We start from the raw sequence: 55712 nt of genomic DNA on the forward strand, positions 1-55712 counted from the left end.
GTACTGCAGGGGGGACCCTGTGGGAGAGTAGGACACCGCCGAACTCCTTCTAAACGAAAGAGCCACCCAAAGCTGGGTGGCTCTTTCGCGTTAACGCCACGCCCCGGAACAGTCGGCGCACCGAGCGCCGGACGTCAGGCCTCGTGGCTGGAGGGGATCCGGAGCGTGACCAGGGTTCCTGCATCCGCCTGTGAGCGGATGTCGACCTCGCCACCGTGTCTCCGCAGTACGGTGGCGACGAGCGTGAGACCCAATCCAGAACCCGGGACGTCTCGGGCATTGCCGGCTCTGGCGAGCTCGTCGAACACTCGAGGCAGATCCTCCGCGGGAATGCCGCGTCCGTTGTCCGCGACCTCGATGACGGCGGATCCCTCCTGCTCCCGCAGTCGCACCTCGATCGCCCCCGCGGCCGAGTACTTGGCTGCGTTGCCGAGCACATTGTCCAGGGCGAGCGAGAGCAGGTCGATGTCTCCCGCGATGTGCGGCACCGGCCATGGGACGCGGGTCGCACTGATGCGGAACCGCGCGGCGGCCTCCGGCTGCTGCTGCCCGATCGCGTCGACCGACTCCTGCACGAGCTCCTCGAGATCGATCCGCTCGAGCTCGAGGGGGCGTGTCTCCAGCTCCGCAAGCTTGCGCAGATCGCGGACGAGGGTGCTGAGCTTCGCGGCCTGTCCATCCACCATCTGCCACGATGGAGTGCCGTCTGACGCCGCGGCCTGTGCCCTGATCGCCATGATCGGATTCTTCAGCTCATGATCGAGGCGAGCGAGGAAGCGACGATGCTGTTCGCGCTCCGACTGCGCCCCGGCTTCGGTCGCCACCGCGATTGCGGCGGCACCGCGGGCCCGACCTCGCCTGCGGGCGGCGGCGATGCCCAGTCCGCCCGCCGTAGCCGCGGTGACCACGGTCCCGGCGGCCAGCGCCGCAGCAGGCAGCGCGATGCCGATCTGCAGCATTCGGCCGTCGCCCGAGACTGCCAGAATCAGCGCGACGAGCGCTCCCAGCACGAACGGGATCGCGGCGATCGTCCAGAGCAGGGTCCGCCGGCTCATGCGGGGGTCACCGGTGCGCTGAACTGGTAGCCGATGCTCTGCGACGTCTCGATGAAGCGCTCGGGTCCGTTGTCGCCGATCACCCGGCGCAGCTCCGCTATGCGATGATCCACGGCTCGGCTCGAGGTGGCGAAGTCGAACCCCCAGAGCGTGGCGAGCAGCCGCTCGCGGGTGTGCACCTCATTCGGATGCGCCATGAGGTACTCGAGCAGGGTGAACGCCTTCGGCGTGAGGATGAGCTCCTGCTCAGCGCGCCACACCCGTCTGGCAGTGCGGTCGATCAGCAGGTCGAGGCTGCGCAGGCGCTGCGTCGCGCGCAGCGGGACGTCGCTGCGCGCGCTCCTGCGCAGCACTGCGCGGGTGCGGGAGAGCAGCTCCTGCGGGTCGAACGGCTTGTTCAGGTAGTCATCGGCGCCTTCGTCGAGCGCCGCGCTGCGCTCCCAGGATTCACCCACCTGAGTGAGCAGGATGATCGGCAATGTCTGGTCATCGGCGCGGATCCGCCGGACGAACTCGCGTCCGTCCAGCCTCGGCATGAGCACGTCGCAGACGACGAGGTCCGGCCGCTCCGCCGCGACGGAAGCGAGTGCAGCGATACCGTCGCCGGCGATCGTCACCCGGTAGCCGCTGCGCTCCAGGAACGCCCCGAGCGCTCCTGTGATCGCGTCGTCGTCGTCGACGAGCAGCAGCGCAGGGCGATCGGAGGCCACAGGTTCATCCTGCCGTGAGCGTGTTGGACGAGCCGACGTCTGACACCTTCGGCGTGGCGCCGGTCCAGTGCACGACGTTCCCCGTGCCGTTGACGAGCAGCTCGTCGACCACGCCGCTCAGCACGAGATTGCCGTCGCCGATCACCTCGAGGAGCGCGACGTCGTCGGCGATGACCTGGGAGCCTGTGGTGTTCAGGATGAGACGATCGCATGAGCCTTCGACCCGGACGATCACGGCGTCGTCCAGCATCGTCAGTTCGCCGTCGCAGCGCAGCGTCCTGGTGGCCTCCGCGATGAGGTCGTCTCGGGTGACGCCGTCCCTGTCCGGGGCGGAGCCGGCATCCGACTCAGCCGGCGCGGGGGAGTCCTCCTTCGCCGATGCATCCGCGTCGCCCGCCGCCCGCTTGTCCGTCGCAGATGGTGCCGCACCGTCGGCGATCCTGATCGAGCACGCGGTGGCGCCGAACGACAGGGCGAGGACAGCGGCGATGGCGGCTGCGGTGCGGATGATGCGCATCAGGGGCTCCAGGTGGTCAGTCGGGTCAGAGGGCGGCGGGGATGAAGATCTCGACGCGGCGGTTCAGCTGGCGCCCCGCAGGGTTGTCCGCTCCGTCGATCTCGTTCGGTGCGACCGGTCGGCTCTCGCCGAATCCCTCCGAGGTGAGTTCGGTCTTCACCCCGCGGTCCCGGAGGTCTGCGACGACGGACGCGGCACGCTTCTCGGACAGCGTCTGGTTGTAGTCATCGGTGCCGAGCGCGTCGGTGTGCCCGGAGACGGCCGCCTGGGCGACGTCGAGCGTGGTGAAGGTCTTCGCCACCGTGTCGAGGGTCTTCGCAGCATCGGCGCGGATCTCGCTGCGGTCGAAGTCGAACAGCACCCCGTCGGCGAAGGTCAGGATGGTCCCGCAAGACTTCAACGGGGCCAGCGCCGCGAGCGGCGGGAACACCCCGAGCGGCGGCACATCGGCGATCGGAGCGGCCTTCACCGTCTTGCCGTTCACCTTCGCGGTGCCGTCGCCGAAGTTCTGGATCTTGATCTGGCCGTCCGTGTAGTTCCCTGATCCGTCGCCGAAGTTCTGGATGCGGACGCCCCCTGCGATGTAGTCGCCCGATCCGTCGCCGAAGTTCTGGATCTTCGTTGCGCCGTCGGTGTAATTGCCTGATCCGTCGCCGAAGATCTGGACATCCTTCTCGCCGTCCGAGTAGTTCCCGGATCCGTCGCCGAAGTTCTGGATGCGGACATCGCCCGCGGTGTAATTGCCTGATCCGTCGCCGAAGTTCTGGATCGCTACGCCGTTGATCGTGGAGTTCCCGGATCCGTCGCCGAAGTTCTGCACGCTGCCGTCGGGCCCGGTGAACGCCCCCGACCCGTCCCCGTAGAGATAGGCGGTGCCGTTGCCCGAGATGACCTCGCCCCCATCGCAGTGCGCGGGAGAGGCGGTGACGCCGGGGATGTCGGCAAGTGCGGTGTTCACCTCGATCGTGAATGCGGAGGCCGAGGTGTCCAGCAGCGACAGGTCGGGCAGCACGAACAGCGGGACCGGAGGGAACTGTCCGACGTCGTAGCCGGGGACAGTGGGCGCGGAGGCCGCCTTCTCCGCAGCCTTCGTCGGCTCGGTCTTCGGCGTCTGCGGCGCCTCGGCGGCGCATCCCGCCAGAGCGATCGCGGCGACGATCCCGGCGGATGCGGCAATCAGGAGCGGGCGGAGGCCGCGGAGCTGAGCGGTGGTCATGAGACGAGGCTATCGAGCGGATGTCGCGACGCCGTCGCAGCGATGTCGCAGATCGGAGACAACGTGGTCAGCGGTGTGCTGCGGAACCGAGACGCCGGCCCAGCATGGCCGCCGCCTCGCTCACCGCATGGGTGATACGGCCGGCGGGGGCGTCGTCGCCGGACCATGTGACGGCGACCGCTGCCACGGGCCAGTCTGCATGATCGCGCACGGCGATGGCGACCGAGCGGAACCCCTCGGTGATCTCGCCGTCCTCGGTGGCCACGCCTGTCTGCCGGACGAGGCGGAGCAGCTCGCGCAGCTCTGACGGCTTCTGCGGGCCACGGCCCGTGCGCTCCGTGAACGACGAGGCGTCCGGGTACAGCGCACGCACCTGCACCTTGGGCAGCGCGGCGAGCATCGCGCGGCCTGTCGCCGTGAGATGCGCGGGCAGGCGCACACCGACATCCGTGACCAGCGCGGGGCGGCGCACGGCGCGCTCCTCGACGATGTACAGCACATCCCTTCCGCTCATCACCGCGAGATGCGCGCTCTCGCCGAGGCGGTCGGCGAGGCCCGCGACCAGCGGGCGGCCGAGGCGCGCCAGCGGTTCCTGCCGGGCATAGCCGCCCGCCAGCTCGAACGCCGAAGTGCCCAGACCCCAGCGCCGGTCCTGTGCGAGATGCACCACGAAGCCATGCTCCTCGAGGGTCGCCAGCAGGTGGTAGATCGTCGAGCGCGGGATGCCGAGATCCCGCGCGAGAGCCGACGCGGCGACCGGTGCAGGGCGGCGCGCGAGATGCCGCAGGATGCGCAGCGTCTGGTCGGCGGCAGGCACCTGGGGCCTGTGCGCGGCTTCGTCTGAGATCACAGACAAAGGATGCCACATCGCTCTGTTCCGCGGGGGAGCGCGGGTGTGGAATCGAAACATGCCTCAGAACTCCTCGGTCGTCGTCGGCGCCGCACCCCTCGCTCCGGCCGACGTCGTCGCCATCGCCCGCCATCACGCATCCGTCGTCATCGACGCCGGAGCACTCGGCCGCGTCGCCGAGTCGCGGCGCGTCATCGACGCCATGGCCGCCGACCCGGTGCCGCACTACGGCGTCTCCACCGGCTTCGGCGCCCTCGCCACCACGTTCATCGCTCCCGAGCGTCGCCGCCAGCTGCAGGTCAGCCTGATCCGCTCGCACGCCGCGGGCACGGGCCCGGAGGTCGAGACCGAGGTCGTCCGTGCGCTGCAGCTGCTGCGTCTGCAGACCCTCGCCTCCGGACGCACCGGCGTGCGCCCCGTCGTCGTGGAGACCTACGCGGCGATGCTCAACGCCGGCATCACGCCGCTGGTCCGCGAATACGGCTCGCTGGGCTGCTCCGGTGACCTCGCCCCGCTCGCGCACGTCGCCCTGGCAGCCATGGGCGAGGGGGAGGTGCGAGGCGCAGACGGTGAGCTCGTCCCCGCATCCGACGCTCTCGCCGCCGCGGGGATCGCGCCCCTCGTCCTCGAGGAGAAGGAGGGCCTCGCGCTCATCAACGGCACCGACGGCATGCTGGGCATGCTGGTGCTCGCCCTGCACGACCTCGAGATGCTGATCACCACGGCCGACCTCTCCGCCGCGATGTCGATCGAGTCGCAGCTCGGCACCGACGCCGTGTTCGCCGCCGACCTCATGGCCCTCCGACCGCAGGTCGGGCAGGCGGCATCCGCCGCGAACCTGCGCGCCTTCCTCGGCGACTCGCCGATGGTCGCCAGCCACAAGGGCCCGGACGACGGGCGGGTGCAGGACGCCTACTCGCTGCGCTGCTCGCCGCAGGTGCACGGTGCTGCTCGCGACACCATGGCGCACGCGACCATGATCGCCGAGCGCGAGCTCGCCTCGGTCGTCGACAATCCTGTCGTCACGATCGACGGACGCATCGAGTCCAACGGCAACTTCCATGGTGCACCGGTCGCCGCCGTGCTGGACTTCCTGGCGATCTCGGTCGCCGATGTGGCATCCGTCGCGGAGCGCCGCACCGATCGCGCCCTCGACCCGGCGCGCAGCCATGGGCTGCCGCCGTTCCTCGCCTCCGAGGTCGGCGTCGACTCCGGCCTGATGATCGCGCAGTACGCGGCCGCCGGCATCGTCTCCGAACTGAAGCGCCTCGCCGCCCCGGCATCCGTCGACTCGATCCCGTCGTCGGCCATGCAGGAGGACCACGTGTCGATGGGCTGGTCCGCGGCTCGCAAGCTGCGCCGTTCGATCGACGGGCTCGCTCGCGTGCTCGCGATCGAGATCCTCACCGGCGCACGTGCGCTCGACCTGCGTGCGCCGCTCGTCGCCGGTCCTGCGACCGGAGCTGTGCGCGACCTGGTCCGCACCGTCGCCGGCGGCCCCGGCCCCGACCGGTTCCTCTCGCCCGAGATGGAAGCCGTCACCGAACTCGTCAAGTCGGGCGCCGTCGCCCGCACCGCCAAGGAGAACGCGAATGTCTGACACCCAGTCCGGCCCCACCCTGCACGACCCGTCGCGCAGGATCCGCGCCCCGCGCGGCAACGAGCGCACAGCGAAGAGCTGGGGCGCCGAGGCCGCCAAGCGCATGCTGATGAACAACCTCGACGCCGAGGTCGCCGAGCACCCCGAGGATCTCGTCGTCTACGGCGGCACCGGCCGCGCCGCGCGCTCGTGGGAGGCGTACGACGCGATCGTCCGCACCCTCGACGAACTCGAGCCCGACGAGACCCTGCTGGTGCAGTCCGGCAAGCCGGTCGGCGTGTTCCGGACCCACGAGTGGGCGCCGCGCGTGCTGATCGCCAACTCCAACCTCGTCGGCGACTGGGCCACCTGGCCGGAGTTCCGCAGACTCGAGGCCGAAGGCCTGATGATGTACGGCCAGATGACCGCGGGTTCGTGGATCTACATCGGCTCACAGGGCATCCTGCAGGGCACCTACGAGACTTTCGCCGCCGTGGCGCGATCGCTCGGGCGGGACTCGCTCAAGGGCACGCTGTCGCTCACCGGCGGCGCCGGCGGCATGGGCGGCGCGCAGCCGCTCGCCGTCACGCTGAACGACGGCGCCTGCCTCATCGTCGACGTCGACGAGTCGCGCCTGTCGCGCCGTGTCGACCACGGGTACCTCGACGTGTACTACACCGATCTCGACGAGGCCGTCGCCCGTGCGGTCGCCGCCAAGGACGCCGGCGAGGCGCTGTCCGTCGGCATCGTGGGCAACGCGGCCGAGGTCTTCCCCGAGCTGTTCCGCCGCGGCGTGCCGATCGACATCGTCACCGACCAGACCAGCGCGCACGACCCGCTCGCCTACCTGCCGATCGGCATCTCGGTCGCGGACTGGAAGGCAGAGGCCGAGCGCGACCCGGAGGAGTTCACCCGCCGCTCGCGGGAGTCGATGGCCGCGCACGTCGCCGCGATGGTCGAGTTCCAGGACGCCGGTGCCGCAGTGTTCGACTACGGCAACTCCATCCGTGCCGAGGCGGTGCTCGGCGGGTTCGACCGTGCGTTCGAGTTCCCCGGCTTCGTGCCGGCGTACATCCGCCCGCAGTTCGAAGAGGGCCGCGGCCCGTTCCGCTGGGCGGCGCTCTCGGGGAACCCGGAGGACATCTACAAGACCGACCGGGCCATCGCCGAGCTCTTCCCCGAGGACAAGGCGCTGCACCGCTGGCTGGAGAAGGCCGGCGAGAAGGTGCACTTCGAGGGTCTGCCTGCCCGCATCTGCTGGCTCGGGTACAAGGAGCGGCACCTGGCGGGCCTGAAGTTCAACGAGATGGTCGCCTCGGGTGAGCTGTCCGCGCCGATCGTCATCGGCCGCGACCACCTCGACTCCGGGTCGGTCGCCAGCCCGTACCGCGAGACCGAGGCCATGAAGGACGGCTCCGACGCGATCGCCGACTGGCCGCTGCTGAACGCGCTGCTCAACACGGCATCCGGTGCGAGTTGGGTCTCGCTGCACCACGGCGGCGGCGTCGGCATCGGCCGCTCCATCCATGCCGGCCAGGTGACCGTGGCCGACGGCTCCGACCTCGCGGCCGAGAAGCTCGAGCGCGTGCTCACCAACGACCCCGGCACCGGAGTCATGCGGCACGTCGACGCGGGCTACGACCACGCGAAGGACATCGCGCGCGAGCGCGGCCTCAAGGTGCCGATGGGCCTGTGATGTCGACGCTCATCACGAACATCGGGGAGCTGACGACCAACCTCCCCGCCGGTGACGACCGACTCGGCACCCTGAGCGATGCGGCCGTCCTCATCGAGGACGGGCGCATCGCGTGGGTCGGCGCGGCGGCGGACGCCCCCGCCGCCGACGGGACGGTGGATGCCGGTGGGCGCGCCGTGATCCCCGGCTTCGTCGACAGCCACAGCCACCTGGTGTTCGGCGGCGACCGCGCCGCCGAGTTCGAGGCGCGGATGGCCGGCCAGAAGTATGCCGCCGGCGGCATCCGCTCGACCGTCGCCGCGACGCGCGCAGCATCCGATGACGAGCTGCGCGAGCGGCTGCGCGGTTTCGTCCGCGAGCTGCTCGCGCAGGGCACCACGACCGTCGAGATCAAGAGCGGCTACGGCCTGGACGTCGCGACCGAGGAGCGGCTGGTGCGGCTCGCGGCCGAGGTCACGCCCGAGGTCACCTACCTCGGCGCGCACGTCGTGCCGGCCGAGTACGCCGACGACCATGACGGGTACGTCGACCTGGTCGTGGGGGACATGCTCGACGCCTGCGCGCCTCACGCGCGCTGGGTCGATGTGTTCTGCGAGACCGGTGCGTTCACCGTCGCACAGTCCCGGCGTGTGCTCGAGGCGGGCATCGCGCGCGGGCTGAAGCCGCGGGTGCACGCCAGCCAGCTCGGCCCCGGTGAGGGTGTGCGGATGGCGGTCGAGCTCGGTGCGGCATCCGTCGACCACGGCACCTACCTCACCGACGACGACGTCACCGCGCTCGCCGCGTCGGACACCGTGCTGACGCTGCTGCCCGGCGTGGAGTTCTCCACCCGGCAGCCGTACCCCGATGCCCGCCGGCTGATCGACGCGGGAGTCACCGTCGCGATCGCCTGTGACACGAACCCGGGGTCGAGCTTCACGAGCTCGATGCCGTTCTGCATCGCCGTCGCCGTGCGCGACATGCGGATGACGGTGGCCGAGGCCGTCTGGGCGGCAACGGCCGGGGGAGCGGCGGCGCTGCAGCGCGACGACATCGGTGCGATCGCACCGGGCAAGCGGGCAGACCTGGTGCTGCTCGACGCCCCGACCCGTGTGCACCTGGCCTACCGGCCCGGCGTGCCCCTGGTGAAGCAGGTCTGGAAGGACGGCGTCGCGGCGCTCTGAGCGGTTGCGTTTCGCTGCGGTTGACGCTCTGACTGCGCTGATGCCGGCTCGCGCTGCACTTTTCGGTCTGCGCGGCGCAGATACGCGCCGCGCGAGCGAGAAAAGGCAGCGCGAGCCTGCGGGGTGAGCGAGAACTGCCGCGCGGGCATGGAACTGCCGCGCGGCGAGGGCCGGATCGGCCGGCGCACTTCGCTCCCCGCGGGCGTAGCGTGGAGACATGGCTCGGATCCTGATCGTCGGCGGCCACGGCAAGGTCGCCCTTCTGCTTGCTCCTCTCCTCGTCTCCCGTGGTGACGAGGTCACGGCGGTGATCCGCAACGCGGCCCACGCGGCCGAGGTGCGGCTCACCGGCGCCGAACCCGTCGTGTTCGACCTCGAGCACGAGGACCGTGCCGCGTTCGCCCGACTGTTCGCCGGGCACGACGCGGTCGTCTGGTCGGCCGGCGCCGGAGGGGGTTCGGCGGAGCGCACCCGTGCCGTCGACTTCGAGGCGGCGGTGCGATCGATGGATGCCGCGAAGGACGCCGGCGTGCGGCGCTATGTGATGGTGTCGTACTTCGGATCGTCCCCGCAGCACGGCGTGCCGGAGGACAACTCGTTCCACGCCTACGCCGAGGCGAAGGCGGCGGCCGACGAGTACCTGCGCGCGACTTCGCTGGACTGGACCGTGCTCGGGCCGAGCAGTCTCACACTGGGCACGGGCACGGGGCTGATCGACGCCGAGGCCGAGAGCTCCGCGCAAGTGTCCAGGACGAACGTCGCCCTGGTCATCGCCCAGGCGCTTGTCGAGCCGGTGACCATCCGTCGCACGATCCGGTTCAACGACGGCGACCGGCCCATCCCCGAGGCGCTCGCCGGCTGACGCGGCGTCAGCGCAGCAGGGCGATCGCGACGCGATCGAGCAGCCAGACCGCGAACAACGCGATTCCGAAGCCACCCAGCCCGGTCGCCCACAGTGCGGCACCGACACCGCCGAACAGCACCGTCTCGAGCGCGACGCGCGCGGCTGCGGGCAGCGTGATCCGGGCCTTCGGCGAGAGGAACAGCCCCCACACCACGGCGATGAGCACCGGAACTGCGACCGCGGCGACCCACGACCATCCGCCGGGAGTCAGCCGCCATGCGGCGACGGCCGCACCTGCGAGCAGCGCGAGCTCCAGCAGGAAGCGCACGATCAGGGCAGCGCGCCGACCAAGGCCCGCGGTCTCGAACGGATCCTCGCCGTTCATCTGTCGGTGACCAGCCCGGCGAGCAGCTCCAGCACGCACAGTGCTGCCAGGCGCACGGTGCGGCCGTCCTCGGCGTCGACCGTGGCATCCACCTCGGCGAGGTCGGCGCTGATGACCCTGGCATCCGCTCCGACAGCGCGAGTCAGCGCGCGCAGCTCCCAGGCGGCGAGGCCGCCGGGCACGCTCGCGGGACAGCCGGGCGCGACGGAGCGGTCGCACACGTCCACGTCGATGTCGAGATGGATGCGGGCATCGGCGCCGGCGCCGGCGACCTCGAGCGCTTCGGCGGTGACATCGTCGATGCCGCGCGCCCGCAGCTCGTCGAGCGTGATCACCCGGATGCCCCATTCCGCGGCGCGCTGCGCGTAGGCGGCGGAGTTCGCGTAGTCGGCGATGCCGATCTGCACGATGCGCCGCGGGTCGATGCGCTCGCCCTCCGGCGCATCCTCGACGAGGCGCCGCACCGGGGTGCCGTTGGAGACGCCGTCGCGCAGGTCGAAGTGCGCGTCGAAGGTGATCAGGCCGGTCGCGGCCGCTCCGCGCGCCACCGAGTAGGTCAGGGAGTTGTCGCCGCCCAGGGCGATCACGCGCCGGCTCGCCGCGGCGAGCTCCGCGACACGGGAGACGGTGCGCTCGGTGCCCTCATCGCCGTCGGGTTCGTCGACGTCGCCGGCGTCCACGATCCGCAGCGCCTCGTTCAGATCGACGACGGGCGGGCCCATCAGCGTGGCGCTGTACCGGGGGAGGGCCTCGCGGATCGCCGCGGGCGTCGCGTGCGCGCCGGTCGGGGACAGCGACGTGCGCCAGACCGGTACCCCGACGATCGCCGCATCCGCCTGGGCGCCGTCGAAGGCGGGCCAGGCACCGGCGCGGGGCCAGGACGGATCGTGCGACAGTGCCATGAGGAGTCCCTTCGACGCGGACGCCGGGTGACGCATCCGAGTCTCAGCGTGTCACACCGCGACGAGCGGCGGACCGTGCGTCTCAGGCTATCTGTCTGGCGCACCAGACAGCAGGTCACACCGGGATCAGTGCGTGAGCGACGGCGAAGATCGCCACCCCGGCGAGGGCGCCGACGACCGTGCCGTTCAGCCGGATGTACTGCAGATCGCGCCCGACCATCAGCTCGATCTTCTCGGTGGTCTCGGCGGGATCCCAGCGCTCGATCGTGTCGGTGATGATCGAGGCGATGTCGTGCCGGTAGCGGTCGACGGCGAAGACCGCGGCATCCGTCACCCAGCCGTCGACGCGGCTCTGCAGCGCAGCATCCGTCGTGAGCCGCGTGCCGATGTCCGCGATCGCCGACGCGGCACGGGTGCGCAGTCCGCTCTGCGGGTCATCGAGCGATCGGATCAGGCCGGTCTTCGCGGCCTGCCAGGCCTCTGCCGCCAGTGCGGCGACCCGCGGGCTGTCGAACAGACCGCTCTTCGCGCTCTCGAGCTTCGCTCTCATGGCCGGGTCGTGCTGCAGCCTGTCGGCGAGGCGGGCGAGGTAGCCGTCGATCGCGATCCGAGCCGGATGCTGCGGATCGGCTCGCACGGCGTGCGCGAACTTCACCGCCTCGCGGTAGACCGTGTCGTCGACGAGCCTGTGCGCGACACCCGGCACCCAGGAAGGGAGCCGGCGGGACACCAGGCCCTGGAACGCGTGCGCGTTCGCATCCAGCCAGGTCGAGATGCTGTCCACGGCCAGGTCGACGGCGCCGTGGTGCGCGCCGGCATCGACGATGCGCTCCAGCCAGGCACCCGCCGGCGGACCCCACTCCGGATCGACCAGGTTCTGACGGGCGAGATCGGCGATCACGTCGCGCACGTCGTCGTCGCTGAGCGCGTGCAGTACGGCCGTCGCGACCGTCGCGCCCTCGGCGGCGACCCGCTCGGCATGGTCGGGCCGGCGCAGCCATTCGCCGAGCCTGCGCGCGACCTCGGTCTGCTCCAGCTTGGTGCGCACCACCTCCGCGGAGAGGAAGTTGGTCTCCACGAACTCGCCAAGGCTGCGGCCGATCTCGTCCTTGCGGTTCGGGATGATCGCGGTGTGCGGGATCGGCAGGCCGAGCGGATGCCGGAACAGAGCTGTCACGGCGAACCAGTCCGCCAGTGCACCGACCATCCCGCCCTCGGCCGCAGCTCGCACGTATGAGAGCCAGGGGTAGCGCCCCTCGAGCGCGAAGGCGATCACGAACGCGACCGCCATGAACAGCAGGGCGCCCAGCGCGACGCCCTTCATCCTGCGCAGGCCGCGGAGACGCTCCTGATCTGCGGCGGACAGCAGCGCCATCGGGGTACGCGACATGCCCTCATCCTGCCACGGCGGGTACCCTCGATCTGTGATCGAAGACATCAAGAAGCGCGCTCTGCACCGCACCAGCATCCTCGAAGGTCAGCTGCGCGGCATCGCGCGGATGATCGAGAACGACGAGTACTGCATGGACATCATCACGCAGTCGCGCGCCGTGCAGCGCTCGCTGGAATCCCTGAACCGCCTGCTGCTGGAGAACCACCTGCGCACGCATGTCACGCACATGTTCGAGGAGGGCGGCGAACAGCGTGAACAGGCCGTCGATGAACTGCTGAAGGCATTCGACTTCCACAGCAAGTAGGCCGATGAGCGACGGATATCGTCGCTCTGAGACCGTTTCGCAACTGTTTCCGCTTCCTTTGTGCCCTTGGGTGTGAAAGACTCCCCCCACTGAGATTCTCAATGAGGAGGATGAATGGCTGATACCCGGGCCATGGCAGGCGGCGTCGACATAACCGGCGTCACGAAGCTGTATGGAGACGCGACCGCCGTCGACGACCTGACGCTGCACGTCGAGCAGGGCGAGTTCCTCTCGCTGCTCGGACCGTCCGGCTGCGGCAAGACCACCACCCTCCGGATGATCGCCGGATTCGAGCACCCGGACGCGGGCGACATCCGCATCTCCGGCCGCAGCGTGCTCGGAGAGCCGCCGTACCGGCGCGAGGTGAACACGGTCTTCCAGGCGTACGCTCTGTTCCCGCACATGACCGTCGCCGAGAACGTCGCCTACGGGCTGCAGCAGCGCAAGGTACCCAAGGCCGAGCAGCGCGAGCGCGTCGCCGAGGCGCTGGACATGGTGCAACTGCGCAAGTTCGCCGACCGCAAGCCCACCCAGCTCTCCGGTGGCCAGCAGCAGCGCATTGCGCTGTCGCGGGCGCTGATCAACCGCCCCGCCGTGCTGCTGCTCGACGAGCCGCTCGCCGCCCTGGACCGTCAGCTGCGCGAGGAGATGCAGCTCGAGCTGAAACTGCTCCAGGCCCGGCTCGGCACCACCTTCGTGTTCGTCACTCACGACCAGGCCGAGGCGCTGTCGATGAGTGACCGGATCGCCGTGATGCGCGCCGGCCGGATCGAACAGCTCGACACCCCGTCCGCGGTGTACGACGAACCGACATCCGCCTACGTCGCATCCTTCATCGGCCAGCAGAACTTCCTCCACGGCGTCGTGGCGGCCGGCGGCGCGGCCCTCGACACCAGCGACGGCACCGTGCACGGACGCTGGGGCGGAGCCGAGGCGCAGGCGGGAACCGCGGCCGTCGCGGCCATCCGCCCGGAGTTCGCGCGCCTCGCACCGGCGGGGTCCGACGGCCCGGGGATCGACGGCACGGTGCTCGGCGTCTCGCATCTCGGAGAGACCCTGCAGATCGCCGTGGACGTCGCCCGCGACCGCGCATTCCTGGTGCGCATCCCGGCGCCGACAGCACCCGCGGTCGCCGTCGGCGACGCCGTGCGCTGCACCTGGAGCCCCGACGACGTGCGCCTGTTCGCCGACGACCAGTCGCTGTCCGCCGCGACACACGTCATCGCGCTGCCCAAGGCGGCGGCCTGATGGCGCAGCCGCCGGTCCGAGTGCTCGCGCATCGCGGCGCCGCCGGCATCCTGCGCTCAGAACTCACCCGTCGCGGGTTCCTCGCCACCGCGCTCGCCGCGGGCGGCACCATGCTGTTCACCGCCTGCGCGCCGCCGAAGGGGGCCGTGTCGGCGCCCGCCAGCGGCGGTCCGCTCGAGGACCGGCTGTCGATCTACACCTGGAGCGACTACGACGACCCCGAGGTGCTGGATGCGTTCACGAAGCAGTCCGGCCCGAAGATCGTCGTCGACGCGTTCAACTCCAATGAGGAGCTGATCGCCAAACTGGTCGCCGCACGCGGCACCTCGGGCTACGACATCGTGGTGCCGACCGGCGTCTTCATCGAGCCGATGGCGCAGAACGGACTGCTCGAGAAGCTCAACCTCGATCTGATCCCGAACCTCGCCACGATGAACCCGGCGTTCATCCACCGCGCCTGGGACCCGGGCAACGACTACTCGATCTGCAAGGCGTGGGGCACCACCGGCTTCGTCTACGACAAGAAGGTGATCTCGCGCGAGCTGACCTCGTGGGCCGACTTCATCGACGCCGCCCAGAACGAGGCATCCGGCAAGACGTCCCTGCTGGACGACCCGGCGCCGCTGTGCGGCGTGTACTTCTGGTCGCACGGCATCGACTGGAACACCACGAAGAAGGCCGACCTGGACGCCTGCGAGAAGTTCATGACGAAGCAGGTCGCGCCGCACGTCTCCGCATTCGACTCCGCCCCTGGTGGGCAGATCATCCCGCAGGCCACCCACGCGCTGGTGCAGACCTACAACGGCGACGCCCGTACCGGGATCAGCGAGTCGGACGACCCGGAGCGCTGGCAGTGGGTGCTCGGGGCGCCGGTCACCGAGCTGTGGATGGACAACTGGGCCATCGCGAAGGGTGCACCGCATCCCGAAGCGGCACACGCGTTCATCAACTACATCATCTCGCCCGACGTGCAGCTGGCGCAGGTCGACTACATCGGGTACGACACCGGCGTGCAGGGAGTGCAGCAGCAGGCCGAGGAGGCGGGGCTGGACATGCTGGACATGGTGTTCTTCGAAGAGGAGCAGATCAAGACCATGCACGAGGGCAGATTCACCAGCGCGCAGGAGCGCATCGTGGAGATCTGGAACGCGACCAAGGCGGCCGCCGGTGCGTAAGGTCGCTCTGGCGCTGCCCGCCTGGGCCTGGCTCGTCGTCTTCTTCGTCGTCCCGATCGGCGTCGTGGTCTGGTACAGCTTCGGCTACAAGCCCAGCATCTTCGCCACCAACGCGAACGACCGGCTGTCCTTCGACCGGTACATCGAGGCCCTGTCGCCCACGTTCTTCGCGACCTTCCAGAACACGCTCTGGGTCGGGATCGCCGGCACGGCGCTGTGTCTGCTGATCGGCGCACCCGTGGCGTACTGGATCGCGATCAAGTGCGCGCCCAGCCGGCGCAGCCTGATGCTCGTGCTGGTCATGGTGCCGTTCTGGACGAACTTCCTGGTGCGCACGATCGGATGGCAGATCATCCTGGCGCCGGAGGGCTGGTTCTCGCACGCGCTGCAGGCCATCGGGGTGATCCCTGGCCCGCTGAACCTGCTGAACTCCCGCGGTGCGGTGCTGCTCGGCGTGGTCTACAACTACCTGCCGCTGATGATCCTGCCGCTGTTCGTCGCCTTCGACCGCGTCAGCGGACCGCTGCGCGAGGCCAGCAAGGACCTCGGCGCCAACAGCTGGACCACGTTCCTGCGCATCACGGTGCCGCTCGCGCAGCCCGGCATCATCGCCGGCGTGCTGCTGGTGTACATCCCGCTGATGGGCGACTACATCACCGCCACGGTGCTGGGCGGAGCGAAGGGCAACATGGTCGGCCAGATCGTGGCCAGCCAGTTCCAGACCGCGCAGAACTGGGCACTCGGCTCGGCCATGGCGGTGCTGCTCATCCTCATCATCGGCCTGTCGATCGCCGTCGCGGCCGGCCTCATCTGGCTGGTCTCGCTGCCGATCAGAAGGCGCAACAGTCTCGTCCTCGGGGAGGCATCATGACCGCGGTCCAGGACCGTCCGGCATCCATCCGCCGTGCACCGCGCAATTGGAGCGCGATCCTGCTGCCCGTGTGGGCGACGTTGGTGTTCGTGTTCCTGTTCCTGCCGATCGCGGTCGTGATCGTGCACTCCTTCAACGTGGGCCGCCTGCTGATCTCGTGGGATCACTTCGGCTTCGACTCCTTCGCGGCGATCGTCACGAAGGCGGCGGTGCGCGACGCCGTGCTGGTGTCGCTGCGCACCGGGTTGATCGCGGCCGTGTTCGCCACGGCGCTGGGCACACTGGCCGGCATCGCGATGGCGCGCACGCCGGGCCGCTGGGTGCCGTGGTTCCTCGGCCTGCTGCTGCTGGTCTCGGTGACACCCGAGATCGTGGACGCGGTCGCGCTTCTGCCATGGCTGGTCTTCCTCGGTCAGGATGCCGGGATGTGGGTGTTCAACGACGGCACCGTTCGGCTGGTCGTCGGGCAGTCGCTGTTCTCGATAGCGATCGTGTCGTACATCGTGCGAGCGCGGCTGGTCGGCCTGGACGCGAAACTCGAGGAGGCCTCGGCCGACCTCTACGCGCCGCCGGTGCGCACCTTCATGAAGGTGACGCTGCCGCTGGCGATGCCGGCGGTGCTGGCCGGCTTCCTGCTCTCGTTCACGCTCGGTCTGGACAACACCGTCGTCTCGGCCTTCGTGCAGGTCTCCGGCACAACTCCGTGGCCGGTGTACGTGCTGAGTGCCCTGCGCAGCGGCCTGCGGCCCGAGATCGCCGCGGTGTCGACGGTGATGCTCGTGCTCACCCTCGGGGCGCTCGCGTTGGTCGCGGTGGTGCTGAAGCGGGCCGGCGACTCGGCCGCCGACATCGCACGGACGATGGCGGGCGGCTGAGCCGTCCTTCGTCTCGCTTCGCTCGCTCAGGAGCCGGGAGCACGGAGGAGTTCGCTCAGGAGCCGGGGCGCGGAGAAGTTCGCTCGCTCAGGAGCCGGGGGCAGCAGAAGGGGGAGGATCCGCGGATCCTCCCCCTTCTGCTGTGCGGGTCAGGCTGTGGCGTACCCGTCCGCCACAGTGAGTGCCTCGTCGATCACGGCGAGACCGCGCACCAGGTCGTCCTCGGAGATGACCAGCGGAGGCGCGATGTGCGTGCGGTTGAAGTGCAGGAACGGCCACACGCCGCCCTCCTTCGCCGCGGCCGCGAAGGCGCCCATCGGCGCGGCATCCGCGCCTCCGGCGTTGAAGGGCACCAGAGGCTCGCGGGTCTCCTGATCGCGCACCAGCTCGATCGCCCAGAACAGTCCCAGGCCGCGGACCTCGCCGACAGACGGATGCTTCGCTGCCATCGCCTGCAGGGCCGGTTCGACGACGCGGCTGCCGAGGTCGCGCACGCGCTCCAGGATGCAGTCGCGACGGAACACCTCGAAGGTCGCGATGCCCGGGGCGCAGGCGAGCGGATGCCCGGAGTAGGTCAGCCCGCCGGGGAAGGGAGCCTCGTCGAAGTGCTTCGCGACACGGTCTGAGATCACGACGCCGCCGAGCGGCACATAACCCGAGTTCACGCCCTTCGCGAAGGTGATCAGGTCGGGCTTCGCGTCGAAGGCGTCGATCGCGAACCACTCGCCGATGCGGCCGAAGCCGACCATCACCTCGTCGGCGATGTACAGGATGCCGTGCCGGCCGCACAGCTCGCGCACGCCGTCGAGGTAGCCGGGAGGCGGGATCAGCACGCCGTTGGTGCCCACGACGGTCTCGATGATGATCGCCGCGATCGTGGACGACCCTTCGAGCAGGATGGTCTGCTCGAGGTGCTCGAGTGCGCGCTGCGACTCCTCCTCGATCGTGGTCGCGTGGAACGCCGAGCGGTACAGGTGCGGCCCGAAGAAGCGCACCGTGCCGTTGTCGCCCACGTCGTTCGCCCAGCGCCGGGGGTCTCCGGTGAGCGAGATCGCGGTCGCGGTGGAGCCGTGGTAGCTGCGGTACATCGACAGCACCTTGCGGCGGCCGGTGACCTGGCGGGCCATGCGCACGGCGTACTCGTTGGCGTCGGCGCCGCCGTTGGTGAAGAACACCTTCTCGAAGCCCTCCGGTGCCACCTCGGCGATCAGCCGCGCGAGCTCGCCGCGGACGTCGTTCGCCATCGACGGCTGGATGGTGGCCAGGCGGCCGGCCTGCTGCTGCACTGCGGCGACCAGGTCAGGGTGCTGGTGGCCGAGGTTCAGGTTCACCAGCTGGCTGGAGAAGTCCAGGTAGGTGTTCCCCTCGTAGTCCCAGAACGACGATCCCTCCCCGCCGGCGACCGGCAGCGGGTCGATCTTCGCCTGCGCGCTCCAGGAGTGGAACACGTGGGCGCGGTCGTCCGCGCGCACCTGCGCGTCGGACTGTGCGGTCTGTTCGGTCATGGCCTGCGTCCTCTTTCCTTTCAAGAGCTCAGTGGTTGCTCGGGAAGCCGAGGTCGACCTGCGCCTCGGTGTGGTCGGGCCAGCGCGTGGTGACGACCTTGGAGCGGGTGTAGAAGTGGATCGACTCGGGTCCGTAGATATGCGAGTCGCCGAACAGCGAGGCCTTCCAGCCGCCGAACGAGAACGCCCCCACAGGTACCGGGATCGGCACGTTCACGCCGACCATGCCGACCTCGACGTCGAACTCGAACTGGCGGGCGGTGCCGCCGTCACGCGTGAAGATCGCCGTGCCGTTGCCGAACTGGTGTGCGTTGATCAGCTCGACGGCCTCGGCGTAGCTGTCCACGCGGACGACGCCGAGCACCGGCCCGAAGATCTCGTCCTCGTAGAGCTTCATGCCGGGCTTCACATTGTCGATCAGGCTGATGCCGGTGAAGAACCCGTCGCCCTCGATCCGCTGCCCCGCGGCGATCCTCTCAGTGCCGTCGATCAGCACCGTGGCGCCTTCGGCCTCGGCTCCGGTGACGTAGGACTCGACGCGATCGCGGTGCTCCCGTGTGATCAGCGGACCCATCTCGTTGGCGGCGTCCGTACCGTCGCCGATGCGCAGACCCTGCACCTTCTCGGTGATCGAGGCGATCAGCGGCTCTGCGACATCGCCGACGGCGACCAGCACCGAGACGGCCATGCAGCGCTCACCGGCGGAGCCGTAGGCAGCCGAGACGGCAGCGGCGGCGGCGGAGTCGATGTCGGCGTCGGGCATGACCACCATGTGGTTCTTCGCGCCGCCGAGTGCCTGCACGCGCTTGCCGTTCGCCGAGGCGCGCTCGTAGATCGACTTCGCGATCGGGGTGGAGCCGACGAAGCTGACGGCCTTCACATCGGGGGAGTCCAGCAGCGCGTCGACGGCGGTCTTGTCGCCGTTGATGACGTTGAGCACACCGTCGGGCAGGCCCGCCTCCTGGAACGCCTTCGCCAACCAGATCGCCGCGGACGGGTCCTTCTCGCTGGGCTTGAGCACGACGGTGTTTCCGCAGGCGATCGCCGAGGCGACCATCCACAGCGGCACCATCACCGGGAAGTTGAACGGCGTGATGCAGGCGACGACGCCGACCGGCTGCTTGACCGAGTGCACGTCGACGCCGCGGGCGACCTGCTCGGCGCGCTCGCCCTTGAGCAGGTGGACGAGGCCGGCGGCGAATTCCACGTTCTCGATGCCACGGGAGACCTCGCCTGCGGCGTCGGAGAGAACCTTGCCGTGCTCGCTGGTGACGATCGCCGCGAGCTCGGGGGTGCGGTCGGCGAGGATCTGGCGCAGGCGGAAGAACACGTCGGCGCGCTTGATCAGGCTGGTCGCGCGCCAGGCGGGCAGCGCGGCCTTGGCGGCGGCGATCGCACGCTCGGTCTCCTCGGTGCCGGCGACAGCCACCTGGCGGTGCGCCTCGCCGGTCGCGGGGTTGTAGACGGGCAGCGTCGTCGCCGCCTCGGCACCCTCGGCGCCGTTGATCCAGTGGGGGATGAGAGTCATCTGCTTCTCCTGGTCGAACACTCTGACCGACGCGGATGCGCATCGGGATATCCTTAGCCTGACGCTGATCGGGAGGGGTTCATGGGCGCATATCGTCAGGATTCGGATGTGATCCGGACAGAACGTCCGGATGCCGGGGTGGTGATCACCGTCGCCGACTCGCTGGCGATCCCGGCGCTCAGGGCCGGGCATCCGGAGGTGCTCGTCGGAGGCGATGCGCTCGACGTTCCGGTGCGCTGGGCGCACATCTCCGACAGCGAGGATGCGGCGCGGATGCTGGCCGGCGGCGAGCTGCTGCTCACGACAGGCGCCGGCTGGCCCGGCGCCGACGACAGGCTGCGCGCGCTGGTGGGCGGGCTGCGCGCCGCGCGCGCCGCGGGCGTGGTGCTCGAGCTCGGCGGCCGGTTCCCGACCGTGCCGCCCGCGCTGGTGCACGCCTGCCGCGAGCACGCCCTGGCGCTGGTGGTGCTCGAGGAGGAGGTGAAGTTCGTCGCGGTCACCGAGGCGATCCACCGCCTGATCACCCAGGTGCAGTTCGACGCGCTGCAGGCCCGCCAGCAGGTGCACGACCTGTTCACCGGTCTGAGCCTGCGCGGGGCGCCCGCCGGAACCGTGGTGCGTGAAACCGCCCGCATCCTCGGCGCGCCGGTGCTGCTGCGCACCGCAGCGGACGAGACGGTCGCCTTCGCCTCCGCCGGCCGTGAGGAAGCGTCGACGCTGGACGCGTTCCGCGACGGCGAGGCGTGGGAGCGGGTCACGGTCGAGGCACGTGGCACCCGCTGGGGCAGGCTGCACGCGCATCCGGATGCCGGGCACTCGGCCGGAGTCCTGACGGTGCTGGAGAGTGCGGCGACTGCGCTCGCGCTCGGACGCCTCGCCGACGGCGACGATCGCGCCTGGGAGCGTGCGGCCAGCACCGCGCTGGTGCGCAACCTGCTCGACGAGTCGTTCGCGTCGCCCGCCGACGCACGCGCACGGCTGGAGTCCGGCGGGTTCGGGGTTCACGACCGGATGCTGCACACGCTCGTCGTGCGCGACGTGGACGCAGGGAAACTCGATGTCGTGACCGCGCCGCTGGCCGCACACGGTGCAGTGCGACAAGCCTTGGACGGACGCGACGGGATCGCGCTGGTGTCGCTGCCCGCCGGCATCCGTTCGGGTGAGATGGATGCGATGCTCGCTGTGGTCGCCGATGCGCTCGCCGCAGCGGGAACGGGAGCTGCCTGGGGACCGCGCGCCGAGGGCGTCGAGGAGCTCGCCGCATCCGTGCGCGCCGCGCGGGTACTCGCCGCGCGGGCCGAGGTCGGCACCGTCGCACGTGGCGACGGCAGGCCACTGATCCGGCTGGCGGGGGAACTGCAGGGCGACCCGCGGCTGGCCGCGCTGCGCGAGGAGCTGCTCGCCCCGCTGGAGGAGTGGGATGCCGCGCATCGCGGCGACCTGGTGGAGGTGCTGCGCGCGCTGGTCGCACACCCCACCAGCAGAACGGCCGCCGCCGCAGCATCCGGCCTGTCCCGCTCGGTCTTCTACCAGCGCCTGGAGCTGATCGCCGACCTCACCGGCGCCGATCTGGAGGACGGTGAGACCCTCGCCGCCCTCCAGATCGCGCTGCTGGTATGAGGCGGGTCAGGCGATGTAGACCTTGCGCACCGTCTCGGTGACCGTCCACGTGGTGCGCATGCCCTCTGCCAGGCGCACCACCGAGCCGGGGCCGATCGGCAGGTCGGGCAGCGCCGGGTCGTCGAAGGCGATGACCGCCACGCCCGAGAGCACGACGAACAGCTCGTCGGCCTCGATGTCGGTCGCCACCCCTGGGGTCATCTCCCAGATGCCGATCTCGCGATCGCCCCTGTCGTCGAGCACGGCGATGGCCGCAGTCGGCGCGCCCTCGACGACGGCCGCCGCGGGCAGCGCCTCATGATCGAGTTCGAGATCGGCGACCGCCGTCCCGGCCGCGGGAAGCGCGGTCACGAGTCGAAGCCCATGCCGACGGCGTCGAGCACCTTCAGCAGCGGGCCGCGGCGACCCTCGTTGTGGTCGGCGCGGTCCATCGCGGCGCGCACCATGTTCACGCCCATCGACGCGGCGGGCTCCGGCGGGAACGGGATCGGCTTCTTGCGCACCATCTCCAGCTCGGTCCGCTCGGTCTTCTCACCGGCGAGCTTGTCCAGCATCACGTCGGCGCCGAACCGCGACGCGCCGACGCCGAGCCCGGTGAATCCGGTCGCGTAGGCGACCCGGCCCTTGCGTGCGGTGCCGTAGAACGCGCAGAACCGGCTGCACGAGTCGATCGCGCCGGCCCAGCGGTGCGTGAAGCGCAGCCCCTCGAGCTGCGGGAACGTGGTGAAGAAGTGCTCCGCCAGCCGGCGGTGGCTCTCCATGCGGTCCTCGTACTCCGATCGCACCTTGCCGCCGAAGTGGTAGATCGCGTCGTAGCCGCCGAACAGGATGCGGTTGTCGGCGCTGAGGCGGTAGTAGTGGAATTGGTTGGCGCTGTCGGCCAGGCCCTGCCGGTTCGACCATCCGATGGAGGCCAGCTGCTCGGTGCTCAGCGGCTCGGTCATCAGCACGTAGTCGTACACCGGCACGGTCATCAGTGCGTTGCGCTTGAGCAGCGACGGGAACACGTTGGTCGCCAGTGCGACGTGCTCGGCGTTCACGCGACCGCCGTCGGTCACCAGGGTCATCGGGCCGGAGCCGTCGCCCTCGAGACGGGACACTCGACTCTGCTCGTAGATCTCCACACCGAGCTCGGTGGCGACACGGGCGAGCTCGAGACCGAGCTTGGCGGGATGCACCATCGCGCAGCCCTCCTTGTCCCAGGCGCCGGCGAGATAGGTGTCGGAGTGCACCTCGGCCTGCACGGCCGCGCGGTCGAGGAAGCCCTCCTCCTCGCGCAGCCACTCCACCTGATGCGGCTCGACCGCGAGGGCCAGCTGACCGGTGCGCTCGAAGTCGGCGTCGATGCCGTAGCGACGGATCGATTCCTCGATGCCGTCCAGGTTCGCAAGGCCCATCCGCTCGAGCTGCTCGATCTCGTCGGGCCAGCGGCTGAGACCGTTCTCGTGGCCGTGCGTGAGGCTCGCCTCGCAGAATCCGCCGTTGCGGCCGGTGGCCGCCCAGGCGACGCGGGATGCCTCCAGCAGCACGACCCGGCGCTGCGGGTCTCGCTCCTTGGCGCGGATCGCAGTCCACAGACCGGTGTAGCCGCCGCCGACGATCGCGAGATCGGCGTCGATCGTCGCTGTCAGGGTCGGGTGCTGCGCGCGCTGTACGTCATCGAGCCAGAACACCGCGAAGGCGGTGTCCTGCAGTGCGTGATCGACAATGGCCGGGTTCGGGCGACGGCGTTCGAAGACCGTGGTACCCATCTATATCGTCCTCTCGGGATGGCTCCGCCAAACGGCGGAATCCGTATCAGTTTCAGGAAGAAACTGTCGTCATCGTACGTGAAATGCGCGATCGCGCACGGTATTCGTATCTCAGTGGGCGGCTGCCCGCTCGGCCGACTCGATGATGGCGTCCACTCCGGCCAGGAACAGCTCGCGGTCCTCGAGTTCGGCCAGGGCGATCGCGTTCTGCGCGATCAGCGGGTACTTCCGCGGGTCGGCGAGCAGCGGACCCTCGAACCAGGGGCTCGACGAGTCGTCTTCGTCGGCGCCGCCGCGCGCACGCGCGATTCCGGATGCTCCGGACAGCATCTGTGAGGCCATCAGCGCGTAATGCCGCACGAGGTCCGCGTCGCGCAGTCCCGCCGTGTGGAACGCGTCGAGCATGAACTCGACCGCCGTGAGCTCGCCGTCTCCATGCGTGGTGAGCACGGTGGCTTCGGCGCCGATCGCGGGGAAGTGCGTGTACCACTTGAGTGTCGCCGCGGCGAGCTGGCGCAGCCGCTCCTGCCACTGCTCGCGCGGTGCACTCACGTCGGCCGCGGCGCGGGAGTCCAACTCGTCGAGCAGCGCACCCATCAGCGCATCCTTGCTGCGGAAGTGCCGGTAGATCGCCGTCGGGTCGGAGCCCAGGCGCGTGCCGAGCTCGCGCACCGAGATGCTCGCGACGCCGGTCGCTGCGAGCTCGAGGCCGGCCTCGACGATGGTCTGCGGGTCGAGGCGGGTGCGTCCCTTCGAGCGGGGGGATGCTGCTGCGTCAGTCATGGATCCTTCTCTCGTGGCTGTACCCATCGTGGCACGCGACCGGCCCAGTATGAAGCGTGGACAACGGCGTGGTCAACAGTGTTGACAATCCTTCGAGGGCTGGATAGCGTGATCGCCGGATCACCCTTCGACGAAGAAAGGTCAGCGATGACGCAGGAGATCGTCTTCCACGGCGGTGCCGTGTTCACTGGAGCCGGGGAGCCGTTGCGCGGACACGCGGTGGTGGTGCGCGACGAGCGCATCGTCGCCGTCGTCGCCGAGGAGCGCGCGTCCGAGATCGCGCCCGGCGCTCGCCGGATCGACCTGGCCGGCGCACTGCTGAGCCCCGGCTTCCAGGATGCCCATATCCACCCGGTCGGCGGCGGTATCGAGCTGCTGCAGTGCGACCTCAGCGCCGCGGAGTCTGCCGAGGAGACCGCGGCGATCATCCGCGAGTACGCCGCCGCACACCCTGATGAGGAATGGATTCTCGGCGGCGGATGGGGCATGGATCACTATCCCGGCGGCAACCCGACTCGCGACATCCTCGACGAGGCGGCGGGCGGTCGCCCTGTGCTGCTGCAGAGCCGCGACCACCACAGCACCTGGGCCAGCACCGCAGCCATCGAGCGCGCCGGCATCGCCGCCGAGACACCCGACCCGACAGACGGGCGGATCGTGCGCGAGGCCGACGGATGTCCTGCCGGAACGTTCCACGAGGGCGCGGGAGACCTCTTCGAGGACGTGCGCCCGGCGACCAGCGACGAGCTCGCGTATCGCGGGCTGCTCCGCGCTCAGGAGGAGCTCATCGCCCTCGGCATCACCGGGTGGCAGGACGCGATGGTGGGCGCCGGGGTGGCCGGCGTCGCCGACCCGTTGAGCGCGTATGAGCGCGCTCTGGACGAGGGTGAGCTGCTGGTGCACGTCACCGGCGCGCAGTGGTGGCGCCGCGACGGTGGCATCGAGCAGGTCGAGCTGATGCAGCGCAGGCGCGACGATCTCGCCGCACGCCGCCCGGACGGACGATTCACCCTCGGCACCACCAAGATCATGGTCGACGGCGTCGCCGAGAACCAGACCGCGGCGATGCTCACGCCGTACCGCGACGGACACGGTCACGACACCGCGAACCTCGGCCTGAGCTTCATCGCGCCGGACGACCTCAGGCGCTACGTCATCGCGCTCGACGCGGCCGGCCAGCAGGTGCATATGCATGCGCTCGGCGACCGCGCCGTGCGCGAGGCGCTGGACGCACTCCAGGATGCGCGCGAGGTCAACGGCTCCACCGACGGCCGGCACCACCTCGCCCACCTGCAGGTGATCGCCGAGGCCGACGTGCCGCGATTCGCGGAGCTCGGCGCGGTCGCCAACATCCAGGCGCTCTGGGCCACACACGAGGACCAGATGGACGAGCTCACCCTGCCGTTCCTGCAGGAGGGGCAGGTGGACCGCCAGTACCCGTTCGGCGACCTGGACCGCGCCGACGCCCGGTTCGCCGCGGGCAGTGACTGGCCCGTCTCCAGCGCCGCGCCGATCGATGCCGTCCACATCGCGGTCAATCGCGCCATCCCCGGTTCAGAGGTCGGCCCTCTCGGCGGCGTCGAGCAGTGCCTCGACCTGACGACAGCGATGACCGCCTACACCTCGGGCACCGCCTACGTGAACCACCGGGATCGCGACACCGGCAGCATCCGTGAGGGCTACCTCGCGAACCTCGTGATCCTCGACCCGGATCCGTTCGGTCTCCCGGCATCCGAGATCCACACGTCGCGGGTGACCGCGACCTGGATCGAAGGTCGAGAGGTCTACAGCGCAGTACCTGAAGCAGAAGCACCCGACACCCGCAGGGAGTTCTCATGACCCGTACCCGCATCGCACGGACGGTCGCCGCAGGCGCCGCTGTGCTGCTGTCCGTCGGCGTCCTCGCCGCCTGCAGCCCCGCCGGCGGCGACCCCGGCACGGACGACAAGAATCTGGACTGGAAGCTCACCACCGACACCGCTGCGCCCAAGGGCGACATCGACGAGATCAAGTGGGCGAACTACGCCGAACCGTACTCGCTGGACTACGCCTACGCGTTCGACTACGCCGACAACCAGGTGCTCGCCAACGTCTGCGAGTCGCTGCTGCGGCTGAACCCGGACTTCACTCTCACCCCGTCGCTGGCCTCGTCCTTCGAGAATCCCACTCCGCTGACCTGGGTCTACACGATCCGCGACGGTGTCACCTTCCACGACGGCACCACGATGACCGCCGATGACGTGGTCGCCTCACTGAGCAGGCACATCGACCCGGCCGTCGGCTCGTCCTGGTACTCCGTCTACCAGAACGTCGCGTCCATCAAGAAGACCGCCGCCGATCAGGTGACCGTCACCACGAAGATCCCGGACTCTCAGTTCAACCTGGCGATGGGCGGCTCGGCGGGCGTCGTCGAGTCGGCCAAGACCCTCACCGAGAAGGGCCAGGACTACGGCAACTCGACTGGTGGTGTGAACTGCACGGGTCCGTTCTCGCTCACCGAGTGGAAGTCTGGTGAGTCGATCACCCTGACCCGTTACGACGGCTACTGGAACAAGGACCTGATGGCGAAGTCCAAGACCTTCCAGTTCGTCTTCATGGGCGACTCCACCGCCCGCGTGAACGCACTGAAGTCCGGCAGCGTCGACGGCTCGTGGCAGATCCCCATCGAGGCCGTGCCCACGCTGCGCGCCTCGGGCAAGGGCGACGCACTGTTCGCGCCCAGCACCGCCGTCGGCGACATCGTGATCAGCAATCTGAAGGGACCGCTCGGCGACGTGCGCGTCCGCAAGGCGCTGCTGATGGCGATCGATCGCGAGGGGATGCTGACGGCGGCAGCCCGCGGCGTCGGCGACGTCACCGACGTGCTGACCACCAAGACGGTGTGGGGCGACGCCTCCGAGGCGGCCGTGAAGTCCGCCTTCGGCGACGTCACGCACTACGAGCACGACGTCGAGGCGGCCAAGAAGCTGATCAAGGATGCCGGTGTCGAGGGCGAGACCCTCACCTACGTCACCGCGCCGATCGGCAACGACTTCACCGTCATCTCGCAGGCCGTCTCGGCTGCGGCACAGTCCATCGGCCTGAAGGTCAAGGTGAACACGGTCAGCCCGGCGGCGTACACCGCGCTGTTCTCCGACCCGAGCGCCCGTGAGGGCGTGGACATGTTCTACACCAGCTGGTACCTGTCCAGCCCCGACGCCCTCGAGATGTACGGCGTGCTGCGCACCGGTGACTTCAGCAACTACGGCGGCTGGTCCGATCCCGAGTTCGACAAGACCGTGAACGATGCGGTCTCGACGTTCGACCCGAAGAAGCGCAGCGAGCTGACCGCCAAGGCGCAGCAGATCGCCAACGAGGAGCTGCCCTGGCTGCCGCTGTTCGAAGGCCCGATCCCGCTGTTCATGGGCGAGCGCGTGACCGGCATGCAACCGTCGATGGCGTTCCTGTACTACCCCTGGGCCGCGACGCTCGGCGCCCGCTGATCAGGAGCTCACGCTGACGATGAATGCATTCCGACGAGTCGCCGGGAAACTGGGGGGCCTCCTGCTGACGCTGTTCCTCGCGTCGCTGCTGGTGTTCTTCTCCCGGTTCCTGGTGCCCGGGGATCCGGTCGCCTTCCTCCTCCGGGGGCGCAAGCCGAGCCCGGAGGCGGTGGCGCTGGTCACCGCGCAGTACGGCCTGGACCTGCCACCCTGGCAGCAGTACATCAACTGGATCGCCGGCATCCTGCATGGCGACTTCGGCCGGTCGCTGCAGTTCCGCCAGGACGTCACGGTCGTGATCGGCGAACGCCTGCCGGTCACGCTGACCCTGGTGGTGATGGCCGGTACGATCATCGCGGTCGTGGGCCTCATCTCAGGGGGGATCGCCGCGCTGAACCGCGGGCGGCTCGCCGACCGGGCCATCCTGATCGGGCTGACCGTGCTCGGCGCCATCCCGTCGTTCGTCGGATCCATCGTGCTGATCGCGATCTTCTCGGTGCAGCTGGGCTGGTTCCCCTCTTTCGGATCGGGCGAGGGGTTCTGGGACACGATCTACCACCTGATCCTGCCGTCCACCGCCCTGGCGATCGTGTTCATCGTGCTCGTCGGCAAGGTGACCCGCTCGGCCATGGTCGAGCAGCTCGGCCGCGAGCACGTCGAGGTCGCCACCAGCCGTGGCCTGAAGCGCTGGGATGTGGTGCGACGCCATGTGCTGCGCAATTCGCTGTGGCCCATCCTCACGGTCAGCGGCGTGCTCGTCGCCGGTCTGATCGTGGCGAGCTCGATCGTCGAGGCCGCCTTCGGCCTGGCCGGCATCGGCTCGCTGCTGGTGCAGTCGGTCGACCGGCTGGACTTCCCCGTGGTGCAGGCGATCGTGCTGCTCGTGGTGACGGCGTTCGTCGTCATGAATGCGATCGTCGACATCCTCGAACCGCTGATCGACCCGCGATCGGCAGCAGGAGCAGGTGCCCGATGACCACTCCCACACCCACCCTCGCCGTGCGGCTGCTGAAGACGCCGCGCAGGCGCCGACCGCCGCTGCTGCTGACGCTGAGCGTCGTCGTGCTGGCAACGGTCACCCTCGCTGCGATCTTCGCGCCCTGGGTCGCTCCCTACGACCCGGATGCCGTGGACTTCACCGCGTTCTACGCCCCGCCGTCGATGGCGCACTGGCTCGGCACCGACGGCCTCGGCCGGGATCTGCTCAGCCGCATCATCTTCGGCGGACGCACGGCCCTGATCGGCCCGCTCGCGGTCGTGATCTTCTCGACGATCATCGGCATCCTGCTCGGACTGCTCGCCGGATGGCGTGGTGGCTGGATCGATGCGGTCCTCGGTCGCGTGTTCGACGTGCTGTTCGCCTTCCCGTCGCTGCTGATCGCGATCATGGCGGTCGCGCTGTTCGGCAAGGGGCTGCTGGCGCCGGTGATCGCGATGAGCATCGCCTATGCGCCGTTCGTGGCGCGGCTCACCCGTGCGCTGGTGACCACCGAGCGCAACCGACCATACGTGTCCGCATATCGGGTGCAGGGCTTCGGCGGCGGCTGGATCGCCACGCGGCGCGTGCTGCCGAACGTGTCGCCGATCGTCGGGGCGCAGTCCACCCTGAACTTCGGCTACGTGCTGGCCGAGCTCGCGGGCCTGTCGTTCCTGGGCCTCGGCGTCCAGCAGCCCACGGCTGACTGGGGCGCGATGATCAACGAGGCGCAGTCGGGACTGGCCGCCGGGCAGTTCCTGCCCGCGATCGCCCCGGCCGTCGTCGTGGTGCTCGTCGTCGTCGCGGTGAACATCATCGGCGAGGAACTGTCCGACCGCATCGGAGGCGAGATCCCCGCATGAACCCCACACCTTCTCAGAACGTCGCTGGCGCGCCGTCCCGAGCCTCGCGGCGCGGGGCCCCGCTCCTGAACATCGAAGACCTCACGCTCGACCTGCGCGACGGAACCAGACTGCTGCACGGCATCAGCCTGTCCGTGGCCGCCGGCGAGACCGTCGGCCTGGTGGGCGAGTCCGGATCGGGCAAGTCGCTCACCGCCAGGACCGTGCTCGGGCTGCTGCCCGATCGCGCGGTCGTCGGAGGGACCGTCTCGGTGGACGGGCGATCCCCGCTCGACCGGGATGAACTCCGGCACGTGCGCAGGCAGGACGCCGCGATGGTCTTCCAGGACCCGCGCGCAGGTATCAACCCGATGCGCACGGTCGGCGACCACGTCACCGAGGCGCTGCGACTGTGTGCAGGGCAGAGCAGGCAGCAGGCGCGCGGGCGCGCCGTCGACCTGCTGACGGAGGTGAAGCTGCCCGATCCCGAGGGGCACCTCGACCAGCATCCTCACGAGCTGTCCGGCGGAATGCTTCAGCGCGTGATGATCGCCGGCGCCCTGACAACGGGTCCGCGCCTGCTCGTCTGCGACGAGCCGACCACCGCGCTCGATGTCACCACGCAGGCCGAGATCGTCGCCGTGCTGCGCGAGCTGTGCGCGCGAGAGGGCATGGGCATGCTGTTCATCACGCACGACCTCAACCTCGCGGGCTCGCTGTGCGACCGGCTCGTCGTGATGAAGGACGGCGCTGTCGTCGAGGAAGGGCCGGCGAGGCGCGTGCTCACCCGGCCCGAAGCCGAGTACACCCGCCGCCTGGTCGCCGCGACACCGAAGCTGACCGGAGACGGCGGCGCGACAGGCGATCAGGCGCAGAGCGAGGACATGCTCGTCGTCGAGGGGGTCTCGAAGACCTATCACGTGAAGGGCCGCGGAGAGGTGCACGCAGTGCGGGACGCCCGCGTGACCGTCCCGCGCGGCGGCGCACTGGCCGTGGTCGGCGAGTCCGGTTCCGGCAAGTCCACGCTGGCCCGCATGGTGGTCGGACTGGAGCACGCCGACACCGGTGAGATCCGCATCGACGGCGTGTCGGTCACTGAGGCGCCTCGCGGCGGCGATGAGCGCCTGGCGCGCGCCCGCAAAGTGCAGATGGTGTTCCAGGACCCGTACCTGTCGCTCGATCCGCGCATCCCCGCGGGACAGGCGATCAGCGACGTGCTGCGGCTGCACCACCGGCTGGATGCCGCGGCGGCGCGGGCACGCACGCTCGAGCTGCTCACCGCCGTCGGACTGGGTGAGGAGCATCTCAGGGCCCGCGCGAAGACGCTCTCCGGCGGTCAGCGCCAGCGCGTCGCGATCGCCAGGGCGCTGGCGATCGAGCCCGATCTGCTCGTGATGGACGAGGCGACAAGCGCGCTGGACGTCTCGGTGCAGGCGCAGGTGCTCGACCTGGTCGCGCGGATCCGCGCGGAGCAGGGGCTGACCCTACTGTTCATCAGCCACGACCTGTCAGTCGTGCGCCGGGTCTGCGAGCGCACCGTCGTGATGCGCCGCGGCGAGATCGTCGAGCAGGGGCCGACTCAGGCGCTGCTGGACCAGCCGCAGCACGAGTACACCCGTCTGCTGATCGACTCGGTGCCGGTTCCCGTGGTCTGAGCGAGCGGACATATGAAAGAGCCGGACGCTGGGTGTCCCCGGCATCCGGCTCTTTCGTCGTTCCTCAGAGTCGGGCGGCCGCCTCGCCGAGCACTCCGCGCAGGATGCTGCCGATCTCACGGAACTCCGCCGGGCCGATCGTCAGCGGCGGGGCGAGCTGGATGACGGGGTCGCCGCGGTCGTCGGCGCGGCAGTACAGCCCGGCCTCGTACAGCGCGGGGGAGAGGAAGCCGCGCAGCAGTCGCTCGGACTCCTCGTCGTCGAAGGTCTCCTTGGTCGCCTTGTCCTTGACCAGCTCGATGCCGAAGAAGTAGCCCTCGCCGCGCACGTCGCCGACGATCGGCAGATCGAGCAGCGTCTCCAGCTCGGCGCGGAACAGCGGCGAGTTCTGCACGACATGCTCGTTCAGGCCCTCCTCCTCGAACAGGTCGAGGTTCTCCAGCGCGACAGCCGCAGAGACCGGATGCCCGCCGAACGTGTAGCCGTGCGGGAACATCGCGTCCCCAGCGGCGAACGGCTCGTGGATGCGGTCACTGATGATCGTCGCGCCGATCGGTGCGTACCCGCTGGTCATCGCCTTCGCGCAGGTGATCATGTCGGGCACGTAGCCGAGGCTCTCGCAGGCGAACATCGAGCCGAGGCGGCCGAACGCGCAGATCACCTCGTCCGAGACGAGCAGCACGTCGTGCCGGTCGCAGATCTCGCGCACCCGAGCGAAGTATCCGGGCGGCGGCGGGAAGCAGCCGCCGGAGTTCTGCACCGGCTCGAGGAACACCGCCGCGACGGTGTCGGCGCCCTCGAACAGGATCGCCTCCTCGATGCGGTCGGCCGCCCAGCGTCCGAAGGCCTCGATGTCATCGGAGGGCGCACCCATCTCGGCTGCGCGGTAGAAGTTCGTGTTCGGCACCCGCAGGCCCCCGGGTGTCACCGGCTCGAACATCGCCTTCATCGCCGGGATGCCGGTGACGGCGAGCGCGCCCTGGGTGGTGCCGTGGTACGCGATCGCGCGGGAGATCACCTTATGCTTGCCCGGCTTACCCTGCGTCTTCCAGTAGTGCTTCGCGAGCTTGAACGCGGTTTCGACAGCCTCACCGCCGCCGGAGGAGAAGAACACCCTGTTCAGGTCGCCCGGCGCGTAGCCGGCGAGCCGGTCGGCGAGCTCGATCGCGGCCGGGTGGGCGTACGACCAGAGCGGGAAGAATGCCAGCTCCTCGGCCTGCTTCGCGGCGGCCTCGGCGAGCCGGCGCCGGCCGTGGCCGGCGTTGACCACGAAGAGGCCGGCCAGGCCGTCGATGTACTTCCGTCCCTCAGCATCCCAGATGTGGTGGCCCTCGCCGCGGGTGATGATGGGCACCTCCGGCAGTGTGGACTGCCGGGAGAAGTGCATCCAGAGGTGGTCGCGCGCGCTCTCGCGCAGGCGCCGAGCGTCGTAGGTCGTTCCGGTCATCGGGTCCCCCAGTTGTAGAGCTGCTTGTGCAGGCGGGCGTAGACGAAGGTGTCGGTGGACAGCACCCCGGGGATGCTGCGGATGCGGCGCGCGAGCAGTTCGAGCAGATCCTCGTCGCTCTCGCACACGACCTCGGCGAGCACGTCGAAACCGCCGAGTGTGACGACGACGTAGTCGATCTCGGCGATCTCGGCGAGGGCGGCGGCGACCGCCTCGGGGTCGCCGCTGACGCGGATGCCGATCATCGCCTGGCGCAGGAAGCCGAGCTGCAGGGGATCGGTGACCGCGACGATCTGCATCACGCCGGACTCAGTCATGCGCTGCACCCGCTGGCGGACGGCGGCTTCGCTGAGCCCGACCTCGCGGCCGATGTCGGCGTACGCACGCCGGCCGTCCTCCTGGAGCAGTTCGATGATCGTCTTCGACACATCGTCGAGAACAGCGTGCTTCTGCTTCGAGGCCATGTGCTGATCCTGACACTCCAGAGCATCTCTGGCAACAGAATCCGTCGGATTCAATGCTGAGAACAACTGATCTCGTTGAATTGTCGTAGCATGAACCCATGCTGACAACGGTGTTGCGCAACGTGATCGCGGGTCGCGCCGCGGAGGTCCCCACCGAGGCGACCATGGACCTGATCGACCCGGCGACCGAAGAGGTCTACGGCCGAGCGCCCATCTCCGGCGCCGTCGAGGTCGACGCAGCCTATGCCGCCGCTGATGGCGCCTTCGCGCAGTGGCGCGATGCGACCCCGGCCGATCGGCAGCTGGCGCTGTTCCGCATCGCCGAGGAGATGAAGGAGCGTGCCGAGGAGTTCGCCGACCTCGAATCGCAGGACACCGGCAAGCCCCGTGCCAGCCTCGTGACCGACGAGATCGACCAGTCCGTCGATCAGCTGCGTTTCTTCGCGGGCGCTGCCCGCAGCCTCGAGGGGCGCGCTGCGGGGGAGTACCTCGCCGGGCACACCTCTTACGTTCGCCGCGAGCCGGTCGGTGTGATCGGTCAGGTCACGCCCTGGAACTACCCGCTGAACATGGCGGTCTGGAAGATCGGTCCCGCGCTCGCCGCCGGCAACGCGGTCGTGCTCAAGCCCGCCGAGACCACCCCGCAGAGCACGCTGCTGCTGGCTGAGGTGGTCGCGAACCACACCCCCGAGGGCCTCTTCAACGTCGTGCTCGGCGACCGCGAGACCGGACGGATGCTGGTGGAGCATCCTCGCGCCGACATGGTCGCGATCACCGGGTCGGTGCGTGCCGGCATGGAGGTCGCCAAGTCCGCGGCATCCGATCTCAAGCGCGTGCACCTCGAACTCGGCGGCAAGGCGCCGGCCGTGGTCTTCCCCGACGCCAACCTTGAGAAGGCCGTGGAGGGCATCGTCACCGGCGCGTACTTCAATGCCGGTCAGGACTGCACCGCCGCCACCCGGGTGATCGTGCACGAGAGCATCCACGACGAGTTCGTCGCTGCGCTCGTCGCCCGCACACGGACGCACGCCCGCACCGGCGGGCCGCACGAGGACGGCGTACTCTACGGCGCGGTGAGCAGTCGCGCGCAGTTGGACGGCGTCTCCGGCTTCATCGAGCGGCTGCCCGCCCACATCCGGGTGGAGACGGGCGGCGCGCGCCAGGGCGACCGTGGCTACTTCTGGGAGGCGACCATCCTCGCAGGCGTCCGTCAGGACGACGAGGTCGTGCAGCGGGAGATCTTCGGGCCGGTGCTCACCGTGCAGTCGTTCTCGGATGCGGACCAGGCACTCGCCTTCGCCAACGGAGTGCCTTTCGCGCTCGCCGCATCGGTCTGGACCCGCGACCACGCGACGGCGATGCGGTTCACCCGCGATCTGGACTTCGGATGCGTGTGGGTGAACACCCACATCCCGTTCGTGTCGGACATGCCGCACGGCGGCTTCAAGCACTCCGGCTACGGCAAGGACCTCTCGCAGTACGGCTTCGACGACTACACGCGGCTGAAGCACGTGATGTCGGCGCTGGAGGTCTGACCCGGATCCGAGTCAGACCGTCGGGATGCTCAGCGTCTCGGTGTCGGGGTGCGGGCTGGGGTCGCGGTGCCGCAGGTCGGGGAAGGCCCGCACGAAGACCACCGAGACGATGACTCCGGCGATCGCGAACAGCGTCGCCGCCAGGTACGCGCCCTGCGCGCCGCCGGAGCTGTCGACGAGGAAACCGGCGACCGCGGATCCGGCGGCGGCGCCGATGAGCTGCCCGGTGCCGGCCCAGCCGAAGGCCTCGGCGGTCTCGGAGAACTTCACGCTCGCCGTGGTGATCGCGAACAGCACGGCCAGAGCGGGCGCGATGCCGATCCCGGCGATGAGCAGTGTGCCGCCGAGCCAGAAGGCGTTCAGCATGACCATGGTCAGCGACAGGCCGACCGCGACGATCAGCAGCCGTCGCGCCATCGCCCAGGGGCCGATCGGGAGGTGCCCGAAGGACAACCCGCCGATCAGGCTGCCGACCGAGAACACGGCGAGCACCAGGCCGGCCTCGAGGCTGCCGTGCTCGAACGTGGCGACGACGCCGACCTCGACCGCGGCGCACGCCCCGATCAGCAGGAAGCCGATCATGGTCGCCAGCATGACCGGCGGCTTGAGCACGACGCGTCCGAACGCGCGTCGGCTGCGCGGGATGCGGACCCGGCCGACCTCGGGGGAGAGGATGAACCAGCCGCAGCCCACGACGAGGAACGCTGCGACCAGCAGCAGACCCTCTGTCGTGCCCACCTGCGTGGACACCAGCGTGATCACCACCGGCGCGAGGATCCAGATGATCTCCTGCAGCGACGCGTCCAGGGCGAACAGCGGCGTCAGCTGTGAGGAGTTGACCAGCTTGGGGTAGATGGTCCGCACCGCGGACTGGACCGGCGGGGTCGAGAGGCCTGCGATCAGCCCGAGGATCATGTAGCCCGGGAGGTTCAGCGGCAGCAGAGCCAGGCAGAGCACTGCGGCCACGCACACTGCGGCGGTGAGCGTGAGCACCCGGCGCATGCCCCAGGCGCCCATCCAGCGGCTCGTGACCGGTCCTGCCACCGCCTGCCCGACGGATGTCGCGGCCAGCACGAGGCCCGCCGCGCCGTACGATCCGGTCTGCTGCTCGACGTGCAGCAGGATCGCCAGTGAGGCCATGCCGTTGGGGAAGCGCGCGGTGAGCTGAGCGGCGATCATGCGCCCCACGCCCGGCGTGCGAAGTAGGTCCCGATATCCCGCCACCAGCCAACGATATCCGACACGCCGCGACACGCCGGAGCGTCCTCTCCACAGAAAATCGGATGTCGGTGACCCGGCGTAGCGTCCGGTCTGTGGATGGATTCCGATCCGGCCTCCGCGACCCGCGGGATCTCGCGGTTCGGGGCCGCCGGCGAGGGCTTCCGAACTGTGGATGGATGCGTGGAGAACCTGTGTCGAACCCGTGGAGAACGGTGGAAAACTACAGAGATGTAACTACTAGCCCTTGTGGTCGCACCCAATGTCCGTACCCATATGTAGTATTGAAGTCCCGGCGGGGGGTCTGCCGGGAAGTAACGTTTTGAGGGGAAGAGATGTCGATCACCGTCTACACCAAGCCTTCGTGCGTGCAGTGCAACGCCACCTATCGCGCGCTCGATGCCAAGGGCATCGAATACGAGGTCCACGACCTCTCCGCCGACGCCGACGCTCTCGAGCAGGTCAAGGCTCTGGGGTACCTGCAGGCACCGGTCGTCGTCACCGACGAGGACCACTGGTCGGGCTTCCGTCCCGACAAGATCGACGAGCTGGCATCCCGCCTGGCGTGATGTGACGATCATGAGCGCCGTCGCCACCGCCGCGCCGCTCCTGGTCTTCTTCTCGAGCGTCTCGGGGAACACAGCCCGCTTCATCGACAAGCTGGGCCTCCCCGCCCGCCGCATCCCGCTGCACCGACAGGACGAACCGCTCGTCATCGACGAGCCGTTCGTCCTGGTCACCCCCACCTACGGGGGTGGGCAGGGGAGCGGCGAGGAGAAGGGCGCCGTCCCGAAGCAGGTCATCCGGTTCCTCAACGATGAGCGCAACCGCAGCCTGATCAGGGGAGTGATCTCCGCGGGCAACACGAATTTCGGCGAGTCGTTCTGTCTCGCGGGCGAAATCATCAGCCGGAAGTGCCGCGTGCCGCACTTGTACCGGTTCGAACTCTTCGGCACGCAGGACGACGTCGATCGCGTGAGCGACGGATTGGAACGATGGTGGACAGCACAGTGACCGAGACGGTGGCCTTCAAGACGAACCCGGCATACGAGGGGCTCGACTATCACGCCCTGAATGCGATGCTGAATCTGTACGACGCGAACGGGAAGATCCAGTTCGACGCCGACAAGCGCGCGGCACGTGAGTACTTCCTGCAGCACGTGAACCAGAACACGGTGTTCTTCCACTCCCTCAAGGAGCGCCTGGACTACCTGGTCGAGAAGGAGTACTACGAGCCGGCGGTCATCGAGAAGTACTCGTTCGACTTCATCACGAAGCTCAACGAGTTCGCCTACGGCAAGAAGTTCCGCTTCGAGACCTTCCTCGGCGCGTTCAAGTACTACACCAGCTACACGCTGAAGACCTTCGACGGCAAGCGCTACCTCGAGCGCTTCGAGGACCGCGTCGTGATGACCGCCCTCGCGCTCGCCGACGGCGACGAGAACCTCGCGACCTCGCTGGTCGACGAGATCATCTCGGGTCGCTTCCAGCCTGCCACCCCGACCTTCCTCAACGCCGGCAAGGCGCAGCGCGGCGAGCTCGTCAGCTGCTTCCTGCTGCGCATCGAGGACAACATGGAGTCGATCGCGCGCGGCATCAACTCCGCCCTGCAGCTGTCCAAGCGCGGCGGCGGCGTGGCGCTGCTGCTCAGCAACATCCGTGAGTCCGGTGCGCCGATCAAGCAGATCGAGAACCAGTCCTCCGGCATCATCCCCGTCATGAAGCTGCTCGAAGACAGCTTCAGCTACGCCAACCAGCTCGGCGCGCGTCAGGGCGCCGGCGCGGTGTACCTCAACGCGCACCACCCCGACATCATGCGGTTCCTCGACACCAAGCGCGAGAACGCGGACGAGAAGATCCGCATCAAGACGCTGTCGCTCGGTGTCGTCGTGCCCGACATCACCTTCGAGCTGGCCAAGAACGGCGAGGACATGTACCTCTTCTCGCCGTACGACGTCGAGCGCGTCTACGGCGTGCCCTTCGGCGACATCTCGGTCACCGAGAAGTATCGCGAGATGGTCGACGACCCGCGCATCAAGAAGACCAAGATCAACGCGCGCGAGTTCTTCCAGACCCTCGCCGAGATCCAGTTCGAGTCGGGCTACCCGTACATCATGTTCGAGGACACGGTGAACAAGGCCAACCCGATCAAGGGCCGGATCAACATGTCCAACCTGTGCAGCGAGATCCTGCAGGTGAACACCCCGACCAGCTACAACGAGGACCTCTCGTACGGCCAGATCGGCAAGGACATCTCCTGCAACCTCGGTTCGATGAACATCGCCCTGGCGATGGATGCAGACGACCTCGGCAAGACCGTCGAGACGGCCATCCGGGCGCTCACCGCGGTCAGCAACCAGAGCCACATCGGCTCGGTGCGCTCGATCGAGGACGGCAACGACCGCTCGCACGCGATCGGCCTCGGCCAGATGAACCTGCACGGGTACCTCGCCCGCGAGCACGTGTTCTACGGCTCGGACGAGGGCCTGGACTTCACGAACATCTACTTCTACACGGTGCTGTTCCACGCGCTGCGGGCCTCGAACGAGCTCGCGATCGAGCGCGGCGTCGCCTTCGACGGCTTCGAGGACTCCACCTACGCATCCGGCGAGTTCTTCGACAAGTACATCGACCAGGCCTGGGTGCCCGCCACCGAGAAGGTCAAGGAGCTGTTCGCAGGCAAGCACATCCCCACGCAGGAGGACTGGGCTGCGCTGAAGGACTCGATCCAGAAGCACGGCATCTACAACCAGAACCTTCAGGCCGTGCCGCCGACCGGCTCGATCTCCTACATCAACAACTCGACCTCGTCGATCCACCCGATCGCCTCGAAGATCGAGATCCGCAAGGAGGGCAAGCTCGGCCGCGTGTACTACCCGGCGCCGTTCATGTCGAACGACAACCTGGAGTACTACCAGGACGCGTACGAGATCGGCTACGAGAAGGTCATCGACACCTACGCCGCCGCCACCCAGCACGTCGACCAGGGCCTGTCGCTGACGCTGTTCTTCAAGGACACCGCCACCACCCGCGACATCAACAAGGCCCAGATCTACGCCTGGAAGAAGGGCATCAAGACGATCTACTACATCCGGCTGCGTCAGATGGCCCTCGAGGGCACGGACATGACCGAGTGCGTCTCGTGCATGCTGTGATCGTCCGGTCCGAGAAGAACAAGGAACAAGAATGACCCCCTCTCCGAAGCTTCAGCTGGTCAGTCACGTCGACGCGATCAACTGGAACCGCATCGAGGACGACAAGGACCTCGAGGTCTGGAACCGCCTCACCGGCAACTTCTGGCTGCCCGAGAAGGTGCCGCTGTCGAACGACGTGCAGTCGTGGAACACGCTGACACCCGACGAGCAGCTGCTCACCATGCGGGTGTTCACCGGCCTCACCCTGCTCGACACGATCCAGGGCACCGTCGGCGCGGTCTCGCTGATCCCGGACGCGATCACGCCTCACGAAGAGGCGGTGTACACCAACATCGCGTTCATGGAGTCGGTGCACGCCAAGAGCTACTCCTCGATCTTCTCGACGCTCGCGTCGACGAAGGAGATCGATGAGGCGTTCCGCTGGTCGACCGAGAACCAGAATCTGCAGAAGAAGGCGCAGATCATCCTGGACTACTACCGGGGTGACGATCCGCTGAAGCGCAAGGTCGCCTCCACACTGCTGGAGTCGTTCCTGTTCTACTCGGGCTTCTACCTGCCGATCTACTGGTCGTCCAAGGCGAAGCTGACGAACACGGCCGACCTCATCCGCCTGATCATCCGCGATGAGGCCGTGCACGGCTACTACATCGGCTACAAGTACCAGAAGGGTCTCGAGCAGGAGACCCAGGAGCGTCGCGACGAGCTGAAGGACTACACCTTCTCGCTGCTGTACGAGCTCTACGACAACGAAGTGCAGTACACGCAGGACCTCTACGACGGTGTCGGCCTGACCGAGGACGTCAAGAAGTTCCTGCACTACAACGCCAACAAGGCGCTGATGAACCTCGGCTACGAGGCGATGTTCCCGTCCACCGTGACGAACGTGAACCCGGCGATCCTCTCGGCCCTGTCGCCGAACGCCGACGAGAACCACGACTTCTTCTCGGGGTCGGGCTCGTCGTACGTCATCGGCAAGGCCGAGGCCACCGAGGACGACGACTGGGACTTCTGACCCGGAGCGGTCTCATGGAGGGGGGGGTGGGGGGGGCGCCGCCCCCCCCCCCCCCGGGGGGGGCGGGGGGGCGCCGCGCGGGCCCGAGGGGAGGTGGGGGGCCGCGGGGGCCCGCGGGGCGGGTGGACCCCCCCCCCCCGGGCGCCGCCCCCGTTGACCCCGCTGGTGTCTTTCCCCCGGGGGGTGCTCTCGGGGGGGGGGGGGGGGGGCCCCCCCCCCCCCCGCCCCTCCGTCGTCTCAGCGGGTCGCGCGCTCGAGCCAGCTGCGCAGTTCCGTCGCGAGAGCGACCGGCTGGTCGAGCTGGACGAGATGCCCGGCATCCTCGATCAGCGCGAGCGACGCGTGCGGGATCGCCGAGCGCAGCCGGTGCGCCCTGTCGACGGGAATCCAGGTGTCATCCGCGCCCCAGACGATGTGCACGGGCTCGGTGATCTCGCCGTAGCGCGGCTCGACCGCGTCCGTGAATCGCTCGTCGGCCTGGGCGATCTGCCGGTAGAACGCCGCCTGCCCGGCCTGGCCGAGCCACGGTCTCAAGAGCATCGCGAGGTCGTCGTCGCGCAGGCCGCGGTGGCTCGCGCCGCGTACATACTCCTCCACCACGGCTCGATGGATGCTCGGCGGCAGCTGTGCGAACACATCCGCGTTCGCCTTCACGAGCGTGAAGAACGGCGATCCCCAGGGCGACAGCGCGACGACGTCGACCAGACACAGCGAGCGGTACTCCGCGCCGTGCAGCAGCCGCGCTCGAAGGGCGACGGCGCCGCCGAAGTCGTGCGCGACCACATGCGGCCTGTCGAGTCCCCAATGCCGCAGCAACTCGGCGAACAACTCGCCCTGCACCCCGAGATCCACCGGATGCTCCGCGGCCTTAGACGATCGTCCGTATCCGGGCATGTCCCAGAGGTACACCGTGAAGCGTTGCGCGAGCGCGGCAGCATACGGGCGCCACAGCGCCGAGGACCACGGGGTCCCATGCAGGACGATGAGTGGCGGACCCTCGCCCATGCGCTCCCAGAAGACCTCGCGTCCTCGCCAATGGAACACGTCGTTCGCGTCGCCCGTGCTGCTCATCCCGGCATCCTCGCAGGAAGCACGGACACGGGCACGGTCGCGGTGACCGCTCATCGAGAGCGATTCACGGGGCGCCTCAGTGTTCGATGCGGGAGTGCTCGCCCAGACGGTGCCACGTGCGGTTGTGGTAGACCAGCGCGTCACCTGGCACCCCGGAGTCGACGTCACGCTCGATGTGCGATTGCAGCGCGTGCGCGGCGAACACTGTGGCGGTTCCGGTATCCATGCGATTGACGACTGCGCATCGTACCCAGGCGCGCACGTCGTGGTAGACCGGCTCTCCGGTGACGAGGCGCGACCAGCGGTGCGTCTCGGCGAAGCGATCGACGCCGCTGCTCGCACCGAGCTTCGCCACGTCGATGTCGTGGGTATCCAGAAGATGAACGACGACGGTGTCGGCACGCGCGAGGACGTCGGATGCCGACGACAGCGCCGAGATCGAGAAGATCAGCAGCGGGGGATCGGCGCTCACCGATGAGACCGACGTGGCCGTCAGCGCGACGGGCCCGTCGCCGGCGTCCGCCGTGATGACGGCGACGCCGCCGGGGTGTCCGCGGAAGAGCGACTTGAACTCGTCGGGTGACAGCGAAGCGGAGAAACCGTGCCTCTGAGTCTCGAACTGCGCGATGGCGCTCATCGTGCCAGCTCCTCGCGAACGAGGTTCGCGCCTGCGCTGAGTGCGCTCAGTTTCGCGGATGCGACGTGCCGGGCGAACGGTGTCATGCCGCAGTTCGTGCTGGGGACGAGCTTGTCCGCATCGACGAACTCGAGCGCCCTGCGGAGAGTGTCGGCGACGTCCTCCGGAGTCTCGATCGTCTCGCGCGCCACGTCGATGGCGCCGAGCATGACCTTCTTGCCGCGGAGGAGCTCGATGAGCTCCATGGGGACATGGGAGTGCTGGCACTCCAGCGAGACGGTGTCGATGCGCGACTGCTGCAGGAGCGGGAACGTCTCCTCGTACTGCCGCCACTGCGACCCGAGGGTCGCCTTCCAGTCGTTGTTCGCCTTGATCCCGTAGCCGTAGCAGATGTGCACGGCCGTCTCCGCGCGCAGTCCCTCCGTCGCCCGCTCCAGCGCCGCGACGCCCCAGTCCCGCACCTCGTCGAGGAAGACGTTGAACGCCGGCTCGTCGAACTGGATGATGTCGACGCCTGCCGCCTCGAGCTCTCTCGCCTCCTGGTTGAGGATCGTCGCGAACTCCCATGCCAGCTTCTCGCGGCTCTGGTAATGGGCGTCGTAGAGAGTGTCGACCATCGTCATCGGGCCGGGAAGGGTCCACTTGATCGGGCGGTCGGTGGTCGCGCGCAGCAGCTTCGCGTCATCGACGAACACGGGCCGCTCACGCCGCACTGCACCGACCACGGTCGGCACGCTCGCGTCGTAGCGATCGCGGATGCGCACGGTCTCGCGTCGCTCGAAATCGACGCCGTCGAGATGCTCGATGAAGGTCGTGACGAAGTGCTGGCGGGTCTGCTCCCCGTCGCTGATGATGTCGATGCCACTGCGGATCTGCTCCTGCACGGCGAGGCGCAGCGCATCCCGCTTGCCCTCGAGCAGTTCGTCCCCTTCGAGCTTCCACGGGGACCACAGGGTCTCCGGCTGTGCGAGCCAGGACGGCTTCGGCAGGCTGCCGACGATCGAGGTGGGCAGGAGCGTCTGCATGGTCGAAGATCCTCGGCCGGTCATGCGACTCGAGCGGGGCGCTTGGCGGCCCAGTGCTCCAGGACGCCGCGGTGGGGCTTGATGAAGTGCTCCTCCGTGTACTTGCCCTGGGTGACCGCGAGCTGACTGCGCTCGACGCGGTCGTAGGAGATCTGGGTCCGCGAGTAGTCCTGCGAGTCCAGGCTCGGACGGTAGACCGATGCGGCGGCCGAGTTCGCGTTGTAGATCTCCGGGCGGTAGATCTTCTGGAACGTCTCCATGGTGCTGATCGTGCTGACGAGTTGCAGATTCGAGTAGTCGCCCAGCAGGTCGCCACGGAAGTAGAACGCGAGCGGCGCCACGCTGCCGCGCGGCATGAAGTATCGCGCCTTCAGGCCCATCTTCCCGAAGTACTCATCGGTCAGCGAGTAGGCGTCCTGCTCGTACTCGTCGCCGAGCACCGGGTGGTGGTTTCCGTTTCGCCGGTAGGTCTTGCTCGTCGACACGCTGATGCAGACGACGGGGGACTGCGGGAAGCGCTCCTGGTAGGCGGCCGAGTCGAGGAAGTGCTGGAACAGCTTCCCGTGCAGGTCGCCGAAGTCGTCGGGGACGGACGGCCCGGTCGGGCCGACGCCCGCCGCCGGCAGCACCACGCTGAAGTCGAAGTCCCGCACGAAGGACGAGAAGTTGTTGCCCACGATCCCGTGCTGGCGGATGCCGGTGCGCCGGTCGACGACGTGGGTGTCGAGGACCTCGATGAGCGGGAACTGCCGATCCGCGCCTTCCGCAGTGAAAGTCAGCTGCGCGGAGATGATCTCCAGCTCGACCTCGTAGCGGTCACCGTTCGGGTTGTCCCAGCGCGCGAGATCGTTGAACCGGTTGTTGATCATCGTGAGGGTGTTGCGGAGGTTCTGCTGACGGTGCTCGCCGCGGGCCAGGTTGGCGAAGTTCGTGGTGATCCGGGAGTTCTCCGAGGGGCTGTAGTCCTCGTCGAAGCGGGTGGTGGTGATGCTGAAGGTGAAGTCGTCCGCCATGGTGGCCAATCCTGAGGGTGGGGGCCGCGCTCGGCCTCTGGAAGCAGTCCCTCCATCGTGCGGTAGCCCGCCGGATATCGGGTAACTTGTATCGACTATGCATTCATATAGTGTTTTCCTATGGCTAACGCATCGAGCGGTCTGACCCTGCAGCAGCTGCGGTACTTCATCGAGGTTGCGGCCGAGGGGTCGATCTCGGGTGCCGCCGACGTGCTCTACGTCGCCCAGCCGACCATGTCGGCGGCGATGAAGGATCTTGAAGCCCGAGTGAGCCGTCCCCTCCTCGTCCGCTCCGCCCGCGGGGTCACGCTCACCGATGACGGTGCGGAGTTCCTCGGATATGCACGACAGGTCATCGAGCAGGTGGAACTCCTCGAGCAGCGCTACCTCGGCCGACCACCGTCACGGCGCCTGCTCGGGGTGTCTGCACAGCACTACTCCTTCGCGGTGGACGCCCTCGTGCGGATGGTCAAAGCCACGGAAGCGGCCGAGTACGAGTTCTCGCTGCGAGAGACGCGCACCTGGGACATCATCGAGGACGTCCGGACGCTCCGCAGCGAAGTCGGCATCCTCTACCGGAACGACTTCAACCGCAGGGTGATCGACAAGCTGCTCCGGGACTCGGGGATGGCGTTCCACCCACTCTTCCTCGCCAGCCCGCACATCTTCATCGCCCGGAACAATCCGCTGTCCGCTCAAGCGCGCGTCACACTCGACGATCTCGCGGACCTGCCGCGGCTGACTTTCGATCAGGGGGCGAACAACTCGTTCTACTTCGCCGAGGAGATCCTCTCCACCCTGTCGAGCAGACAGGAGATCCGCGTCGCGGACCGCGCCACGATCTTCAACCTCATGATCGGGGTCGGCGGCTACACGATCTCGACAGGCATCATCAGCGACGAGCTCGATCCGGAGATCGTCGCGATCCCGCTCGACGTCGACGAGCGCATCGAGATCGGTTGGATCGGCCATGCGGCGATCCCGCTCACCGAACTGGCACAGCGCTATCTCGATGAGGTGCGAGCCGTCGTCGCCGGTTTCGGCGTGGAAGTGATCGGCTGATTCGCGGGGCAGCGCCGGGATCCGGCACTGCCCCGCCCCGTTCACCGGGGGATCGACGCGAGACTCGTGATCGTGGCCGACACGGCGTCGGCGAGCTCTCGGCCCTTCACTGCGAAGTGCCGCGTGAAGTACTCGCGGTGCTCGGAGTGCTCGTGGAACTGGTGCGGCGTGAGCACCGCGGAGAACACCGGCACGTCGGTGTCGAGCTGCACGCGCATGAGTGCGTCGACGACGGTCGCGGCGACGAAATCGTGGCGGTAGATCCCGCCGTCGACGACGAGCGCACTCGTCGCGATCGCGTCGTAGCGGCCGGTCTGAGCCAGGCGCTTCGCGTGCAGCGGGATCTCGAACGCGCCGGGCACGCGGTGCACGTCGACCTCTGTGACGCCGAGTTCGGTCAAGCGCTCGAGGAACGCGGAGACCGCCTGCTCGACGATCTCGGCGTGCCACTGCGCGGCGATGATGGCGATTCTGGGCATGGTGGACTGCTCCTTCTGTCCTCTCTCATCCGGACTGTGACCGTCGGCTCCGGAATCGCACCGGATCGGCGGTCCCCACCATGGGGACCGTTCGCGGGCTGGCGCGGACTGGCCGCGACACCGCCGGTGGGGAATCTCACCCCGCCCTGAGGACAGGTCGACGCTATCACCGGGATCGACGACGCTGCTCCCGACGGCGGAGCCGGCATCGTGCCTTTTGTTACGTAACCTGATTTCCCGAGGTTACGCGGCCGCTGGCCACGAAATACCTGCCCTCCTAGCGTGAAGGACATCCCCTTCACCGACCCGAGGAGCACGAGCGTGACCACCACCGTCGACGGCCTGGCCGTGCTGCTGGGGCGGGCCGCTGGGGCCGGCGAGCTGCCCGTTCGTGATGAGGTGCTCGCGCACACCCGCGCGGCTTACACCGCACTCTACGAAGCCCCGCAGGTTCTCCCGACGACGACTCTGCACGCGCTCGCCGCGCTCGTCGCCCGCCATCAGGGCGGAGCCGAGCTCGCCGCGCACCACGCGGCCCTTGCCGACCCGGCCGTGCTCGAGGACGATCGTCCGTTCGACCCGAAGCTCCGCGCGATCATCGAGCACGTCGAGCTGGTCACCGTGTCGCCAGGACTCGTGACCCGCGACGATCAGCTCGCACTGCAGGTCGCCGGCGTCACCGCCGACGAGATCGTGCTGATCAGCCAGGTCGTGGCCTACGAGAGCTACCTGCTGCGCGCGCTGCACGGGCTCGAGGTGCTGGGCGGACGTCGCCCGGCCCGCTATGAAGGCGCCGTCCGCGAGACGGTCGCGCATGGCAGGACGCACACCGCCGAGACACACACCTACCTGGGCAGCGTGATCCCGCAGCACTTCACTCGCGAAGTGCTCGCCTGGGAGCCGTGGGTCCCCGCCATCGAGGTCGCCGACCTGACGGACGAACAGGTGGAGTCGTTCGCGGCCAAGGCCACCACCAACTCCGAGTACTTCCGACTGCTCGCCCGGGTGCCGGCGGTTCTGAAAGCACGGAGCGCCCTCGACAACGCCGTGTTCCTGGGCCAGGACGGGCTCCCGCGCGGGGAGCGCGAGCTCGCGGCCGCCGTCACCAGCAAGGTGAACGGCTGCATCTACTGCGCCTCTGTACATGCGCGCAAGGCGGAGTTCCAGACCAAGCGCGCCGACGACATCGACCGTCTCCTCGCCGTGCAGCTCGAGCGCGACGCTGACGACGTGGCCCTCGGAACCGACACGCTGGCCGAGGGGCAGGACGAGCGCTGGGTCGCCGTCATCCGCTTCGCCGCGCGCCTCTCCGAGCTCACGCCCACGGCGACGCCCGACGACATCGCTGCGCTGCTCGCGGTCGGGCTCGACTCCGACGAGATCTCGGATGTCGTGTTCTCGACAGCGTTCTTCGCGTGGGCGAACCGCTTGATGCTCAGCCTCGGCGAGCCTGCCGTTCCCGGCAGCCGCGTCGAGGCCTGACTCCGCATCCTGCTCGCTCCACCCCGAAGGAATCCCGATGTCGAACGCACTCACCTCCCGTCCTGCGCGGACGATCCAGCTCGCGCTGCTCGCCGGTGCCACGGCCGCGCTGCTCACCGGCTGCGGCACGATCACCCCCGAGGCCCCCGCAGCCGCCGAACAGGACGCCGCCATCACGGTGACCGATGACCAGAACCGCACCGTCACCCTGGACGGGCCCGCCAAGAAGGCCGTCGTGCTGAACAGCTACGGCAACGAGTTCGTCCGCGCGATCGGCGCCGGCGACACCGTCGTCGGCGTGGACAGCGTCTCGCTGGAGCGACTGCCCTTCCTGCCCGTCGACGAGTCTGACGTGATCGCCCAGGGCCTCAACGAGCTCAACTACGAGGCGATCGCCGATCTCGACCCCGACGTCGTGATTTTGCCCCGCAACGCGCCGTGGGAGGAAGCGGCGACGCAGCTCAAGGCGTTCGACATCCCCGTCGTGGTCGCGACGGCGTGGGACTACGAGGTCTTCGACGACACGATTGACCTGCTCGGCGAGGTCTTCGGCAAGGAGAAGGGCGCCGACAAGGTGAAGGCGTTCCACAGCGAGATCACCGGCGTGCTCGACGAGCACCTCAGTGGCGTCGACACGAAGCCGGTGTATCTCGAGACCGTCGACCCGTACCTCACCGTGCTGCCGGGCTCGGGATTCCACGCCCTCATCGAGGCGGCCAAGGGCGAGAACATCTTCTCGGATGCCGCCGGCGGCGATGCGCAGGAGGAGTTGACGGTGGAGCCCGCGGAGGTCGTCGTGCGCAATCCCGCGCTGATCCTGCACGAGTACGAGCCGGCTGCGACGCCAGTGGACCCGGCGAAGTTCGCCGCTACGCGTAAGGAGATCTCCTCCAGGCCCGGATGGACCGGTGTCGACGCCGTCGCCGACGACCAGGTCTACGTCGCCAGCGGCTACGCGACCAGTGCTCTCGCGAAGTCGATCGGTGCGCTCTACCTCGCGAGCTGGCTGCACCCGGAGGAGTTCGAGGACGTGAACCCCGACGACTACCTCGAGCGCTGGATCACCGAGTTCCAGGACACCGACTTCGCCGGTGTCGACGCCTACATCAGCACGCCCGCGGGATCCTGAGCATGACGCAGTCGACACTGCCGACGGACGCTCCGGCGCGGGGGACCGCGCCGGAGCCCGCGTCGTCCGACTCCGAGCGAGCCGTTCCCGTGCTCGCCCCCGAAGAGGGCGAGACGGATGCCGGCACTCGTGACGGCCATCGGCGCCGCACGCTTGCCGACCGTCTGTCCCGTGCCCGCGCGATCACCCTGATCATCGCGGTGGTCCTCACCGTGCTCGCCATCGGCGTCTCGGTGGTCATCGGGTCGGCCGGCATCACACTCGCGGATGTCTGGAGGTCGGTGCAGCTGGCGATCTTCGGCGGCACGCTGCCGGCCGACTTCGCCCGCACCTTCTCGATCATCACCGAGCTGCGCTTCCCGCGCGCGCTGCTCGCGTTCATCGCCGGGGCAGGCCTGTCGCTGGCAGGTGCGCTCATGCAGGGGCTGCTGCGCAACCCGCTGGTGAGCCCGTTCACCCTCGGCGTGTCGCCGGCCGCAGCCTTCGGCGCCGCGCTCGCCATCACGATCTCGGGCGCGACGACCCTGCCCGCGTGGGTCATCATCCTGAGTGCCCTCGGCGTCTCGCTGGCGGTCTCCGCGCTCGTGCTCGGCCTGGCCTCGGCCAAGCGGATGGCGGTCGCCACCCTGCTGCTGCTCGGCATCGCGATCACCCAGCTGTTCGAGGCACTGACAGCCGGTCTGCAGTTCGTGGCCAGCGAGAACACGCTGCAGGCGATCGTGCGCTGGACGTTCGGCTCCGTGAATGACGCCACCTGGAACGACGTGCAGATCGTGGGCGCCATCGTGCTGGTCGCGCTGCCGGTGACGCTCTGGTTCGCCAAGGATCTGAACGCGGTCGCCTTCGCCGGCGACGATGCGGCCAAGAGCCTCGGCGTGAACGTGACCGCGCTGCGGGTCGGACTGATCGGCGTCTCGGTGCTGCTCGCCGCCGTGGTGGTCAGCTTCTGCGGAGTGATCGGCTTCGTGGGCCTGGTCGGCCCGCACATCGCCCGGCTCATCATCGGATCGGATCACCGCTATCTGCTGCCGTTCTCCGTGCTCACCGGCGGGCTCCTGCTGCTCGTGGCCGACACCGTCGGCCGCACCATCCTCGCTCCGGCGGTGATCCCGGTCGGAATCGTCGTGGCGTTCATCGGCGCACCGATCTTCATCAACCTCATCCTCACGCGCAGGAGCAGCCTCCGATGAGCCTCGAGATCACCGACATCGAATTCTCGTACCCCGGTCACAAGGTGCTGAAGGGCGTCTCGCTCGAGGTGCAGCAGGGCAGCTTCTGCGCACTGCTGGGGCCGAACGGCTCCGGCAAATCGACGCTCACGAAGATCCTCGCCGGGGTGAACCGTCCGAGCACCGGACGGGTGCGCTTCGATGGCGTGGACCTGCTGGCGCTGCGTCGCCGCGAGCACGCCCGCACCGTCGGCTATGTGCCGCAGTCCGCCGAGGCGCCGTTCGACCTCACCGTGCGCGAGGCCGTGCTGCTCGGCCGCACACCGCACTACGGCCTGCGGCCAGGGCGCAAGGATTGGCAGAAGGTCGATGACGCCATCGAGCTGCTCGGCCTGACGGAGCTCGAGGGTCGGCGGCTGTCCGAGCTGTCCGGGGGTCAGGCGCAGCGCGCCATCGTTGCTCGCGCGATCGCGCAGGACACCAGGCTGCTGCTGCTCGACGAGCCCACCAGCGCCCTCGATCTGCGGTACCAGGTCGAGACGCTGCAGCTGGTCCGCTGGATCACCCGGCAGCGCGGCATCACCGCACTCATCGCGATCCACGACCTGAACCACGCCGGTCGCTTCTGCGACCAGACCGTCCTCCTCAATGGCGGTCGGATCGTGGCATCCGGCTCCCCGCTCGAGGCTTTCGAGGCGGAACTGCTGCGCGAGGTGTACGGGCTGGATGTCACCGTCGAGGAGCGCGACGGCTACGCCGAGGTGCGTCCCGTCGTGCACGAGCTGGAGTACCAGATCTGATGTCTGTGGCGGAGGGCGCGGAGGCCGTCGACGTCGTCATCGTCGGCGGCGGTCCGCGCGCGGTCGCGACGGTCGAGCGCCTGGATGCGCGGGCGCGAGCGGCGGATGCCGCACCTCTCACCGTCGTCGTCATCGACGCCGTCGAGGTCGGCGCCGGGGCGACCTGGCGCACCGATCAGACCGCGCAGTTCCTGAACAACACCACTTCGGATGCGACGACGATCCACCCAGACTCCTCGACCCCGATCGACGGTCCGCTCGGCGACGGGCCGACCTTCGTCGACTGGGCGCGCGAAGTGAGCGTGAGCGGTGCGCATGAGGTCGCTTGGGTGGTTGCGGAGGCGCAGCGGATCACCCCCGGCTCCTTCCCGACCCGCCGGTTGCAGGGCGTCTACTACAACGACCAGCTGGCACGTTCGGCGGAGCGAGGCGGGGTGGGCCTGACCCGGGTGCTCGGCGCGGTCGTCGATCTCGAGAACGACGGCGACGCGCGGGTCGTCCGCCTCGCCGATGGACGGGAGTTCCGTGCGGGCGCCGTCGTACTCGCCCAGGGGATGGTGCAGGCCGAGGCATCCTCATCAGTGCGTGCCTTCGCCGACGATGCCGCTCGACTCGGGCTGCTCTACATCGATCCGGGCATGCCCGCGGAGAAGCCGTGGCATCTCGTCCCGTCCGGCGAGCCGGTGATCGCGCAGGGGCTCGGCGCGAACTTCTTCGACGTGGTCGCCGAGTTGACCGCAGGCCGCGGTGGGCGCTTCGAACCCGTTGCGGATGATCCGCGCGGGCGACTGCGCTACGTGCCGAGCGGTGCGGAGCCGATCGTGCATGCGGCGTCGAGTCGCGGCGTTCCGTACCGCTCGAAGGGCGACTTCGGCGACGGGCCGATGGTGAAGTACGCGCCGTCGATCGCGACCGGCGAGTGGTTCGACCGGGTGCAGGCGGCGCCGGAGAGCTCCGTCGACTTCGCGGCCGAGGTGTGGCCGACGATCGCCGCCGAACTCGGCTTCGCCTGGCTGCAGGCCGTCGAGGCACGCCATCCCGGCGCAGTGCTCGGTGGTCTGGACGGTGCACGCGACGCGCTCATCCTGGCCGCCGCCGCCGACGCGGCATCCGTCGGCGAGCGCGCTTGGGCCGCTGCCGTTCCGCACACGGATGCCGCGCTCGCCGCCCTCGTCGCCGAGCCGGTGCTGCGGTTCCGCATTGAGGAGCTGCGCCGCCCGACGCTCGGACGGGCCACGCGACACGGCGAGTGGGACGCGCACGTCTCCAGGCTGGTCGAGGACGAACTCGACTCGCTCGCCGATCCCGCGGGCAGCCCGCGTCAGGCCGTGAACCTCGCGATGGGTGCGCTGCGGGGCCGGGCGTCGCGCCTCGCAGTGCAGGGCGTGCTGACGGCGCGGTCGCAGGTGCGCGACATCCAGGGGTGGTTCAATGCCGACGGGCTGTTCCTGGCGAGCGGTCCGCCCGCTTCGCGCGTGCGGGAGGTGCTCGCACTGATCGAGGCCGGCGTCGTCCGGCTGATCGGGCCCGAGACCTGGATCACCGTCGACGAGGAGAGCGGAGCGTTCCGCGCCCGCTCGGCGATCACCGGCAGGGATGTCACCGCCCGGTCGCTGATCGAGACGCGCATGTCCAAGGGCAAGGTCCCGAACACGAGTGATCCGCTGCTGCGGTCGCTGCTCGACCGCGGGGATGCCCGGATCCACACGCTGCGTGACGCCTCGGGAACATTCGAGACGGACAGCGTCGAGGCGATCCCTCGTCAGCACTCGGAGCATCCGCTCTCGCTGGTCGATGCGGTGGGGCGGCCGGATCCGCGCGTGCTCGTGCTCGGCATCCCGGCGAACAGCACGCAGCCCGGCAGCGCGATCGGTGCGGCGCCCGGTGTGCCTTCGCCGCTGCTCGCCGGCGCCGACCGCGCCGCCGCGGTGATCCTCGGCCTGCTCGCCGAGGCGGGTGCGGCTCAGCCGCTCGAGGTGCTCGCGCGCTGAGCGGTACGGGGCGAAGCGAGGCTCAGCTTCTCAGCCCTGGGCGCCGTAGTCCGGGATCTGCTGCAGAGTCCAGGCGTTGCCGTCCGGGTCGTCGAAGGTGACGAACCGGCCCCAGGGCTGCTCGTCCACGCCGTCGGCGGGGACGCCGAGGCTGCGCAGATGGGCCAGAGCCTCGTCGGCGTCCGGCACTACCACCTGGATGCTGTCCTGCTGTCCCGGCTCGAGGTCGCCGCCGATACCGGTGCCGAAGGCGATGGAGCAGGCTGATCCCGGCGGCGTCATCTGCACGAAGCGCAGCTGGTCGTTCACCTGGTGGTCGTGATCCGCGTTGAAGCCGATCTTCACGTAGAACTCCTTCGCCCGGTCCACATCGGTCACCGGTACGTGGATCAGCTCGATCTTCCAGTCCATGTCACACGCTCCTCCGCGGCGGCAGTCCGTCTCCCGCCAGCAACCACACTAGGCACCGCTGCCGACACTTCGACAGGCGCATCGCGTCACGGCGATCGGATGTCGGAGGCGAGGAGGATGCTGGCGGCATGGACTCATTGCGACTCCGCCCCTGGCAGGCCGAAGACCTCGGTCTGCTGCAGGCGGCGAACACCTCGGAGATGACAGCGCATCTGAACGGCCCCGAGACCGAGCAGCAGGTGATCGATCGGAACGCCAAGTACCTGCGGCTGTGGGAGGAGGGTACGGCGAGAACTTTCGTCATCGTCGACGAGCAGGGGCATCCGCTCGGCTCGATCGCGCATTGGGGCGCGGAGTGGCGCGACCAGCCGGTCCGTGAGGCCGGGTGGTTCGTGCTTCCCGAGGCGCAGGGACGCGGCGTGTCCTCCCGAGCGATCGAATTGCTGATCGAGGATGTGCGGGATCATCGCGGCGACGCACGATACCTGACCGCGTACCCCTCGGTCGACAACGCCGCCTCGAACGGAGTCTGCCGGCACGGCGGCTTCGAGCTGATGGGCACGAAGACCGACCAGTTCCGCGGCGCTGATCTGACCTTCAACGAGTGGGTGCTCGACCTGGAGAGCCTGCCTCAGAGTCCCTGATGCGCCGCCCAGCGCGCGCCGGCCGCAGTCGCCGCGCCGGTGATCAGCGCGTCGATCTCTGGGGAGTGCTGCACGTTGAACGACACGTAGGCGCCGCGCCCGCCGGCGACCGGCCGTCCATACGCCTTCGCCGCGAGCATCCCGTCCGGCAGCAGCCGTACGGTGATCGACTGCAGTTCGAAGCGTTCGCCTCGGCGCTCGTCCTGCCAGCGCAGCTCCTGCGGGATGCTGACGTTCAGTGCGAGCGCGCCGATCTCGATGCCGTCGTCCATCCACCGAGGGTACCCGCACCGGAATTGGCTGTCGCGGAGAAGAGCGCGGGAGTAAAATCGCGCCCGAGGGGCACCCGTCGTACGCCCTGATCGCCGTGGCGCTGCGCTGGGCCGGCGTGCGGATGTCGAGGCCCCTTGTTTGGGGATCATCATGTTCGAGAATCTCACGGCCATGGCCGTGCTCCCGGCGAAGGACCTCGGGCGCGCGAAGCAGTGGTGGCGCGACGTCCTGGGACGCGACCCGGTGTTCACCGACGAGATGTCCGGGAACGCGTTCTACGACGTCGGCGGAACCATCGTGCTGGTGTACGCGACCGACTTCGCCGGCACCGCGCAGAACACCGCGCTCACCCTCGAGACCGACGACCTCGACCGGGATGTCGCGGCGCTGCGCGACCGCGGCGTCGTGTTCCACGACTACGACTTCCCCGGTCTGAGGACCGTCGACGGGATCGCCGATCTCGGCGGGGAACGCAGTGCGTGGTTCAGCGACAGCGAGGACAACATCATCGCGCTCGGTGAGCCGACGGCGGAGATGCGTGAGCTCGCCAGGGCGGTCCGCTCCGGCGCGGCGGGGTGACGCTCAGTTGCGGTGCGCGCGGTAGTACGCCAGGAGCGCCTGGGTTGACGCATCCTGCGTGGCCACGGCATCCGCGTCACCCTCGATCGCCGGGGCGATCTGCAGGGCGAGCTGCTTGCCCAGCTCGACACCCCACTGGTCGAAGGAGTTGATGCCCCAGATCGTGCCCTGCGTGAACGTGATGTGCTCGTAGAGCGCGATCAGCTGGCCGAGCACGGACGGCGTGAGCGCCGGCGCGAAGATCGACGTCGTCGGACGGTTGCCGCTGAACGTGCGCGCCGCCACCAGTGCGCCGGTCGTGCCCTCGGCCTCGACCTCTTCCGCGGTCTTGCCGAAGGCGAGCGCCTTCGTCTGCGCGAGGAAGTTCGCCAGGAACAGTCCGTGCACGTCGCGGCCGTCGTCCTGCAGCGGATACGCCGGGTTCACGAAAGCGATGAAGTCGGCGGGGATCAGTCGCGTGCCCTGGTGGATCAGCTGGTAGAACGCGTGCTGGCCGTTGGTCCCAGGCTCGCCCCAGAACACCTCGCCGGTGTCGGTCGTGACGGGGGACCCGTCCCAGCGCACGGACTTGCCGTTGGACTCCATGGTGAGCTGCTGCAGATACGCGGGGAAGCGGCTCAGCTGCTGCGCGTACGGCAGCACCGCGTGCGACTGCGCGCCGAGGAAGTTCACGTACCAGACGTTGAGCAGCCCCATCACGACCGGCACGTTGCGCTCCAGCGGCGTGGTCCGCACGTGCTCGTCGACGGCGTGGAACCCGGACAGCAGCTCGCGGAACGCGTCGCGGCCGAAGGTGATCGCCAGCGACAGGCCGATCGCCGAGTCCACCGAGTAGCGTCCGCCGACCCAGTCCCAGAACCCGAACGCATTCGCGGGATCGATGCCGAAGGCGGCGACCTTGTCGAGCGCGGTCGAGACGGCGACGAAGTGGTGCGCGACGGCGTCCTGCCTGCTCGCGTCGTCGTCGGAGATCGCACCGGATGCCGCGAGGCCGGCCCACAGCCAGTCCCGCGCGAGACGCGCGTTGGTGAGCGTCTCGAGAGTGGTGAACGTCTTCGAGGCGACGATGAACAGCGTCGTCTCCGGGTCGAGGTCGGCGGTCTTCTGCGCGAGGTCGGTGGGGTCGATGTTCGACACGAACCGGGCCTGGATCCCGGCATCCGCGTAAGGCTTGAGCGCCTCGTAGACCATCACCGGGCCGAGGTCCGAGCCGCCGATGCCGATGTTCACGACGTGCGTGACTCGCTTGCCGGTGACACCGACCCAGTCGCCGGAGCGCACGCGGTCGGCGAAGACGTACAGGGCCTCGAGCACCTCGTGCACGTCGGCGTCCACGTCCTGACCGTCGACGACCAGCGTCGGCTCGGCATCGATCGGACGACGCAGAGCAGTGTGCAGCACCGCGCGGTCCTCGGTGGTGTTGATGTGAGTGCCCTCGAGCATCTGCGCGTAGCGCTCCGCGACGCCGGTCTGCTCGGCGAGCCGCACGAGGGCATCCCGGATCTCGTCGGTGACCAGGTTCTTCGACAGGTCGACGTGCAGGTCGGCCAGGTCGAGGGTGAGACGCTCGACCCGCTGCGGATCGGCATCGAACCAGCCGCGCAGGTCGGGCGAGAAGGACTCCCGCAGCGAGGTGAGGTCCGCCCAGGCGGAGGTGCGCGTCGGGTCGATCGGAGCGTTCATCCCCTCACGGTAGCGCGCCCCGGCATCCGTGACATGAACGTTGCGGAGTAGCGTTGTCATCATGAAGACAGTGCCGTTCGGAACCCAGACCGCTCCCGCCGTCATCGCCGGGATGATGCGCATCCCCGACAAGACGGATGCGGAGGTGCGGGAGCTCTACGACACCGCCCGGGAAGCGGGCGTCGACTTCTTCGACCACGCCGACATCTACGGCGGGGCGATGCATGTCTGCGAGGACCGGTTCGCCTCCGCGCTGAACCTCAGCGCCGCCGAGCGGAGCGAGATCACCATCCAGACCAAGGCCGGCATCGTGCCCGAGCACCAGATGTTCGACTTCTCGTACGAGCACCTCGTCGCGCAGGTGGAGGGCTCGCTGAAGGCGCTGCGCACCGACTACATCGACGTGCTGCTGCTGCACAGGCCGGACGCGCTCGTCGAGCCGGAGGAGGTCGCGCGCGCGTTCGACGAGCTCAGCGCCTCGGGCAAGGTGCGCGCCTTCGGCGTCTCG

General features: G+C 69.0%; 52 protein-coding genes, 1 pseudogene, 1 CRISPR repeat array and 1 riboswitch (1 of these 55 running past the window's edge). Of the genes and pseudogenes, 29 read left to right on the top strand and 24 right to left on the bottom strand.

Going from position 1 to position 55712, the window contains the following annotated elements:
* Window positions 1-134: 134 nt before the first annotated feature.
* The 5 genes from ACFVDO_RS17740 to ACFVDO_RS17760 form a co-directional block, all read right to left on the bottom strand.
* On the bottom strand, window positions 135-1055 hold the full coding sequence (locus ACFVDO_RS17740) for a sensor histidine kinase (RefSeq protein ID WP_378859884.1): 921 nt from the start codon (window positions 1053-1055) through the stop codon (window positions 135-137).
* A complete protein-coding gene (locus ACFVDO_RS17745; protein WP_378859885.1) occupies window positions 1052-1765 on the bottom strand; it encodes a response regulator transcription factor in 714 nt (237 codons plus the stop codon). Before ACFVDO_RS17745 ends, ACFVDO_RS17740 begins: the two co-directional genes overlap by 4 nt.
* Before the next feature lie 4 nt (window positions 1766-1769).
* Window positions 1770-2282, bottom strand: a complete 513-nt coding sequence (locus ACFVDO_RS17750; protein ID WP_378859886.1) for a hypothetical protein — start codon at window positions 2280-2282, stop codon at window positions 1770-1772.
* A 25-nt stretch (window positions 2283-2307) separates the two neighbouring features.
* A complete protein-coding gene (locus ACFVDO_RS17755; protein WP_378886874.1) occupies window positions 2308-2766 on the bottom strand; it encodes an OmpA family protein in 459 nt (152 codons plus the stop codon).
* 10 nt (window positions 2767-2776) lie between these two features.
* Window positions 2777-3101: a CRISPR direct-repeat array (repeat unit 19 nt; unit sequence CCGTCGCCGAAGTTCTGGA).
* Window positions 3102-3565: 464 nt separating this feature from the next.
* On the bottom strand, window positions 3566-4366 hold the full coding sequence (locus ACFVDO_RS17760; RefSeq protein ID WP_378859888.1) for an IclR family transcriptional regulator: 801 nt from the start codon (window positions 4364-4366) through the stop codon (window positions 3566-3568).
* Window positions 4367-4406: 40 nt separating this feature from the next.
* On the opposite strand from ACFVDO_RS17760, the gene hutH reads away from it, so the two are divergent.
* The 4 genes from hutH (at window position 4407) to ACFVDO_RS17780 (ending at window position 9648) form a co-directional block, all read left to right on the top strand.
* Window positions 4407-5948: a histidine ammonia-lyase gene (hutH, locus tag ACFVDO_RS17765; RefSeq protein WP_378859889.1), complete on the top strand. Its 1542-nt coding sequence runs from the start codon at window positions 4407-4409 to the stop codon at window positions 5946-5948.
* Window positions 5941-7623: a urocanate hydratase gene (hutU, locus tag ACFVDO_RS17770; protein WP_378859890.1), complete on the top strand. Its 1683-nt coding sequence runs from the start codon at window positions 5941-5943 to the stop codon at window positions 7621-7623. Before hutH ends, hutU begins: the two co-directional genes overlap by 8 nt.
* On the top strand, window positions 7623-8786 hold the full coding sequence (gene hutI / locus ACFVDO_RS17775; RefSeq protein ID WP_378859891.1) for an imidazolonepropionase: 1164 nt from the start codon (window positions 7623-7625) through the stop codon (window positions 8784-8786). Before hutU ends, hutI begins: the two co-directional genes overlap by 1 nt.
* 217 nt (window positions 8787-9003) lie before the next feature.
* A complete protein-coding gene (locus tag ACFVDO_RS17780; protein ID WP_378859892.1) occupies window positions 9004-9648 on the top strand; it encodes an NAD(P)H-binding protein in 645 nt (214 codons plus the stop codon).
* A gap of 7 nt (window positions 9649-9655) precedes the next feature.
* On the opposite strand, the gene ACFVDO_RS17785 is transcribed toward ACFVDO_RS17780, so the two are convergent.
* The 3 genes from ACFVDO_RS17785 to ACFVDO_RS17795 form a co-directional block, all read right to left on the bottom strand.
* The gene (locus ACFVDO_RS17785) at window positions 9656-10015 is read right to left on the bottom strand and encodes a YrdB family protein (RefSeq protein WP_378859893.1); all 360 of its coding nucleotides are present in this window, start codon (window positions 10013-10015) and stop codon (window positions 9656-9658) included.
* Window positions 10012-10917 (bottom strand): agmatinase family protein, encoded by a 906-nt coding sequence (locus tag ACFVDO_RS17790; protein ID WP_378859894.1) that lies wholly within the window; start codon window positions 10915-10917, stop codon window positions 10012-10014. The genes ACFVDO_RS17785 and ACFVDO_RS17790 overlap by 4 nt, the downstream gene beginning before the upstream one ends.
* A 115-nt stretch (window positions 10918-11032) precedes the next feature.
* The gene (locus ACFVDO_RS17795) at window positions 11033-12307 is read right to left on the bottom strand and encodes a DUF445 domain-containing protein (protein WP_378859895.1); all 1275 of its coding nucleotides are present in this window, start codon (window positions 12305-12307) and stop codon (window positions 11033-11035) included.
* A 34-nt stretch (window positions 12308-12341) separates the two neighbouring features.
* Between ACFVDO_RS17795 and ACFVDO_RS17800 the strand changes: the two genes are divergently transcribed.
* The 5 genes from ACFVDO_RS17800 to ACFVDO_RS17820 all read left to right on the top strand — a co-directional run bounded on the left by ACFVDO_RS17800 (window position 12342) and on the right by ACFVDO_RS17820 (window position 16783).
* Window positions 12342-12614 (top strand): metal-sensitive transcriptional regulator, encoded by a 273-nt coding sequence (locus ACFVDO_RS17800; RefSeq protein ID WP_332837129.1) that lies wholly within the window; start codon window positions 12342-12344, stop codon window positions 12612-12614.
* A 114-nt stretch (window positions 12615-12728) separates the two neighbouring features.
* Entirely contained in the window at window positions 12729-13862 is a 1134-nt protein-coding gene (locus ACFVDO_RS17805; protein ID WP_378859896.1) for an ABC transporter ATP-binding protein, read from the top strand.
* Window positions 13862-15037 carry a spermidine/putrescine ABC transporter substrate-binding protein gene (locus ACFVDO_RS17810; RefSeq protein ID WP_378859897.1) on the top strand — a complete coding sequence of 392 codons (1176 nt, stop codon included), beginning with the start codon at window positions 13862-13864 and terminating at the stop codon, window positions 15035-15037. Before ACFVDO_RS17805 ends, ACFVDO_RS17810 begins: the two co-directional genes overlap by 1 nt.
* The gene (locus ACFVDO_RS17815; RefSeq protein ID WP_378859898.1) at window positions 15030-15908 is read left to right on the top strand and encodes an ABC transporter permease; all 879 of its coding nucleotides are present in this window, start codon (window positions 15030-15032) and stop codon (window positions 15906-15908) included. The genes ACFVDO_RS17810 and ACFVDO_RS17815 overlap by 8 nt, the downstream gene beginning before the upstream one ends.
* Window positions 15905-16783 carry an ABC transporter permease gene (locus ACFVDO_RS17820; protein WP_378859899.1) on the top strand — a complete coding sequence of 293 codons (879 nt, stop codon included), beginning with the start codon at window positions 15905-15907 and terminating at the stop codon, window positions 16781-16783. Before ACFVDO_RS17815 ends, ACFVDO_RS17820 begins: the two co-directional genes overlap by 4 nt.
* 149 nt (window positions 16784-16932) lie before the next feature.
* Here ACFVDO_RS17820 and ACFVDO_RS17825 read toward each other — a convergent pair whose 3' ends face one another.
* Window positions 16933-18288 carry an aspartate aminotransferase family protein gene (locus tag ACFVDO_RS17825; protein ID WP_378859723.1) on the bottom strand — a complete coding sequence of 452 codons (1356 nt, stop codon included), beginning with the start codon at window positions 18286-18288 and terminating at the stop codon, window positions 16933-16935.
* Window positions 18289-18316: 28 nt separating this feature from the next.
* The gene (locus tag ACFVDO_RS17830) at window positions 18317-19816 is read right to left on the bottom strand and encodes a CoA-acylating methylmalonate-semialdehyde dehydrogenase (protein ID WP_378859724.1); all 1500 of its coding nucleotides are present in this window, start codon (window positions 19814-19816) and stop codon (window positions 18317-18319) included.
* A 108-nt stretch (window positions 19817-19924) separates the two neighbouring features.
* Between ACFVDO_RS17830 and ACFVDO_RS17835 the strand changes: the two genes are divergently transcribed.
* Window positions 19925-21436, top strand: a complete 1512-nt coding sequence (locus ACFVDO_RS17835; RefSeq protein ID WP_378859725.1) for a PucR family transcriptional regulator ligand-binding domain-containing protein — start codon at window positions 19925-19927, stop codon at window positions 21434-21436.
* A 6-nt stretch (window positions 21437-21442) separates the two neighbouring features.
* On the opposite strand, the gene ACFVDO_RS17840 is transcribed toward ACFVDO_RS17835, so the two are convergent.
* The 3 genes from ACFVDO_RS17840 to ACFVDO_RS17850 form a co-directional block, all read right to left on the bottom strand.
* Window positions 21443-21787, bottom strand: a complete 345-nt coding sequence (locus tag ACFVDO_RS17840; RefSeq protein ID WP_378859726.1) for a cupin domain-containing protein — start codon at window positions 21785-21787, stop codon at window positions 21443-21445.
* A complete protein-coding gene (locus ACFVDO_RS17845) occupies window positions 21784-23187 on the bottom strand; it encodes an NAD(P)/FAD-dependent oxidoreductase (RefSeq protein ID WP_378859727.1) in 1404 nt (467 codons plus the stop codon). The genes ACFVDO_RS17840 and ACFVDO_RS17845 overlap by 4 nt, the downstream gene beginning before the upstream one ends.
* Window positions 23188-23298: 111 nt before the next feature.
* Window positions 23299-23970 carry a TetR/AcrR family transcriptional regulator gene (locus tag ACFVDO_RS17850; protein WP_378859728.1) on the bottom strand — a complete coding sequence of 224 codons (672 nt, stop codon included), beginning with the start codon at window positions 23968-23970 and terminating at the stop codon, window positions 23299-23301.
* A 147-nt stretch (window positions 23971-24117) separates the two neighbouring features.
* Between ACFVDO_RS17850 and ACFVDO_RS17855 the strand changes: the two genes are divergently transcribed.
* Genes ACFVDO_RS17855 through ACFVDO_RS17875 form a run of 5 tightly spaced genes read left to right on the top strand, consistent with a single transcriptional unit; the run spans window position 24118 to window position 30925 of the window.
* On the top strand, window positions 24118-25809 hold the full coding sequence (locus ACFVDO_RS17855) for an amidohydrolase (RefSeq protein WP_378859729.1): 1692 nt from the start codon (window positions 24118-24120) through the stop codon (window positions 25807-25809).
* Window positions 25806-27452 (top strand): ABC transporter substrate-binding protein, encoded by a 1647-nt coding sequence (locus ACFVDO_RS17860; protein ID WP_378859730.1) that lies wholly within the window; start codon window positions 25806-25808, stop codon window positions 27450-27452. The genes ACFVDO_RS17855 and ACFVDO_RS17860 overlap by 4 nt, the downstream gene beginning before the upstream one ends.
* Before the next feature lie 19 nt (window positions 27453-27471).
* A complete protein-coding gene (locus ACFVDO_RS17865; RefSeq protein WP_378859731.1) occupies window positions 27472-28428 on the top strand; it encodes an ABC transporter permease in 957 nt (318 codons plus the stop codon).
* Complete coding sequence (locus ACFVDO_RS17870) at window positions 28425-29291, top strand: ABC transporter permease (protein ID WP_378859732.1); 867 nt, start codon at window positions 28425-28427, stop codon at window positions 29289-29291. Before ACFVDO_RS17865 ends, ACFVDO_RS17870 begins: the two co-directional genes overlap by 4 nt.
* The gene (locus ACFVDO_RS17875; RefSeq protein WP_378859733.1) at window positions 29288-30925 is read left to right on the top strand and encodes a dipeptide ABC transporter ATP-binding protein; all 1638 of its coding nucleotides are present in this window, start codon (window positions 29288-29290) and stop codon (window positions 30923-30925) included. The genes ACFVDO_RS17870 and ACFVDO_RS17875 overlap by 4 nt, the downstream gene beginning before the upstream one ends.
* Window positions 30926-30989: 64 nt before the next feature.
* On the opposite strand, the gene ACFVDO_RS17880 is transcribed toward ACFVDO_RS17875, so the two are convergent.
* A complete protein-coding gene (locus ACFVDO_RS17880; RefSeq protein WP_378859734.1) occupies window positions 30990-32372 on the bottom strand; it encodes an aspartate aminotransferase family protein in 1383 nt (460 codons plus the stop codon).
* Window positions 32369-32836, bottom strand: coding sequence for an Lrp/AsnC family transcriptional regulator (locus ACFVDO_RS17885; RefSeq protein ID WP_378859735.1), 468 nt, complete (start codon window positions 32834-32836; stop codon window positions 32369-32371). The genes ACFVDO_RS17880 and ACFVDO_RS17885 overlap by 4 nt, the downstream gene beginning before the upstream one ends.
* A gap of 98 nt (window positions 32837-32934) precedes the next feature.
* Between ACFVDO_RS17885 and ACFVDO_RS17890 the strand changes: the two genes are divergently transcribed.
* Window positions 32935-34371, top strand: coding sequence for a gamma-aminobutyraldehyde dehydrogenase (locus ACFVDO_RS17890; RefSeq protein ID WP_378859736.1), 1437 nt, complete (start codon window positions 32935-32937; stop codon window positions 34369-34371).
* A 12-nt stretch (window positions 34372-34383) separates the two neighbouring features.
* Here ACFVDO_RS17890 and ACFVDO_RS17895 read toward each other — a convergent pair whose 3' ends face one another.
* Window positions 34384-35595, bottom strand: a complete 1212-nt coding sequence (locus ACFVDO_RS17895; RefSeq protein ID WP_378859737.1) for an MFS transporter — start codon at window positions 35593-35595, stop codon at window positions 34384-34386.
* A 329-nt stretch (window positions 35596-35924) separates the two neighbouring features.
* On the opposite strand from ACFVDO_RS17895, the gene nrdH reads away from it, so the two are divergent.
* Genes nrdH through nrdF form a run of 4 tightly spaced genes read left to right on the top strand, consistent with a single transcriptional unit; the run spans window position 35925 to window position 39756 of the window.
* A complete protein-coding gene (gene nrdH, locus ACFVDO_RS17900; protein WP_378859738.1) occupies window positions 35925-36158 on the top strand; it encodes a glutaredoxin-like protein NrdH in 234 nt (77 codons plus the stop codon).
* Between the two features lie 10 nt (window positions 36159-36168).
* Entirely contained in the window at window positions 36169-36603 is a 435-nt protein-coding gene (gene nrdI / locus ACFVDO_RS17905) for a class Ib ribonucleoside-diphosphate reductase assembly flavoprotein NrdI (RefSeq protein ID WP_378859739.1), read from the top strand.
* Entirely contained in the window at window positions 36585-38744 is a 2160-nt protein-coding gene (nrdE, locus tag ACFVDO_RS17910) for a class 1b ribonucleoside-diphosphate reductase subunit alpha (RefSeq protein WP_378859740.1), read from the top strand. The genes nrdI and nrdE overlap by 19 nt, the downstream gene beginning before the upstream one ends.
* 31 nt (window positions 38745-38775) lie before the next feature.
* Complete coding sequence (nrdF, locus tag ACFVDO_RS17915) at window positions 38776-39756, top strand: class 1b ribonucleoside-diphosphate reductase subunit beta (protein WP_378859741.1); 981 nt, start codon at window positions 38776-38778, stop codon at window positions 39754-39756.
* Between the two features lie 237 nt (window positions 39757-39993).
* Here the strand turns inward: nrdF and ACFVDO_RS17920 are convergent, their stop codons facing one another.
* The 4 genes from ACFVDO_RS17920 to ACFVDO_RS17935 form a co-directional block, all read right to left on the bottom strand.
* Complete coding sequence (locus ACFVDO_RS17920) at window positions 39994-40827, bottom strand: alpha/beta fold hydrolase (protein ID WP_378859835.1); 834 nt, start codon at window positions 40825-40827, stop codon at window positions 39994-39996.
* A gap of 76 nt (window positions 40828-40903) precedes the next feature.
* On the bottom strand, window positions 40904-41464 hold the full coding sequence (locus tag ACFVDO_RS17925) for a flavin reductase family protein (RefSeq protein ID WP_378859836.1): 561 nt from the start codon (window positions 41462-41464) through the stop codon (window positions 40904-40906).
* Window positions 41461-42489, bottom strand: a complete 1029-nt coding sequence (locus ACFVDO_RS17930; RefSeq protein ID WP_378859837.1) for a methionine synthase — start codon at window positions 42487-42489, stop codon at window positions 41461-41463. Before ACFVDO_RS17930 ends, ACFVDO_RS17925 begins: the two co-directional genes overlap by 4 nt.
* A 20-nt stretch (window positions 42490-42509) precedes the next feature.
* A complete protein-coding gene (locus ACFVDO_RS17935) occupies window positions 42510-43502 on the bottom strand; it encodes a DUF1852 domain-containing protein (protein ID WP_378859838.1) in 993 nt (330 codons plus the stop codon).
* Between the two features lie 120 nt (window positions 43503-43622).
* Here ACFVDO_RS17935 and ACFVDO_RS17940 point away from each other — a divergent pair, with 120 nt between their 5' ends.
* Window positions 43623-44564, top strand: a complete 942-nt coding sequence (locus ACFVDO_RS17940) for a LysR family transcriptional regulator (RefSeq protein ID WP_378859839.1) — start codon at window positions 43623-43625, stop codon at window positions 44562-44564.
* A 41-nt stretch (window positions 44565-44605) separates the two neighbouring features.
* On the opposite strand, the pseudogene ACFVDO_RS17945 reads toward ACFVDO_RS17940, so the two are convergent.
* Window positions 44606-45049 (bottom strand): annotated as a pseudogene (locus ACFVDO_RS17945) (6,7-dimethyl-8-ribityllumazine synthase); the annotation flags it as partial.
* 7 nt (window positions 45050-45056) lie between these two features.
* Window positions 45057-45201, bottom strand: a riboswitch (FMN riboswitch).
* A 163-nt stretch (window positions 45202-45364) separates the two neighbouring features.
* Between ACFVDO_RS17945 and ACFVDO_RS17950 the strand changes: the two are divergent.
* From ACFVDO_RS17950 to ACFVDO_RS17970, 5 genes are read left to right on the top strand one after another with little or no spacing between them, the layout of a single operon-like run.
* Window positions 45365-46525, top strand: a complete 1161-nt coding sequence (locus ACFVDO_RS17950) for a peroxidase-related enzyme (RefSeq protein ID WP_378859840.1) — start codon at window positions 45365-45367, stop codon at window positions 46523-46525.
* Window positions 46526-46562: 37 nt separating this feature from the next.
* Window positions 46563-47654: an ABC transporter substrate-binding protein gene (locus ACFVDO_RS17955; RefSeq protein ID WP_378859841.1), complete on the top strand. Its 1092-nt coding sequence runs from the start codon at window positions 46563-46565 to the stop codon at window positions 47652-47654.
* 2 nt (window positions 47655-47656) lie between these two features.
* Complete coding sequence (locus ACFVDO_RS17960; RefSeq protein ID WP_378859842.1) at window positions 47657-48844, top strand: FecCD family ABC transporter permease; 1188 nt, start codon at window positions 47657-47659, stop codon at window positions 48842-48844.
* On the top strand, window positions 48841-49623 hold the full coding sequence (locus ACFVDO_RS17965; RefSeq protein ID WP_378859843.1) for an ABC transporter ATP-binding protein: 783 nt from the start codon (window positions 48841-48843) through the stop codon (window positions 49621-49623). The genes ACFVDO_RS17960 and ACFVDO_RS17965 overlap by 4 nt, the downstream gene beginning before the upstream one ends.
* Window positions 49623-51614: an FAD/NAD(P)-binding protein gene (locus tag ACFVDO_RS17970; RefSeq protein WP_378859844.1), complete on the top strand. Its 1992-nt coding sequence runs from the start codon at window positions 49623-49625 to the stop codon at window positions 51612-51614. Before ACFVDO_RS17965 ends, ACFVDO_RS17970 begins: the two co-directional genes overlap by 1 nt.
* 30 nt (window positions 51615-51644) lie before the next feature.
* Here ACFVDO_RS17970 and ACFVDO_RS17975 read toward each other — a convergent pair whose 3' ends face one another.
* Window positions 51645-52025: a VOC family protein gene (locus ACFVDO_RS17975; protein ID WP_378859845.1), complete on the bottom strand. Its 381-nt coding sequence runs from the start codon at window positions 52023-52025 to the stop codon at window positions 51645-51647.
* 128 nt (window positions 52026-52153) lie between these two features.
* Between ACFVDO_RS17975 and ACFVDO_RS17980 the strand changes: the two genes are divergently transcribed.
* Window positions 52154-52669, top strand: a complete 516-nt coding sequence (locus ACFVDO_RS17980; protein ID WP_378859846.1) for a GNAT family N-acetyltransferase — start codon at window positions 52154-52156, stop codon at window positions 52667-52669.
* On the opposite strand, the gene ACFVDO_RS17985 is transcribed toward ACFVDO_RS17980, so the two are convergent.
* Window positions 52657-52941 carry a hypothetical protein gene (locus ACFVDO_RS17985; protein WP_378859847.1) on the bottom strand — a complete coding sequence of 95 codons (285 nt, stop codon included), beginning with the start codon at window positions 52939-52941 and terminating at the stop codon, window positions 52657-52659. The genes ACFVDO_RS17980 and ACFVDO_RS17985 overlap by 13 nt on opposite strands.
* Window positions 52942-53092: 151 nt before the next feature.
* On the opposite strand from ACFVDO_RS17985, the gene ACFVDO_RS17990 reads away from it, so the two are divergent.
* Window positions 53093-53521, top strand: coding sequence for a VOC family protein (locus ACFVDO_RS17990; protein WP_378859848.1), 429 nt, complete (start codon window positions 53093-53095; stop codon window positions 53519-53521).
* A 3-nt stretch (window positions 53522-53524) separates the two neighbouring features.
* Here the strand turns inward: ACFVDO_RS17990 and pgi are convergent, their stop codons facing one another.
* On the bottom strand, window positions 53525-55204 hold the full coding sequence (pgi, locus tag ACFVDO_RS17995; protein WP_378859849.1) for a glucose-6-phosphate isomerase: 1680 nt from the start codon (window positions 55202-55204) through the stop codon (window positions 53525-53527).
* Window positions 55205-55265: 61 nt separating this feature from the next.
* Between pgi and ACFVDO_RS18000 the strand changes: the two genes are divergently transcribed.
* Window positions 55266-55712, top strand: the start of a protein-coding gene (locus ACFVDO_RS18000) for an aldo/keto reductase family oxidoreductase (RefSeq protein WP_378859850.1). Its footprint extends 483 nt past the window's final position; the window shows 447 of its 930 coding nt (coding positions 1-447); it begins with the start codon at window positions 55266-55268; its stop codon lies off the right edge, out of view.

It is taken from the genome of Microbacterium sp. NPDC057741 (assembly GCF_042798735.1).
GTDB lineage: Bacteria > Actinomycetota > Actinomycetes > Actinomycetales > Microbacteriaceae > Microbacterium.

Coding starts and splice junctions, on each gene's coding strand:
- ACFVDO_RS17785 (WP_378859893.1), bottom strand. CDS start 10,015: ATGAACGGCGAGGATCCGTTCGAGACCGCGGGCCTTGGTCGGCGCGCT.
- ACFVDO_RS17880 (WP_378859734.1), bottom strand. CDS start 32,372: ATGACCGGAACGACCTACGACGCTCGGCGCCTGCGCGAGAGCGCGCGC.
- ACFVDO_RS17925 (WP_378859836.1), bottom strand. CDS start 41,464: ATGAGCGCCATCGCGCAGTTCGAGACTCAGAGGCACGGTTTCTCCGCT.
- hutU (WP_378859890.1), top strand. CDS start 5,941: ATGTCTGACACCCAGTCCGGCCCCACCCTGCACGACCCGTCGCGCAGG.
- ACFVDO_RS17780 (WP_378859892.1), top strand. CDS start 9,004: ATGGCTCGGATCCTGATCGTCGGCGGCCACGGCAAGGTCGCCCTTCTG.
- ACFVDO_RS17795 (WP_378859895.1), bottom strand. CDS start 12,307: ATGTCGCGTACCCCGATGGCGCTGCTGTCCGCCGCAGATCAGGAGCGT.
- ACFVDO_RS17875 (WP_378859733.1), top strand. CDS start 29,288: ATGAACCCCACACCTTCTCAGAACGTCGCTGGCGCGCCGTCCCGAGCC.
- ACFVDO_RS17850 (WP_378859728.1), bottom strand. CDS start 23,970: ATGACTGACGCAGCAGCATCCCCCCGCTCGAAGGGACGCACCCGCCTC.
- ACFVDO_RS17935 (WP_378859838.1), bottom strand. CDS start 43,502: ATGGCGGACGACTTCACCTTCAGCATCACCACCACCCGCTTCGACGAG.
- ACFVDO_RS17860 (WP_378859730.1), top strand. CDS start 25,806: ATGACCCGTACCCGCATCGCACGGACGGTCGCCGCAGGCGCCGCTGTG.
- ACFVDO_RS17885 (WP_378859735.1), bottom strand. CDS start 32,836: ATGGCCTCGAAGCAGAAGCACGCTGTTCTCGACGATGTGTCGAAGACG.
- ACFVDO_RS17890 (WP_378859736.1), top strand. CDS start 32,935: ATGCTGACAACGGTGTTGCGCAACGTGATCGCGGGTCGCGCCGCGGAG.
- ACFVDO_RS17985 (WP_378859847.1), bottom strand. CDS start 52,941: ATGGACGACGGCATCGAGATCGGCGCGCTCGCACTGAACGTCAGCATC.
- ACFVDO_RS17805 (WP_378859896.1), top strand. CDS start 12,729: ATGGCTGATACCCGGGCCATGGCAGGCGGCGTCGACATAACCGGCGTC.
- pgi (WP_378859849.1), bottom strand. CDS start 55,204: ATGAACGCTCCGATCGACCCGACGCGCACCTCCGCCTGGGCGGACCTC.
- ACFVDO_RS17870 (WP_378859732.1), top strand. CDS start 28,425: ATGACCACTCCCACACCCACCCTCGCCGTGCGGCTGCTGAAGACGCCG.
- ACFVDO_RS17940 (WP_378859839.1), top strand. CDS start 43,623: ATGGCTAACGCATCGAGCGGTCTGACCCTGCAGCAGCTGCGGTACTTC.
- ACFVDO_RS17830 (WP_378859724.1), bottom strand. CDS start 19,816: ATGACTCTCATCCCCCACTGGATCAACGGCGCCGAGGGTGCCGAGGCG.
- ACFVDO_RS17980 (WP_378859846.1), top strand. CDS start 52,154: ATGGACTCATTGCGACTCCGCCCCTGGCAGGCCGAAGACCTCGGTCTG.
- ACFVDO_RS17970 (WP_378859844.1), top strand. CDS start 49,623: ATGTCTGTGGCGGAGGGCGCGGAGGCCGTCGACGTCGTCATCGTCGGC.
- ACFVDO_RS17920 (WP_378859835.1), bottom strand. CDS start 40,827: ATGAGCAGCACGGGCGACGCGAACGACGTGTTCCATTGGCGAGGACGC.
- ACFVDO_RS17845 (WP_378859727.1), bottom strand. CDS start 23,187: ATGGGTACCACGGTCTTCGAACGCCGTCGCCCGAACCCGGCCATTGTC.
- nrdF (WP_378859741.1), top strand. CDS start 38,776: ATGACCCCCTCTCCGAAGCTTCAGCTGGTCAGTCACGTCGACGCGATC.
- ACFVDO_RS17810 (WP_378859897.1), top strand. CDS start 13,862: ATGGCGCAGCCGCCGGTCCGAGTGCTCGCGCATCGCGGCGCCGCCGGC.
- ACFVDO_RS17975 (WP_378859845.1), bottom strand. CDS start 52,025: ATGGACTGGAAGATCGAGCTGATCCACGTACCGGTGACCGATGTGGAC.
- ACFVDO_RS17955 (WP_378859841.1), top strand. CDS start 46,563: ATGTCGAACGCACTCACCTCCCGTCCTGCGCGGACGATCCAGCTCGCG.
- ACFVDO_RS17965 (WP_378859843.1), top strand. CDS start 48,841: ATGAGCCTCGAGATCACCGACATCGAATTCTCGTACCCCGGTCACAAG.
- ACFVDO_RS17760 (WP_378859888.1), bottom strand. CDS start 4,366: ATGTGGCATCCTTTGTCTGTGATCTCAGACGAAGCCGCGCACAGGCCC.
- hutI (WP_378859891.1), top strand. CDS start 7,623: ATGTCGACGCTCATCACGAACATCGGGGAGCTGACGACCAACCTCCCC.
- ACFVDO_RS17960 (WP_378859842.1), top strand. CDS start 47,657: ATGACGCAGTCGACACTGCCGACGGACGCTCCGGCGCGGGGGACCGCG.
- ACFVDO_RS17990 (WP_378859848.1), top strand. CDS start 53,093: ATGTTCGAGAATCTCACGGCCATGGCCGTGCTCCCGGCGAAGGACCTC.
- ACFVDO_RS17750 (WP_378859886.1), bottom strand. CDS start 2,282: ATGCGCATCATCCGCACCGCAGCCGCCATCGCCGCTGTCCTCGCCCTG.
- ACFVDO_RS17740 (WP_378859884.1), bottom strand. CDS start 1,055: ATGAGCCGGCGGACCCTGCTCTGGACGATCGCCGCGATCCCGTTCGTG.
- nrdI (WP_378859739.1), top strand. CDS start 36,169: ATGAGCGCCGTCGCCACCGCCGCGCCGCTCCTGGTCTTCTTCTCGAGC.
- ACFVDO_RS17855 (WP_378859729.1), top strand. CDS start 24,118: ATGACGCAGGAGATCGTCTTCCACGGCGGTGCCGTGTTCACTGGAGCC.
- ACFVDO_RS17790 (WP_378859894.1), bottom strand. CDS start 10,917: ATGGCACTGTCGCACGATCCGTCCTGGCCCCGCGCCGGTGCCTGGCCC.
- ACFVDO_RS17820 (WP_378859899.1), top strand. CDS start 15,905: ATGACCGCGGTCCAGGACCGTCCGGCATCCATCCGCCGTGCACCGCGC.
- nrdH (WP_378859738.1), top strand. CDS start 35,925: ATGTCGATCACCGTCTACACCAAGCCTTCGTGCGTGCAGTGCAACGCC.
- ACFVDO_RS17825 (WP_378859723.1), bottom strand. CDS start 18,288: ATGACCGAACAGACCGCACAGTCCGACGCGCAGGTGCGCGCGGACGAC.
- ACFVDO_RS17865 (WP_378859731.1), top strand. CDS start 27,472: ATGAATGCATTCCGACGAGTCGCCGGGAAACTGGGGGGCCTCCTGCTG.
- ACFVDO_RS17930 (WP_378859837.1), bottom strand. CDS start 42,489: ATGCAGACGCTCCTGCCCACCTCGATCGTCGGCAGCCTGCCGAAGCCG.
- nrdE (WP_378859740.1), top strand. CDS start 36,585: ATGGTGGACAGCACAGTGACCGAGACGGTGGCCTTCAAGACGAACCCG.
- hutH (WP_378859889.1), top strand. CDS start 4,407: ATGCCTCAGAACTCCTCGGTCGTCGTCGGCGCCGCACCCCTCGCTCCG.